Raw genomic sequence first — 54,343 nt, 5'->3', positions numbered from 1 at the left:
GCCTCGTCCGGGTACTTCCCCCGCGGCCAGAAGAACCCGCGCAGCCCGTCCCTGGGATTGCGCGGCACCACGTGGACGTGCAGGTGCGGCACCGACTGGCTGATCCGGTTGTTCGCCGCCACGAAGCTGCCCGCCGCGCCCAGCCCCCGCTCCATCGCCGCCGCCACCCGCTGCACCCGCAGGAAGAACGGCCCGACCTCCTCGGTGGGCAGGTCCGCCAGGGTCCGGTGGTGGGTGCGCGGCACGACCAGCACGTGGCCGGGGAACAGCGGCCGGCGGTCCAGGAAGGCCACCGCCGCCGCGTCGTCCAGCACCCGGTGCGCCGGTTCCTCGCCCGCCACCACCGCACAGAACACGCAGTCCATCCGTCCATTCAAACCACCGGCGGCCTCCCCGGCACCCCCGCAAACCCCGATCCGCCCGGCGTCACCCATCCGGCGGCCGACCGCGTGCGCGGGCCTCCGCGCCGGGCGCACGGTGACTGAGAGGGGGAGGGGGACGGATCGACGTGGCGCACTCGTGCCGCACGAGGAGGTGGCCCGGATGTCGGGCAAGTTCGAGGTCTACCAGGACGCCGGCGGCAAGTACCGGTTCCGGCTCAAGGCGGGCAACGGCGAGATCGTCGCAACCGGCCAGGGCTACGTCAGCAAGGACGCCGCCCACAAGGGCGTCGAGGCCGTCCAGCGGGCCGCCGACGGCGCGGCGGTGATCGACGTCCCGAAGGCCGCCTGACCCGGGCCGGGGCGAGCGAGGCCCCGTGGCCGGCCCACCCGGACCGGCGGCGGGGCCCACCGGCGCCGATCAACCGGCGCACCGGGCGCCCGCCGACGGCACACCGGCACACCGGCACACCGGCACACCGGCACACCGGCGCACCGCCAACGGCGCACCGGCGCCGCGCCTACTCGTACCGGTACAGCAGCGCTTCCCGCTCCGTCTGCTCGATCATGTCGATGGTCAGCGAGTCGTCCCGCAGGTGCGACAGCGTGACCTCCGCCGACGTCGGCTGGGCGTCCGTCGCCAGCCAGTTCTCCGGCTTCCAGGCCGAGCCGCGCATGAGCGCCTTCGGGCAGTGGACGTAAACCTCCTCCACGGCCACCACGATCGCGCTGCGCGGGGGCTTGCCGACGGCCGTCAGCTGCCGCAGCAGCTCCGGGTCGGTGGAGACACAGGCCCGCCCGTTGACCCGCAGCGTGGTGTCCCGCCCCGGGACGACGAAGAGCAGCCCGACCCGGCCGTTCTCCAGGATGTTGTGCAGGGTGTCCAGACGCTTGTTGCCGGTGGCGTCCGGAATGGCCAGGGTGTACTCGTCGAGCACCGAGACGACCCCGGCCGGGCCGCCGCGCGGGGAGACGTCGCAGCGGCCGGCCGCGTCGGAGCTGGCCACGAAGACCAGCGAGGCGCAGGCGATGAGGCGCTGGGCGACCTCGTGGAGGTGGTCCACCTGCTTGCGCCGCGCGTGGTCGCCGGGCTGCTCGTAGACCTCACGCAACTGGGCCGGCTCGGTGAGGGCACGCGCGCTGAGGGCGGTGAACAGGCTGTTCGGCGCGTCCGGGACGGGGGTTGACGGAGCGGGAGCTTCCGGTGTGAGGGTCATACCGGGAATCTAGCGGAGGGCTCTGCTCGTGTCCCTTCCCCTCGGCTTCCTCAACTCTCCGTGAAAGAGTCGCCCCACCCCTCCCCACCAGCGGTTTTCCGCTGATAATGGGGCCAGGGACTCCAGCCAGCCGGAGGTGGTGGCCGTGATCGTCAGAATTTGGGCCGGGCAGGTCACGGCCGATCGCATCGAGGAGTTCTGCGCGCATCTGGTCAGCCAGGTGATCCCGCAGTTGGGGCGGACGGACGGGTGCCTCGGCGGTGAACTGTTGCGCTCGGTGACCGAGGATGGACACCGGGTGCTCGTGGTCAGCCGCTGGCGTGACGAAGAGGCCCTGCGGGGGTACGCCGGGCCGATGTGGCGGATCCGGCCGGTCTGGTCGGAGGGCGAGTTGCACTACCTCGCGCACCCCCCGGAGGTCACCCACTTCACGCCGATCGCCGCACCCGCCACGCTCTGAGTCCGCTCCGAGCCCGGCCGAGGCCCAATGCCCCGGGGACGGCGGCACCGGGGACGGCGGTACCGGGGACGGTCGCGCCCGACCGTCACACCGAGAACGGCACCGAGTGGATCTCGGCCGCCGGGTGCCCGGTCCGTTCGTGGACCCGCTGCACCGCTTCCCTGGACGGCGCCTCGGACAGGCAGTACACCGTGCCGGTCTCGGGGTCCGCCCAGGCCTGCTCGAAGTGCACGCCCTCCCCGCCCTCGACCGCCAAGTCGGCCGCGTGGGCGGCCCTGAGCTGCTCCGGCGTGATCCCGACCATCCCGTGGTGGACGTCCATGAACTTCATCGCGCTCGCCTCCGTATCTTGCGAAACCTTGCGAATCCCGCGAACCTTCCGAACGCTGCGAGTCCCACGGGCCCTGCGCACCGTGTGAACCCCGCCGGCCGTCCGGCCCCACCACCAGGGTCACCCTGCGCGCACGGCGGCGCCACCGGCGCCGTGCCGGACGCACCGGTGCCGTACCGGACCCACCGCGCATTCCCCGCGCGGCCGTGAAACAGGCCACAGCGGAACCCTCTCCCTCGGCTCGCACCCCGCGTGGCACAATGACGTCATCAGCAGTGACGTTCAGCGCACTCCGGGGTCGGTGAAAATCCGAACCGGCGGTTACAGTCCGCGACCCGTCCGCAGCCAGCGGCCGGTTGACCAGGTGAAATTCCTGGACCGACGGTTAAAGTCCGGATGGGAGGCGTGCGCGGGCGGACGAAGAGCAGTACCCGTGGTCCATCACGAACCGGACCGGACCACGGTCAGGTGAACGGCGGGAGAGGTGTCTCCCGGGTCGGGCGAGCGATCTCCCGGCGGTTCCGGCACCCCGGCGACGGGTCGTGTCGGCAGCCCTGTGCACCGGTGCCCGTCCGTGTCATCTCCCTCTGCCGCCCCGGAGTCCGCGCCCCAAGCGCGAGGAGACCCGGGTGTTCACCGGCATCATCGAAGAGCTCGGCGAGGTCGTGTCGATCGAGGAGATCGGCGACTCCTCGCGAATCCGCCTGCGCGGCCCGGTGGTTCGTGTCGGCGCGCGTCACGGCGACTCCATCGCGGTCAACGGCGTCTGTCTGACCGTGGTCGACAGTGCCGAGGAACTGGCCGCCGAGACGGGCGAGTTCAGCGCCGACGTGATGGCCGAGACGCTGCACCGTTCCAGCCTGGGCGAGTTGAAGCCCGGCTCCCCGGTCAACCTGGAGCGCGCGATGGCGCTCGGCGCCAGGCTCGGCGGGCACCTGGTCCAAGGTCATGTCGACGCCACCGGGCGGCTGTTGAGCCGCGAGCCCGGCGAGCGCGACGCGGCCGGAAACCTGCGCTGGGAGGTGCTGCGCTTCTCGCTGCCGGAGTCCATCTCCCGGTACCTGGTGGAGAAGGGCTCGATCACGGTCGACGGCGTCAGCCTCACCGTGGTGGAGGCGGCCCGCGACAGCTTCACCGTCAGCCTCATCCCGGCCACCCTCGCGCTGACCACGCTCGGCGCCAAGGCCCTCGGCGAGAGCGTCAACCTCGAGGTGGACGTGCTCGCCAAGTACGTGGAGCGGCTGCTCGAATCGCGCACCCTCCCGAACCTGCCGCACACCGCACAGGCCACGCACACCGCAGACACCGCACACATCACGCACAGCACGGGGGACAAGGAATGAGCTGGCTCAGCGGAGAGGCGTTCACCGTCCTCGGTGAACACGTGAAGTGGGCCGACATGATCGGCAACCTGTTCGGCTTCGGCGGCCTGGCGCTCGGCTGGCGCCGCTCGGTGTGGAGCTGGCCGGTCCAACTCCTGTCCGGCGTCGTGCTGATCGCGGCCTACTTCGGGGGCCACGTCCCCGGCCTGATCGGCAAGCAGCTGATCGTCATCGTCACCGCCGCCTGGGGTTGGGCGCAGTGGCGGCGCGGGCGCCGTGACGCCGGCACCATCTCGGTGCGGTTCGCCAGTTGGCCCGAGCGGGCCGCCCTGGTGGCCGGCACCGCAGCCGGCACGGTCGCCCTGGCGCTGCTGTTCACCGCCTACCCCGAGCTGTCCTGGAGTCCCTGGTCGGACGCCTACATCTTCGTCGGCACGCTCGCCGCGATGGTGGCCCAGGCGCGCGGCTGGCTGGAGTTCTGGTTCGCCTGGATCGCGGTCGACGCGGTCGGCGTCCCGTTCGCCTTCAACAGCGGCTACACCTTCTCGGGCCTCACCTACTCCGTCTACTTCGTCCTGGTGCTGCTCGGCCTGCGCTCCTGGTGGCTGAGCACCCGTGAGCCGCGAGCCACGTCCGCCAACGTCCCGCAGGGAGTCACGGCATGACCGAGAACCAGACCCAGCCCGGCGCCCGGCCCGGCAGCGAGTCCGGCACCCGCCCCGGCAGCGACGGCGACGAGTTCGTCCTCGACCCGGTCGAGCGGGCGATCGCCGACATCGCGGTCGGCCGCGCGGTGATCGTGGTCGACGACGAGGACCGCGAGAACGAGGGCGACATCGTCTTCGCCGCCTCCGCCGCGACCCCCGAGCTGATGGCCTTCACCATCCGCTACAGCTCCGGCGTGATCTGCGCCCCGATGACCGGTGAGGAGCTGGACCGCCTCAAGCTCCCGCCGATGACCCAGGTCAACGAGGACCGCAAGGGCACCGCCTACACCGTCTCGGTGGACGCCCGCGAGGGCGTGGACACCGGCATCTCCGCCGCCGACCGCGCCCGGACGGTACGGCTGCTCTCCTCGCCCGGCACCGAGCCCGGGGACCTCACCCGGCCCGGGCACGTCTTCCCGCTGCGCGCCGTCGAGGGCGGGGTGCTGGTCCGCCCCGGGCACACCGAGGCCGCCGTCGACCTGGCCCGGCTGGCCGGGCTGGCGCCGGCCGGGGCGATCGCCGAGGTGGTCAACGACGACGGCACCATGGCCCGGCTGCCCGAGCTGGTCGCCTTCGCCCGTGAGCACGGCCTGGCGATCATCTCCATCGAGGACCTGATCGCCTACCGCCGCCGCACCGAGCTGCACGTCGACCGGGCCGCCACCACCGCCCTGCCCACCGTGCACGGCGAGTTCACCGCGGTCGGCTACCGCGGCACCATCGACGGCGTCGAGCACATCGCGCTGGTGGCCGGCGGCCTCGGCGCGGACGGCCGGCTGCCGGACGGCGAGGACGTGCTGGTGCGGGTGCACTCCGAGTGCCTGACCGGCGACGTCCTCGGCTCGCTGCGCTGCGACTGCGGTCCGCAGCTGGAGGCCTCGCTCCGGCGGGTCGCCGAGTCCGGCCGCGGCGTGGTGCTCTACCTGCGCGGCCACGAGGGCCGGGGGATCGGCCTGGCCCACAAGCTGCGTGCGTACGAGCTGCAGGAGCAGGGGCGCGACACCGTCGACGCCAACCTGGACCTGGGCCTGCCCGCGGACGCCCGCGACTACAGCATCGCGGCGCAGATGCTGGTGGACCTCGGCGTCCGCTCGCTCACCCTGCTGACCAACAACCCGCGGAAGCAGACCGCGCTCACCGACCACGGGCTCAAGGTCAAGGGGCGCGAGTCGGTCGAGATCGCGCCCAGCGAGCACAACCTGCGCTACCTGCGCACCAAGCGCGACCGGATGGGCCACGACCTGCCCGGCCTCGGCTCCTGACACCATCCGAACCTCCCACCCCAAGACAGGAAGTAGCGACATGAGCGGCCACGGAGCCCCCGAGCTGACCATCGACGGCGCCGCCGACCTCAAGGTCGCCGTCATCGCCGCCCAGTGGCACGACAAGGTGATGAACGGCCTCCTGGACGGCGCCCACCGGGCGCTCAAGGAGCTCGGCGTCGCGGAGCCGACCGTGCTGCGCGTCCCGGGCACCTTCGAGCTGCCGGTCGCGGCCAAGCGCCTCGCCGACCGCGGCTACGACGCCGTGATCGCCCTCGGCGTGGTGATCCGCGGCGGCACCCCGCACTTCGACTACGTCTGCCAGGCGGCCACCGCCGGCCTGACCCAGGTCAGCGTGGACACCGGCGTCCCGATCGGCTTCGGCGTGCTGACCTGCGACAACGAGGAGCAGGCGCTCGACCGGGCCGGTCTGCCGGGCTCGGCCGAGGACAAGGGCCACGAGGCCGTCACCGCCGCTGTCGCCACCGCCGCCGTCCTGCGCGACGCCCGCTGACGTCAGGCCGTACGGTCCCGGACCGTGGACGTCCACCGGACTGTCCACGGTCCGGGACCGTTTACCGTCCGCCTCCCCGCACGCCGTATGGTGAGTCCCATCATGGCTTCGAAGACATTCGAGGAGCTCTTCGCCGAGCTCCAGCAGAAGGCCGCCACCGGCGACCCCTCGTCCTCCCGTACCGCCCAGCTCGTCCAGCAGGGCGTCCATGCGATCGGCAAGAAGGTCGTCGAGGAGGCCGCCGAGGTCTGGATGGCCGCCGAGTTCCAGTCGGACGAGCAGACGGCCGAGGAGATCTCCCAGCTCCTCTACCACGTTCAGGTGATGATGATCGCCCGTGGGCTGACGCTCGACGACGTCTACAAGTACCTCTGAACCGCTCCCGACAGCACCCCCTCCCCGAACAGGTAAGGAACCGACTTCCCATGCTGCGCATCGCCGTCCCCAACAAGGGTTCTCTCTCGGGTCCCGCGGCGGAGATGCTCCATGAGGCCGGATACCGCCAGCGGAAGGACCCGAAGGAGCTCGTCCTCGTCGACCCGAACAACGAGGTCGAGTTCTTCTTCCTCCGCCCGCGCGACATCGCCGTCTACGTCGGCTCCGGCCGCCTGGACGTCGGCATCACCGGCCGCGACCTGCTGCTGGACTCGCACTCCAACGCGGAGGAGGTGCTCGCCCTCGGCTTCGCCGGGTCGACCTTCCGCTTCGCCCGCCCCGAGGGCCTGGACGTCAAGGACGTGCAGGGCCTGGAGGGCCTGCGGATCGCGACCTCCTACACCGGCCTGGTCGAGCAGCACCTGGCCGACCACGGCGTGACGGCGACGGTCACCAAGCTGGACGGCGCGGTCGAGACCGCGGTGCAGCTGGGTGTCGCCGACGTGATCGCCGACGTGGTGGAGACCGGGACCAGCCTGCGCAACGCCGGCCTGGAGGTCTTCGGCGAGCCGATCCTGGTGTCGGACTCCGTGGTGATCCGCCCCAAGGGCGCGGGCGAGGACGCCCGGGTCGAGCAGTTCCTGCGTCGTCTCCAGGGCGTGCTGGTGGCCCGCCGCTACGTGCTGATGGACTACGACATCCGGGCCGAGAAGGTCGGCGCCGCCGTGGCGCTCACCCCCGGCCTGGAGTCGCCGACCGTCTCCCCGCTGCACACCGAGGGCTGGGTGGCCGTCCGCTCGATGGTGCTCCGCAAGGAGGCCCAGCAGATCATGGACGACCTGTGGGGCATCGGCGCCCGGGCGATCCTGGTGACCAACATCCACGCCTGCCGTCTCTGACCTGCTCGCACGGCAGAGAGTAAAGAACGGTTCAATAGGGGCGGGGACGCTGACCGGCGTCCCCGCCCCTGTGCTGTCGCCCGTCATGATCCAGAGCCACCGGAGACCCCACGTGTCCACCCCGCCCGTCGAGTTCCCCGTCACCTGGGCGCCCCGGCGCACCCGCGCGGTGCTGCTGCCGGTCTGCGCCGTGCTCGTGGCGCTGTTCGTGGTGCTGGCGGTGCTGCTCCCGGCGAACTGGCAGCTCAACGACCGGATCATGATGGTCGCCAGCGGGGTGCTGTTCGCCGCCGTCGGCCTGATGCTGGCCCGCCCCCGGGTGAGCGCCGACGCCGAGGGCGTGACGGTGGTCAACTTCGTCCGCAGCCGCCGGCTGTCCTGGCCGGAGATCGTCCGGGTCAACTTCCGCCAGGGCGAACCGTGGGCCACCCTCGACCTCGCCGACGGCACCTCGCTGGCCGCGGTCGGCATCCAGTCCGGCGTCGGCAAGGACCAGGCGATCGCGGACGCCCGCGCGCTGCGCGACCTGGTCGAGCACCACGCCCAGGTCTGACGCGCACCCGCCGGGACCCCCCAACCGGGGGCCCCGGCGGGTCCGAACACGCTTCCTACCGTCACGCCGGTATGGTCTACGCTGGTAAAAGCGGGGCAAAACTTCGTTCCCGCCCCAGCACGACCTGTACCGCACCGACCAGAGGAGTGACACTCCCCCTCGATGGACGATCCGTCCGGTAGTACCTGCGCCGCCTCGCTTCCGACCCCCGGAAGGCAGGCGGCACTGTGATCACCGCCTGGCTGCTGTTGCTCGCGGCCGTGCTCCTGATCCTCGCCAACGGCCTCTTCGTGGCCGCCGAGTTCGCCTTCGTGACCGCCGACCGGGGCGCGGTGGAACGTTCCGCCGAAACCGGCGACGTCAAGTCCCGCCGGGTCTCCCGGGCCCTGCGGCACCTGTCCTTCGAACTCTCCGGCGCCCAACTGGGCATCACCGTCACCTCGCTGGTGGTCGGCATGCTCGCCGAGCCGGCCCTGTCGACCCTGCTCTCGCCCGTGATGTCGGGCATCGGGGTGCCGGACTCCGCCGCCCGCGGCGTCGCCGTGGTGGTCGGCATGGTGGTGGCGACCGTCGTGCAGATGGTGATCGGCGAGCTGGTGCCGAAGAACTGGGCGATCTCCCGCCCGCTCCAGGTGGCCCGCGCGGTCGCCGCCCCGCACATGGCCTTCTCCTTCGCCTGCCGCCCGCTGATCAGCTTCCTGAACGGCGCCGCGGACCGCACCGTCCGCGCCTTCGGCATCGAGCCGCAGGAGGAGCTGGAGCACGCCCGCACCCCGGCCGAGCTGGTCTCGCTGGCCCGGCACTCGGCCAAGGCCGGTGCGATAGACGAGGAGTCGGCGACCCTGTTCGTCCGTACCCTCGGCCTCGGCGAGCTGACCGCCGAGTCGGTGATGACCCCGCGGATCGACGTCGCCGCCCTCCAGCGCGACGCCACCGCCTCCGACGTCATCAACCTGACCCGGGCCACCGGCCTGTCCCGCTTCCCGGTCTACACCGACACCGTGGACGAGATCACCGGCATCGTGACGCTCAAGGACGCCCTCGCCGTCCCGGCCGCCCGCCGCGGCCTGGTCCGGGTCGCCGAGCTGGCCTCGCCGCCGCTGCTGGTGCCCGAGACCCTGCCCGCCGAGCGGCTGCTGGACCAGCTGCGCCGCCTCCAGCCGATGGCCATCGTGGTCGACGAGTACGGCGGCACCGCCGGGGTCGTCACCGTCGAGGACATCGTCGAGGAGATCGTCGGCGAGGTGCAGGACGAGCACGACCCCGAGGACCACCCCGACCTGCTCGCGCTGCCGGCCGTCAACGGCCTGCCGGCGTGGGAGGCGGACGGCCGCGCCCGGCTCGACCAGCTGGAGGCGATCGGCCTGAACGCCCCGGACGGCCCGTACGAGACCCTGGCCGGTCTGGTCTCCGACCTGCTCGGCAAGCTCCCCGAGGTGGGTGAGCAGGCCGAGCTGCCCGGCTGGCGGTTCACCGTGACCGGCGTCGACCGGCACCGCACCAGCCAGGTCCGGGTGGAGCGCACCAGCGCGCCCGGCCGGTTCGGCGAGAACGGGGAGAACGTCCGATGACCGTGCTCCAACTCGCCGTCGCCGTCCTGCTCCTGCTCGGCAACGCCTTCTTCGTCGGCGCAGAGTTCGCCGTCGTCTCGGTGCGCCGCAGCCAGATCGAGCCGCTCGCCGAGGCCGGGCACAAGCGCGCCCGGACGGTGCTGCACGCGCTGTCCAACGTCTCCGCGATGCTGGCCGCCGCCCAACTCGGCATCACCGTCTGCTCGCTGGGCCTCGGTGCGCTCGCCGAGCCGACCATCGCCTCGCTGCTGGAGGACCCCTTCCACGCGATCGGCGTCCCGTCCGGCCTGATGCACCCGCTCTCGTACGGGATCTCGCTGGCCCTCGTGGTCTTCCTGCACATGGTGCTGGGCGAGATGGTGCCGAAGAACATGGCGATGGCCGGCCCGGAGCGGGCCGCGCTGCTGCTCGGCCCGCCGCTGGACCGGCTGGCCCGCTGGCTCACCCCGGTGATCCGGGCGCTCAACGCCTTCGCCAACGGCGTGCTGCGGCTGTTCCGGGTGGAGGCCAAGGACGAGGTCGAGTCGGTGTTCACCACCGAGCAGCTGATGTACCTGCTGGTCGACTCCCGGGACGCCGGCCTGCTCGACGAGGACCGCCAGGAACGCCTGGAGGACGCCCTGGAGCTGGGCCGCCGCCCGGTCACCGACGTCCTGCTGCGGCCCGAGCAACTGGTCACCGTGGACCCGAAGGCGACCGCCGCCGAGGTCGAGGAGCTCGCCCTGCGCACCGGCTTCTCGCGCTTCCCGGTCACCGACGGGGACCCGGCCGGCCACGGCTACCTGGGCTACCTCCACCTCAAGGACATCCTCGACGTGGACGACCCGTCGGCGCCCGTCCCGGCCCGGCTGTGGCGGCCGATCACGGTGCTGCGCGGCAGCCTCCCGCTGGACGACGCCCTCGGCGCGATGCGCCGGGCCACCTGCCACCTGGCCGCCGTGCTGGACCAGGACGGCCGTACGGTCGGCGTGGTGATGCTGGAGGACGTCCTGGAGGAACTGGTCGGCGAGATGCACGACCCGGACCACCGGACGACCGCCTAACCACCGGAACCGGCGGAAGCACGGGAAGACCCTCCTCCGCCGACGGCGTGTCCGCCGAGGGCGAATCTGCCCACAGCAGGCAACGGTTCCCAGGCCGGCCACCCCGGGGGAGGGTGGTCGGCATGAGACTCCTGCTGCTGGGTGGAACGAAGTTCGTCGGACGGGCCGTCGCCGAGGAGGCACTGGCCAGGGGATGGGAGGTGACGGCCCTCAACCGCGGCACGCAGCCCGCGCCCGAGGGCGTCCGGGTGCTGCGCGGCGACCGCACCGCCGAGGACGGCCTGGCCGCACTCGGCACGGGGGAGTGGGACGCGGTGGTGGACACCTGGTCCTGGGCCCCGGCGGCGGTGCGCGACAGCGCCCGGCGGCTGAACGGCCGGGTCGGCCACTACGCGTACGTCTCCAGCCGCTCGGTGTACGACCACCCGCTGCGCGCCGGGGCCGACGAGACCGCGCCGGTGGTCGACTCCGACCCGGACCTCACCGGCGAGGTGGGCTACGCGGAGGCCAAGCGCGGCGCCGAACTGGCCCTGGAGGCGGAGTTCGGCGGACGCGCCCTGCTGGTCCGCGCCGGACTGATCCTCGGCCCGTACGAGGACATCGGCCGGCTGCCGTGGTGGCTGAACCGGATCGCCCGGGGCGGCCCGGTGCTCGCCCCGGGCCCGCGCGAGCTGCCGCTGCAGTACATCGACGGCCGCGACCTCGCCGCCTGGACCCTGGACGCGGTGGCGGCCCGGCTGGGCGGACCGTACAACGTGGTCAGCCCGGCCGGTCACACCACCATGGGCGGGCTGCTGGAGGCCTGCGTCGGGGCCACCGGCTCGGACGCCGAGCTGCGCTGGACGGACCCGGAGCGGATCCTGGCGGCCGGTGTGCAGCCGTGGACGGAGCTGCCGGTCTGGCTGGCGCCCGGGGAGCTCTACGACTTCCTGCACGGCGCCTCGGTCGCCCGCGCCGTCGCCGCCGGGCTGCGCTGCCGCCCGGTCGCCGAGACGGTCGAGGACACCTGGGCCTGGCTGCGGTCGATCGGCGGCGAGGCCCCGCAGCGCGCCGACCGGCCGAGCGTCGGGCTCGACCCGGAGCGCGAGGCGGAGCTGCTCGAGGGCTGAGACCCGGAGCGCGAGGCGGAGCTGCTCGACGGCTGAGGTCCGGAGCGCGAGGCGGAGCTGCTCGACGGTTGAGGCCCGGTGGGGGAGCCGGTCGTCAGCTCCGGCCGTCGATCAGCTCCCCGTACGCCTGCACCAGGTCCGGTAGCCGAAGCGTCGCCAGGTCCTCCCGGCCCGGCGGTTCGCGCAGCAGCGAGAGCCGCAGGTCCCGGTAGGCGCAGGACTTCTCGTACAGGGTGCGGATGAACCGGCCGTTGCCCAGCTCGTCGATCCAGCCCTCGCGCACCACGTGGGTGCAGATGCTGGCCAGCTCCTCGGCCGCGTCCTCGTCCCAGCCGTCGCCGTCCCGGCCGGCCAGCGCCGCGCCGATCGCGGTCAGCTCGTTCGGCCGGTAGCTCGGGAAGTCGACCCGGGTGGTGAAGCGGGAGTTGAGGCCGGGGTTGGTGGCGAGCAGCCGGTTCATCCCCTCCGGGTAGCCGGCCAGGATCACCACCAGCCGGTCCCGGTTGTCCTCGGCCCGCTTGAGCAGCACCTGGAGCGCCTCGTCGCCGTAGGCGTCGCCCTTGGTGTAGCCGGAGTTGGAGAGGCTGTACGCCTCGTCGATGAACAGCACGCCGTCCAGCGCGGAGTCGATCAGTTCGTTCGCCTTGACGGCGGTCTGGCCGAGGAACTCGCCCACCAGGTCAGCGCGTTGGGCCTCCACCAGGTGGTCGCCGGAGAGCAGTCCGAGGGCGTGGAAGACCCGGCCGAGGATCCGTGCCACGGTGGTCTTGCCGGTGCCGGAGGGGCCGGAGAAGACGAAGTGCCGCTTCGGCGGCTGGACCGGCAGCCCCTGCTCGGCGCGCAGCCGCGACATTCTCAACTGTGCCGACAGCGCCCTGACTTGGCGCTTGACCGGCTCCAGGCCGACCATCAGCGAGAGTTCGGCCAGGGCCGCGTCCAACTCCCGCTCGTTGCCCGCGGTTCGGGGCGGCGGCGCGGCGGCGGTGCGGGGCTGGGCCTCGCCGCGCACCGGCAGCGGCGGGGGTGGCGCGGCGGGGCCGGCCGGGGCGCTCGAACCCGAGCGTTCACCGGCCGTCTGGGGTGCGCCGTCCGCCGGGGCGGTGTCCGCTTCCGCTGCGGTGAGCGGGCCGTCCACGAGGGTCGCGTCCACTGCGGGCCCGCCGCCGACCGGGCTGGCGGCGGTGCCGAACTCGGCGTCGTAGAGCGGCCCTTCGGCGTAGCCGGGGTCGTCCTGGTAGCCCGTCCCACCGCCCACCCCGGCTCCGTCCGGCCCCGCGCCGTCCAGCCCCGCACCGTCGAGACCGGTCCCGTCCAGCCCGACGCCGTCCGGGCCGGTCCCGTCCAGCCCGCCCGAGCGCCCGTCCGCGAGCAGCCCGTCCGCGAGCGCGTCCTCGGCCGAGATGGCTGCCAGCCGGGCCGAGGTGTCCATGAACGCCGGGTCCGCCCGGTGCACCGCCCGGTAGAGCGGCAGCGCCGCGGCGCTGCGTCCGGCCCCCTCGTACGCCCGGGCCAGCCAGTAGCGCAGCTCCTTGCGCTGCGGCTGCTCGGAGCGGCAGCGGGCCAGCGAGGCGGCCAGCGGGGCCTGCGCCTGGGCGCACATGTCCAGCCGCACCCGGGCCATCCCGGCGAAGAGCCCGGCCTCGATGCCCAGCAGCGGGTCGTCCAACAGCCGGTCGGTGTCCCGGATCAACTGCTCCCAGTCCTTGAGCAGGTAGGACCGGCAGGCGTACAGGAACTGCGCGGACGGGTCCTCGCTGGGGGCCGGGCACTGCTCCAACGCCCGGTCCAGCTCGGCCAGGTGGCGGCCGTCCAGCCAGTGCGAGGCGTGCGCCAGCGCGAGGTCGCGGGCGTCCTCCAGCACCGGCTGCACCCACCAGCCCAGCCAGTACCAGGAGCTGAGCGGGCGGCGGTGCAGTCGCCGCTGCTCGCCGAAGCGGTTCTGGTTGCGGTACATCGCGAGCAGGGCGGCCGAGGTGTCGCTGCGCAGGGCGTGCAGGCCGAGCCAGGCGTCGGCCATGCCGGGGTCCAGCCGGACGGCGGCCCGGAACTCCTCCTCGGCCCGGGCGTAGGCGCCGGCCGTGTAGGCGTCCATGGCCCGCAGCCAGGCCCGGTCGGCGAGCCGGTCCGGGCCGCCCGCCGTGCTGTCGGAACTGTCGACCGTCGTCACTCACGCCCCCCGCGGTGTGGCCCGGGGCTCGGCCGGCGGATCGCCTGTGCTCAGCCGGGCCGGTGGTCGTCGAGCCCCCGGGGCGCATATGCGCCTACCGGGAATCGTACCGGCGCGGGGCTGATCCGGAAGGGTGCCGCACAGGGTCAAATGCGATCGTGCACAAGGTGGTTGGGCGGCCGGATGGCCGAAAAACCGCTGACCGGCGGGCTGCGGGAGGGGACCGGACGGCGCCCCCGGCTCACGGGGGAACAAGTCGGGAGCGCCGGGTCCGAAGCGGCCGGAACGATGAGTTCCGGCGACTGACGAGAACCTAAGTCCTGGCGATGTCGCAGGTCAAGGGCTTAGTTGAAGTTTCACCGACAGTGCTCGACGCGATCCGCCCGGTCACCCCGTCGACCCTGGTGGCGGCGTACGGACGGCTCGGGTCGGCGGCGAAGTGCGCCGCCTCCGCGCGGGCCCAACCGGCCCAGAACGCGGCGAGTTCCGGCCCGTCCCGCTCCTCGCCGCGCCGGCGGGCCGCAGTGGCCTCCAGCTCCATCCAGATCACCCGGGCCAGCCAGGGCCGCACCTCGCGGCGCCCCGCGCCGACCCCCTCCACCAGCACCACCGGGGCGAGCGGCACCCGGGCGGTGCCGGCGAAGCGGCGCAGGGTCCAGTCGTACACCCGGTGCTCCGCGTCCCGGCCGGCCGCCAGCGGTTCCAGCACCTGCTCGCGCAGCCGTCCCGCCCAGCCGAAGAGCTCGGTGTGCGTGGCCAGGTCGTCGAGGTGGACCACCGGCGCGCCGCCGAGTGCCACCGCCAGCCGCCCGGCGAAGGTCGTCTTGCCGGAGCCCGCGTGCCCGTCCACCGCGACCAGCCGCACCGGCCCGCAGGAGGGTGGCAGCGCGCGCAGCTCCCGGGCCAGCCCGGCCAGCGCATCGCTCCCGTCGGCCGGCGCAGCGGTCCCGTCGGCCGGTGCGTCGAGCCCGTCGGCCGGCGCGTCGAGCCCGCCGGCCTGCCCGTCGGGCCCGTGGAGCCCGTCGAGCCCGGCCGGCGGGTCGCCGGGAACGGGCGGACGGGGGGAGTGAGCGGTTCCGGATGCAGCCACAACGTCAACCCTACGGTGCCGTAGCCCACCACTGCGGACAGATCATCTGTGCAGGTCGTGACGGCAGCGCGGGTTTCGGGCATACTCGCCTTCGCCACGCCTGTGAACGGCCGTTCACCGCAACCCGGTGCCGGTCGGGCCGACCTGCCACACCCGCGCCGGACCACCCGCCACCCCGGGCCGGCGCCCGATCGAGGAGGCGACCCTCGCCATGACCCCGTCCCCCGTGAAAGCCGTGGAGCGCCAGCTGCCCAGCGAGGAGGCCCGCGAGCTGCTGAGCCTCACCCGGGACCTGGTCCAGCGCGAGCTCCAGCCGCGCGCGGCGGAGGACGAGGCCGCGGACCGCTTCCCCCGGGAGGTCTTCCGCACCCTCGGCGAGGCCGGCCTGCTCTCCCTCCCGTACGACGAGAAGTACGGCGGCGGCGAGCAGCCCTACGAGGTGTATCTCCAGGTTCTGGAGGAGCTGGCCGCGGGCTGGCTGGCGGTGGGCCTCGGTGTCAGCGTGCACACCCTGTCCTGTCACGCGCTGGCCACCTTCGGCAGCGACGAGCAGCGCGAGAAGTGGCTGCCCGGCATGCTCTCCGGCGAGCAGCTCGGCGCCTACTGCCTCTCCGAGCCGCAGTCCGGCTCCGACGCGGCGGCCCTGCGCACCCGCGCCGACCTCGACGGGGACGAGTACGTCGTCAACGGCACCAAGGCGTGGATCACCCACGGCGGCCAGGCCGACTTCTACAGCGCCCTGGTGCGCACCGGGGTGGACGGCCCCAAGGGCATCAGCTGCCTGCTCGTGCCCGGCGCCCAGCCGGGCCTGTCGGCCGCGCCGCCGGAGCACAAGATGGGCATGCGGTCCTCGCCGACCGCCCAGCTGCACTTCGACGGCGCCCGGGTGGCCCGCGAGCGGCTGATCGGCGAGGAGGGCCAGGGCTTCCAGATCGCGCTCGCCGCACTGGACTCCGGCCGCCTCGGCATCGCCGCCTGTGCCGTCGGCGTCGCCCAGGCCGCTCTCGACCTCGCCGTCGACTACGCCCGCACCCGGCGCCAGTTCGGCCGCCCGATCGCGGACTTCCAGGGCCTGTCCTTCATGCTCGCCGACATGGCCACCCAGATCGAGGCCGGGCGTTCGCTCTACCTCGCCGCCGCGCGGCTGCGGGACGCGGGCCGGCCGTTCTCCAAGGAGGCGGCGATGGCCAAGCTGTTCTGCACCGACGCCGCGATGCGGGTGACCACCGACGCCGTCCAGGTGCTCGGCGGCTACGGCTACACCCAGGACTTCCCGGCCGAGCGCTACATGCGCGAGGCCAAGGTGCTGCAGATCGTCGAGGGCACCAACCAGATCCAGCGCCTGGTGATCGGCCGCCACCTCACCAAGGGCTGAGCCGAAGCCCGGCCGGGCCCCGAAGTCCGGCGGGGCCCAGGCCCGGCCCCGAAGCCCGGCCCGCGGCCGCGGCCTCCCCGATACGGCCCCCGGTCGTCACTCCAGGGTGCGGAGTGACGACCGGGGGCGATTCTCTGACCGGGCGTCAACTCGCCCGCAGTCAAAAGGAATCAGCGCCGCGCGAGCCGCCGGCGCTGCTCCGGGATGGTGGCGAGCGGGACGGTCGAGGCGAGCTGCCGCCCGGCCTTGGCCGGGGCACCGACGCCCGCGCCGACACCGGCCCCCGCGCCGGCCCCCGCACCGGCCCCCGCGCCGCGCACCGGGCGGTGCACCAGCGCGTGCGAGAACGGCTGGGTGCGCCAGTCGAGTCCGCTCGGGAGCTTGAACAGCGCCTCGAACCGGGTCGGTTCGGCGTCCTCCCGGATCTCCGCCTCGGCCAGGTCGTCGGTCAGGGTGCCCGAGCCGGGGCAGATCGCGGGGGCGAAGGGGTTCCAGGCCGTCGGCAGCAGGGCGTGCTGCGGCAGCCGCTCCTCGTCCGCCACCAGGGCGATCGGGCGGCGGCACTCGGGGCAGTGGACCCGGAAGATGTCCCAGGTCTCGGCGTCGCCGGGGTCGGTGCCCGGCGCGTGGTCGACCGCGAGGTCGTCGCGGCCGGTCGGATCGTCGGTCTCGTCGAGAGCCAGCGCGCGCTGGTCGGTAGCAGGCATGGAGATCCCCCTAGGATCGGGCCCGGCGTGGTCGCTCTGGGGCCACAACCAGCACTTCCCGCCGATTCGGGCTCATAACCCTGCGGAGTTGCGCACCGTGATGCACCGGGTGTGTCCTTGGCCACACCGCCCGCCACATTCACCAGGCACATGCCCGTGCGACACCTGCGGTCCAACCCCGTGCCACCACCGTGCGCCCCCCGTGCTCCCCGAGCGGGTAGGTTTGCGCACCGTGGAGGATCTCGACCAACGCATCGTCCAGCTGCTCCTAGAGGACGGCCGGATGAGCTACACGGACCTGGGCAAGGCCACCGGCCTGTCCACCTCGGCGGTGCACCAGCGGGTGCGCCGCCTCGAACAGCGCGGGGTGATCCGCGGCTACACCGCGATCGTCGACCCCGACGCCGTCAACCTGGCGCTGACCGCGTTCATCTCGGTCAAGCCCTTCGACCCCAGCGCCCCGGACGACACCCCGGAGAGACTGGCCGGCCTGCCCGAGATCGAGGCCTGCCACAGCGTCGCCGGCGACGAGAACTACATCCTCAAGGTCCGGGTCGGCGCCCCCGGGGACCTGGAGGACCTGCTGGCCCGGATCCGCAGCGCCGCCGGAGTGTCCACCCGCACCACCGTGGTGCTCTCCACTCCCTACGAGGCACGACCCCCGAAGATCTGAGCGCGAACCGGCGGGGTGCAGACTTGGGCGCATGACCGAACGCACCAGCCCTCCTTTCCCGCCCTCGGGCCGGAGGGGCCCCCGGACCGTCCTGCTGCGCGGCGGCGCCGTCTACAGCCCCGCCGACCCCTTCGCCACCGCGATGCTCGTGGAGGGCGGGCACATCGCCTGGGTCGGCAGTGACGGCGCCGCCGAGGCGTACGCCGCGACCGCTGACGAGATCGTCGAGCTGGACGGCGCCCTGGTCACCCCCGCCTTCGTGGACGCCCACGTGCACGCCACCGCCACCGGCCTGGCGCTCACCGGACTCGACCTCACCGGCAGCCCCTCGCTGGCCGCCGCACTGGCCGCCGTCACCGCCTTCGTCGAGGCGCAGCCGGAGCCCGGCGGGGTGCTGATCGGCCACGGCTGGGACGAGACCGGCTGGCCCGAGGGCCGCCCGCCCACCCTCGCCGAACTCGACACGGCCGCCCGCGGCGCGGCGCTCTACCTCTCCAGGACGGACGTCCACTCCGCGCTCGCCACCACCGCGCTGCGCACCCTCACCGAGGGCCTCGCCGAGCGCCCCGGCCACCACGCCGACGGCCCGCTCACCAAGGACGCCCACCACGCCGTCCGGCAGACCGCGCTGGCGCACCTCACCCCCGAGCAGCGCCGCCGCGCCCAGCGCGCCACCCTGGCCCGCGCCGCCGAGCTCGGCATCGGCGCCCTGCACGAGTGCGCCGGCCCGGAGATCTCCTCCGAGGCCGACCTGGCGGCCCTGCTGGAGCTGGCCGCCGAGGGCGAGGGCCCCGAGGTCTTCGGCTACTGGGGCGAGCTGGGCGGCATCGAGACCGCCCGCCGGCTCGGCGCGGTGGGCGCCGGCGGCGACCTCTTCGTGGACGGCGCGCTCGGCTCGCACACCGCCTGCCTGCACGCCCGGTACGCCGACGCCGAGCACACCGGCACCGCCTACCTGACCGCCGAACAGGTCGCCGACCACGTCGCCGCCTGCACCGAGGCCGGGCTGCAGGCAGGATTCCACGCGATCGGCGACGCGGCGCTCACCGCCGTGATCGACGGCGTGCGCACGGCCGGCGAGCGGGTCGGCGCCGACCGGGTCAAGGCCCTGCGCCACCGCGTCGAGCACGCCGAGGCCCTGGACGACAAGGCGATCGCGGCCCTCGGCGAACTCGGCCTCACCGCCTCCGTCCAGCCCGCCTTCGACGCCGCCTGGGGCGGCCCGGACGGCATGTACGCGCAGCGCCTGGGCGCGGAGCGGGCGGCCGGTCTCAACCCGTACGCGGCCCTGCTGCGCGCCGGTGTCCCGCTGGCCTTCGGCTCGGACGCCCCGGTCACCCCGCTCGACCCCTGGGGCACCGTCCGTGCCGCGGCGTTCCACCGGACCCTGGAGCACCGGATCTCGGTCCGGGCCGCCTTCACCGCCCACACCCGCGGCGGCTGGCGCGCGATCGGCCGCGACCACGACGGCGTGCTGGTGCCCGGCGCGGTCGCCAACTACGCGCTCTGGGCCGCCGACGAGCTGGTCGTCCAGGCCCCGGACTCCCGGGTGGCGGGCTGGTCCACCGACCCGCGCTCCGGTACCCCCGGCCTGCCCGACCTCACCCCCGGCCACGAACTCCCGGTCTGCCTGCGCACGGTGGTCCGCGGCCGCACGGTGTACGAGCGGCAAGGCTAAGACCGGGTACGACCCGTAGGCCGGTGTGCGAGCGCTAAATCGGGTGATCGGCGGGCGGCCGCCCTCGTAGGGTGCCGACCATGACCGAGATCGTCCCCGCCGACTTCACCGTCCCGCGCGAGCTGCTCGCCCCGGAGTTCCGCCTGGAGCCCCTGGGCGAGCAGCACAACGCCTCCGACCACGCCGCCTGGACGGGCAGCATCGAGCACATCCGCGCCACCCCCGGCTGGGCCGGCCGCGGCTGGCCGCCCGCCGACGGCATGTCCCTGGCGGACAACCTCGCCGACCTGCGCCGGCACGCCGCCGACTTCGAGGCCCGCCGGGGCTTCACCTACACCGTCCTGGAGCCGGACCGGGACGAGGTGATCGGCTGCGTCTACATCTACCCGGACCGCGAGGACGCCTCCCTGGTCTCGGTCAGCTCCTGGGTCCGCGCCGACCGCGCCGAGCTGGACGCCCCGCTGTACCGCGCCGTCTCCGCATGGCTCACCGACCACTGGCCGCTGGGGCGCTTCCGCTACTCGGAGCGCTGACCCCACCCCCCCGAACCGGCCCAGCACCCTGACCTCACGCGCCCGCGACGTTCCGGGGTACCTTCTTCGCACAGCGTCCTAACAGCAAGCCTCAGGAAGATGGTGCGCCGGTGGCCATGCCCGTCACCCAGGAGCGGTCCGGGACCGCTCCCGAGCCGCAGGAACCGGCCCCGGCCCCCGGCCGCCTGGCCCGCGCGCTCGCCAAGGTCCGGGCCGGCCTGCCGCGCACCGGCCTCGCCGCGCTGTCCGGCCTGCTGCTCGCGCTCGCCTTCCCGCCGTACGACCTCTGGCCGCTGTCGCTGCTGGGCGTGGCCGCGCTGTCGCTGCTCACCCGCGGCCGCACCTTCCGCCAGGGCGCCTGGACGGGCTTCGCCTTCGGCCTCCCCTTCTTCCTGATGCTGCTCAGCTGGCTGCGGGTGGTCGGCTGGGACGCGACCGTCGGCCTGTCGGTGATCGAGGCGCTGTTCCTGGCCCTGCTCGGCGGGGCGCTGGCGCTCACCTCCCGGCTGCCCGGCTGGGCGTTCTGGGCGGCCGCCCTCTGGGTCACCCAGGAGTGGGCGCGCGACCGGCTGCCGCTGGGCGGCTTCCCCTGGGGCCGGCTGGCCTTCGCCAACACCGCGACGCCGTACACCCCGCTGGCCGCCCTCGGCGGCGCGCCCCTGGTCACCTTCGCCGTCGCCCTGTCCGGCACCCTGCTCGCCTGGGCGGCGCTGCGCCTGCGCGGGCCGGGCCGGGCCCCGAAGGCGGCTGCGCTGGCGGCGCTCGGCGCGGTGGCCGTGCTGCTGGCCGGCTTCCTCGTGCCGGTGCCCACCGCCGCGGCCGACACGGTGAAGGTCGCCATCGTCCAGGGCAACGTGCCCAACCCGGGCATGGACTTCCTCGGCCGCCCGATGATGGTGCTCAACAACCACGCCTCGGCCACCGAGCGGCTCGCCGCCGACGTGCAGGCCGGCAAGGTCCCGCGCCCCGACGTGGTGATCTGGCCGGAGAACTCCTCCGACCTGGACCCGTTCAGCGACCCGCTGGCCCGCCAGCGCATCGACGAGGCGGTCAAGGCCGTCGGCGTGCCCACCCTGGTCGGCACCCTGGTGGACGGCCCGGACGCGCAGCACGTCCAGAACGAGGGCATCGTCTGGGACCCGGTCACCGGCCCCGGCGCCTCCTACACCAAGCAGCACCCCGTCCCGTTCGGCGAGTACGTGCCGTTCCGGGCCCAGCTGATGAAGGTGATCACCCGCCTCCAGCGGGTCGCCCGCGACTTCTACCCCGGCGACCACAACGGCGTGATGCAGCTCGGCCCGGCGAGGATCGGCGACGTGATCTGCTTCGAGGTGGCCTACGACGAGATCGTCCGGGACACCGTGGACAGCGGCGCCCGCGTCCTGGTCGTGCAGACCAACAACGCGACCTACGCCGAGACCGGCCAACCCGAGCAGCAGCTGGCGATGAGCCGGCTGCGCGCGGTCGAGCACGGCCGGGCCGTGCTGATCGCCGCCACCAGCGGCATCAGCGCCGTGATCGCCCCGGACGGCACCGTCGAGCAGCGCACCCAGGAGCTGACCCCGGCCGAGCTGTCCGCCACCGTCCCGCTGCGCGACGGCACCACGGTGGCCGACCGGGTCGGCGCCGTCCCGGAGTGGACGCTGGCCGTCGGCGGCCTGCTGGCCTGCGCCGCCGCCCTGCTGGTCGGCCGCTGCAGGAAGGCCGCGGACGGAACACCGGCCGCCGCGGAATCGTTGGACCAGGTGGTGCCGTAGCCGGCCCGGACCTCCCGTGCGGCGCGCAGAGCACCGCTTGGAGTGGATTCGTACCGTGACCCAGCAAGCTACCCCCGCCCGTCCGGCCCCGCGTAGCAGGCTCCGCCGGGTGCTGCCGCTGCTGTTCACCGCCTGGCTGGTGCTGGAGATCTGGCTGCTGGTGCAGGTGGCCTCCTGGCTCGGCGGCCTCACCGTCCTGCTGCTGCTCATCGCCGGCGCGGTGATCGGCGGCTCGCTGATCAAGCGGGCCGGGCTCAAGGCCCTGTCGGCGGCGATCGAGCAGAGCAAGAACCCGCAGTCCGAGCAGCCGCAGACCGGCACCAGCATGACGGTGGGGGCCGGACTGCTGCTGATCGTGCCGGGCTTCCTGTCCGACCTGGTCGCCCTGACCCTGCTGTTCCCGCCGACCAGGGCGCTGTGGCGGGCGGCCGGCCGCAGGATCGCGGACAAGGCGATGCGCAGCACCGCCACCGTCGGCTCCGACGCCTTCGCGGACGCGATACGGCTGCAGGAGCAGATGCGCATCCACCGCCCGGACGGCAAGGTCATCCAGGGCGAGGTGGTCGACCCGGAGACCGGTCCGCCCGGGCCGCAGGGCCCCGACACCACCTACCGCCCGCCGATCGCGGGCTGACCCGTCCGGAGCCGCCGCTGACCCGGCCGGTGAACGCGGCTCCGGCGAACGGCGTCAATGCGGCTCCGGCCGGACGGCACCGCTCCGGACAACGCGAAAGGGACCCTGGTGACCAGGGTCCCTTTTCGCGTCCTCCCGCTCGCGGCGGGAGCGAGTCGTGTCAGGCGCTCTTGCGGGTGTCACGCGGGTGCACCGCGAGGTTCATCCCGCCGGAGCGGAGCACGGCCAGCCGCTCGGCCAGCACCTCCTCCAGCTCCTCGCGCGTCCGGCGCTCCATCAGCATGTCCCAATGGGTGCGCGTGGGCTTGGTCTTCTTCTCCTCGGGCTCGTCACCGTCGAGGAGAACCGCCTCCTGACCGCAGAAGCGGCATTCCCAAGCCTGAGGGATCTCGGCCTCGACCGAGAAAGGAACCTCGAATCGGTGTCCGTTCTGACATGCGTACTCGACGGTCTGGCGCGGGGCCAGATCGATACCACGGTCGGTCTCGTAGCTAGTGGCCCCGAGTCGCGTGCCGCGGAGAGCTCGCTCGCTCATGAATCGTGCCTCCCGGGCTTATGGCCCACAGGACTAGTGGTCGCTGTTCTGGTCGCTGTTCTTCGTCGTTCGGTCAACGCTCGGCTTCCGACGAAGATTCCCGTCCCGGGACATGCGTCGTCTGTCGTGCCGCCCCTGTTTGTACCCACCGTCGCCCGATTTGTCACATCTGGCCGGTGATATCACCCCAGGTGTCACCTATTTCACATCTGGTGATCGTGCGGACTTTCTGTGACGAGCGTACCGGTCGGCGATTTCGCGGCGCCGGTCGCCCCCGCTTCCCGGGCGGTCAGGAGATCGGTCGGGAACGGATCATCGGCTCGGTCTTGCCGAGGTCGACCGGGCGGACGGGCGGGGCGGCGTCCGCCGGGACCACCGGCGGGCGGTCCGGGCGGGGCGGCGCCTCGGAGGCGGGCTCGGTCCGGCTGTCGCGGTGCGGCAGCAGGGCGATCACCGCGTCGCGCAGCTGGGCCGGGGCCTCGTCGTCCAGCGGGTCGACGGTGGCGGGCACCTGGAGCCGGACCGGGGCGCCGTTGCCGATCCGGGCGTAGCCGCGGCCGACCGGGGCGTGGGCGGCGGGCACGATGTCCAACGGTGCGCCGAGCGCGGCGTGGCCCTCCTCGGGCCCGGCCGGGCCGAGCAGCACCCTGGCCCGGGTGGTGGCCCGGACGGTCGGGGTGATCCGGTCCCGGGCCTCGACGTCGTCGGCGATCACCACGGTGACCCGGGCGGCCCGGCCGTGCCGCAGCGGCAGCTCCAGCAGCTCCTGCGGGTCGGGGCGGCCCTCGGCGCGGGCGAGCTCGCCCAGCTCGGTCGGGTGGTCCAGCAGCAGCCAGAGCGGCCGGGTGAGGTCCTCGGGCAGCGCGGCGCCGGTGTGCCGGGCGGTGTTCAGCGCGGCGAGCCGCCGCTCGGTCTCCCGGGCGGCCCACTCCAGGGCGGCCAGTGCGCCGTGCAGGCTGGTCTCCACGGTGTGCACGCCGGGCCGGTTGACCAGGCAGGCGTGCTCCCCGGTGCCGGCGCCGTCGACCACCACCAGGTCGGCGTACGGGAGCGCCTGGAGCGCGATCGAGCGGATCAGGCTGGAGGTGCCGTAGCCGGCGACGCCGAGGGCCAGCAGGTGCGGCTCGGAGGAGCGCGGGCCGGTGCGCCAGACCACCGGCGGCTGCTGGGCGGTGGCCCCGCCCTGCTGGACCGGGATGGTGCGGGCGGTGCCGTCCTCGTCGGTGAAGCCGAGCACGATCTCGCCCGGGGCGGCGACGAAGCGCTGGGCGGTGATGTCGGTGGGCAGCGGGGCCAGTGCGGTGATCCGCAGCCGGTTGGACTCCTCGTCCCAGTCGAAGCGGTACTCCCGGGCCCGGCCGGCCTTGCCCTGGACGACCTGCTCGATCCGGGCCCGGGCGGCGGGCTCGGTGTCGGTGAAGTACGCGGGGTAGCTCAGCTCCAACCGGGAGAGCCGGCCCTCGCCGTCGAACTCCCAGGAGCCGAAGGCGTTCTTGTAGCTGCCCTCGAAGTGGTACAGCGGGTTGGCGTCCTCGGGGCCGCACAGGTACGGCGTGAGCGCCGAGTAGAGGGCGGCGAGCTTGACGTCGGCGACGTCGGGCGCGGGCGGGGCGGGCGCCGCCTTGGGGGCCCGTCCGGCCCAGGCGGCGCTGGCCATCAGGCCGACCAGCGCGAACAGCAGGCCGTGCGGCAGCAGGTAGATGCCGATCAGCACGGCGGCCGACAGGAACAGCGTCGGACCGCGCCGCTCCTTCGGGGTGGCCTGCCAGCGGCCCTTGGCCCAGCCGGCGTGGTGGCGCAGCCCGCGGCCGATCACGGTGAGCGGGGCGAACATGTCGGTGGCGTGGTCCCCGGCGGTTCGGGCGAACTCGCGGCCCTTGCCGAGATGGCGGTGGAGCGGCATTCCGTGACTCCCCGGACGAGTGGGACGGGTGGGGTGAGGGGGGACTGCTCGTGGTACGACGGGGCCCGGGGCGGTGGGATCCGCGCCCGGGCCGGTGGGGGAGAGGCGGCGCCTAGAACCGAATGCCGCCGAGCAGGCTCGCCAGGCTGGCACCGCCCGCGGTGATGCTGGGGGCGATCGAGGAGCCGGCGACGTAGAAGCCGAAGAGGGCGCAGACGATGGCGTGCGAGACCTTCAGTCCGTCCCTGCGGAAGAACAGAAAGGCGATGGTGCCGAACAGGACGATGCCGGAAATCGAGAGGATCACTTCTGCTCCTCGGGGAGGGGGACGGGGGACAGTGTTACTTAAAGTGCCCTAATCGTGACAAAAAGTAATAGATGATGGAACGGTGCAAACGGGTGGTTCTGCCGTTCAAGGCCTTCGGGTGGGCCGGACGGCGGTGTGCGAACCGGTCGGGGTGGGGGCTCGGAATCGCGGCGGATCCGGGTGGGGCCGGTGCCGCGAGGCATTCCCGGGGGGTGGGCGGGAAGTTTCCGGGGGGTCCCGAAAGTTCGCTCGAACGGCGGCGCGACCCGCGCGGCCGCACGTCGTACCGCGTCCCGGGCCGGTGGGGCCGTCGTCCGGAATCCGGACGCCCGCTGGTTCGGCGGCGGCTCCGGCCGCTACGGTGCGGTACGCACGAGCCCTCGTCATCCCTCTGGAAAGGCAGTCCGCCATGACCGATGCCCCCGACGCCGAGGTGATCGCGCTCGCCGGGAAGCTCTTCGACGCCGCCCGGGCCGGCGACACCGCCACCCTGACCACCGCGCTCGACGCCGGGGTCTCCGCGGACCTCACCAACGGCAGCGGCGACACCCTGGTGATGCTGGCCGCCTACCACGGCCACGCCGCCACCGTCGAAACCCTGCTCCGGCGCGGCGCCGACCCGAACCGCGCCAACGACAAGGGCCAGACCCCGCTCGCCGGGGCCGTCTTCAAGGGCGGCACGGACGTCGTCGAGGCCCTGCTGGCCGGCGGTGCCGACCCGAGGGCCGGCGTCCCGTCCGCGGTCGACGCCGCCGCGATGTTCGGCAAGACCGAGCTGCTCGCCCGGTTCGAGGGTCGCTGAGGCCGAGTCGTAGGCTTTTCCACCATGGAGAGCACCGCCGAGCAGGCCACCAGCACCGTCGAGTTCCGCATCACCGGGTACGCCCACCCCGACGCGCAGGCCCTGTCGGCGGAGGTGCAGCAGGAGTACGTCCGCCGCTACGGCGACCCGGACGAGACCGTGATGCACCCGGAGGACTTCGAGGCCCCGGCCGGCCTGTTCATGATCGCCTACCTGGACGGCCGGCCGGTCGCCTGCGGCGGCTGGCGGGCCAAGCAGGCCGGCCCGGACGGGCTGCGCGACGGCGACGTCGAGCTCAAGCGGATGTTCGTGGTCCCCGCCGCCCGCGGCCGGGGCCTGGCCCGGGCGGTGCTGCACCGCCTGGAGGAGACCGCCGCCGAGGCCGGGCACACCCGCGTCATCCTGGAGACCGGCAGCGAGCAGCCCGAGGCCATCGCGCTGTACGGCTCCGAGGGCTACACGGCGATCCGCAAGTTCGGTATCTACAAGGACCACCCGCAGAGCATCTGCCTCGGCAAGGAACTCCCCGCGGCGGTCTGAGCGGAGGGCGCCCCGGGTAGACATCCGGGGTGGACCACCGAGCCCCCGAAGCGGAACGCCTCCCCGCCCTGGCCGCGCCCGGCGGGGAGCTGGACCGGCTGGTCCTGGCCGGCCTGCGGGCCGTCGGCGCGGGCGCCGTCTGGGCCGTCGGCGACGCCGGGGGCACCCTCGGCGGCGGCAGCCACGGCACCCTCGGGCAGGGCCCGTACGCGCGGCTCGTGCCGGGGCCGGACACCCTGTACGACCTCGCCAGCCTCACCAAGGTGGTGGCGCTCTGGCCCGCCGCCGGAGTGCTGTGGCAGTCCGGCCGGCTGCCGCTGGACGAACCGCTCGGCCACTGGTGGCCGTCCGCCGCCGGGCGGCCCGTCGGCTCGGTGACGGTCCGTCAACTCCTGGCCCACACCGCCGGGTTGCTGCCGTACACCCGCTTCGAGCAGCTCTACGGGCGGGAGCCGGCGGCGATCCGGGCCGGGGTGCTGGCCGCCCCGCTGCACCGCGCGCCGGGGGCGGCCGTGGAGTACACCGACCGCGCCGCCGTGCTGCTCTGCTACCTGGTCGAGGACCTCGGCGGCGCGCCGCTGGACGTCCTCGCCGAGCGCTGGACCTGGCGGCCGCTCGGCATGACCGACACCCGGTACGGGCCGCTCGGCGCCGCGGAGACCGCCCGGACCGCGCCCACCGAGTGGCACGAGCCGACCGGCGCCCACCTGCGCGGCGTCGTCCACGACCCCTCCGCCCGGCTGCTCGGCGGCGTCTCCGGCAACGCCGGCGTCTTCTCCACCGCCCGCGACCTGGCCCGCTTCCTCGCCGCCGTGCTCGCCCCGCCGCCCGAACTCCCGTGGGGCGGGCGGTGGATCACCGAATCGCTGCGCGAGCAGACCGGCGGCCTGGCCCCCGCGCGCGGCCTGTCCTGGCTGTTCTCGGCCGGCACCGACCCGGCCGAGGGCACCTTCGTCCACTACGGCTTCACCGGCACCGGCTGCTGGGTCTCCCGCCGCCAGGGCCGCTGGGCCCTGCTGCTCACCAACAAGGTGCACCACGACCGGAACACCCAGCCGCTGACCGACCTGCGCAACGCCTTCCGCCGGGCGGTCTTCGGCTGACACGCGTCCCGGGACGCGCCACGGCTACCCGATCGGGTGGATTAGGTACGAACCACCTTTGCCGGGGCGGCGGTTGCGGCAGAGTGGCCGGGACGGACAGCGGCCGGCGGAGGAGGCGCGATGACGGAGACCTGGGCACTCACGGAGGAGGAGTGGCTCGCCGGGATAGTGCGCGCCTACATCGGCTGCAGCGTGCTGCTGACCGACGAGGACGGCAAGATCCTGCTGCTGAAAGCGACTTACCGCGACCAGTGGCAGTTCCCCGGCGGCGGGATGGACCCGGGGGAGCGCCCCGCCGAGTGCGCGGCCCGCGAACTGCGGGAGGAGACCGGGCTGTCGGCGGGCCAGCTGCGGCTGCTGGTGGTGGAGTGGCGCGAGGCGATCCCCGACCAGGGCCGGCACGCCCACCCGGCCGTGCACTTCATGTTCGACGGCGGCGCGGTCGAGCCGGGCGCGGCGATCCGGCTGCAGCCGGAGGAGATCGCCGACCACGGCTACTTCACCCCCGCCCGGGCGGCCGCCCTGCTGCACCCCTGCGCGGCGCGCCGGCTCACCGGGGCCCTGGAAGCCCGGCGCACCGGCGCCGCCGTGCTGCTGCACTCGGCGGGGTACGTGGGTTGACCGGGCCGGTCAGCCGAGGGTGCTCCAGTAGTACCAGAACCGGTTCAGGACCAGCAGGGCGATCACCGCCGCCCACAGCACCGGCAGCGCCCAGTGGTAGCGCGCCGCCTCCCGGACCACCGCCCGCGTCCTGGGCCCGACCGGGATCACGCCGGTGCGCAGGTTGTGCAGCGTGGTGTACCAGAACAGCACCACCACCGTCGCCCAGACCACCATGCAGTACGGGCACAGCGCGCCGATCTCGTACAGCGCCTGGTCGATCAGCCAGTGCACGAACACCACGCCCAGCGCCGTCCCGGCGTGCAGGCCCAGCCAGAACCAGCGCCGGTACGCGGCGCCCGCCAGCAGCCCCGCCCCGATCGCCGCCAGCGCGCCGAACGCGGCCAGGCCGAGCAGCGGGTTCGGGAAGCCGAAGACCTCCGCCTGCTCGGTGCGCATCACCGAACCGCAGCTGATCACCGGATTGATGTTGCAGCTGGGGACGTACGACGGGTTCTCCAGGATGCGGAGCTTGTCGAAGGTCAGGACGGCCGAGGCGGCCAGCCCGACCAGTCCGCCGAGGAACAGCAGGAGGGCGAGGGCCCGGCTCGCGCCGATCGGGCCGCGGCCGGCGGTGTCGGGGGCGGACGGGGAGGGGTGCACGGTGGTCGGGGCGGTCATGACAGCACACTCCGGTGGCTGGCTGGGAGGGGCCGGCCCGGCCGGGAGTTCGGCCGGGCCGGTGGTGCCGTGCGGTGCGGGACGGGACGGGCTCGGTGCGGGCTCGGTGCGGGCTCGGTGCGGCCTACTGGAGGCCGGCGGCCTGCTTCACCTGGGCGGTGAACTGCTCCGGCGTGGCGGTGGTGTTGCCCGCGAACAGGTTGATCGTCTTGCCGTCCACCTTGACCGTCGGGGTACCGGTCACCTGGCTGTTGTTGAACGCGTCGGCCACCTTCGCCGCCCACGGCGCGTACGTCCGGTCGGTGACCGCCTTCACGAAGGCGTCCGTCTTGAGCCCGGGCACCTGGCCGGCCAGGTCCAGCAGGTGGTTGACGTCGCCGAAGTCGTCGCTGCGCTCGTCCGGCTGGTTGGCGTACAGCACGTCGTGGAAGGCCTTGAACTTCTCCACGCCCTCGTTCAGCGCGGCGCCGGCCGCCGCCAGCGCGGTGCGCGAGCCCTTGCCGCCGAGGTTCTTGTCCAGGAAGGCGGCCAGGTGGAACTCCACCTTGATCTGGCCGTCCTGGGTGAGCTGCTTGACGGTCTGGCCGTTCGCCGCCTCGAAGTGCTTGCAGACCGGGCAACGGAAGTCCTCGTAGACCTCCATGGTGTGCGGGGCGTCGGCCTTGCCGTAGGTGATCACCGTGCCGTCCGGGCCGGTGGCGTTGGCCGGAACGACCAGCGGGGCCGAGGAGGCGGCCGCGGCCGCCTTGTCGTCGTTCTTCGAGCCGGTGTTGATCGCGAGCGCGACACCGCCGGCCAGGGCCAGCACGACGACGGCGGAGACCGACACGACGATCAGCTGACGGCGCTTGGCGGCCTGCTGCTCGCGGCGCTGCGCCTCCTGGATCCGCTCGCGGGCGCTGACGCGCTTCTTGTTCTTGTCCTGAGCCATGGGGAAGTCAACTCCTGTACGCGGCGCGCGGGCGCGCGCGGGTGGCCGCACTCGGGTGCGGCGGGGGCAAGGAACGCGGAGTCGAGCGCACTGCCCGCGGGCGTACGGAACCGTGCACGCTCAGGTGACGGAAGGGGGTACGCGCTCAGCAGGCAGGCGCGAGGACCGGCGGACCACGCCGGGGAGCCGGGCTCAGGACCACGTCCTCGCGGCGCGGCCGCTCGTGGTCGGACACCGGCAGCGGCACCCGCAGCACCGGGCGCACCGGGACGGGGAGCAGCAGCAGGAGCAGCGCCCGCAGCGGGCGGGCCAGGGACTGGCGCAGCGCGCGCAGCGCCCGGGCCAGGCCGGACAGCGCGGCGTCACCCAGCCGCAGCCAGGCCGAGGCGGCCAGCGCGATCGCCAGGTGCACCACCAGGAGCAGCAGCTGGGTCGCCGCGGGCGCCAGCTCCCCGGTGTGGCCCAGCGGGCCGCCCAGCAGCGAGCCGTCCACCGAACCGCCGCCGCAGACCAGCAGGTTCACCCCGCGCGCGGACACATGCTCGGAGAGCACCGGCCCACAGGCGGTCTGGCCCAGGTTGAAGGTGGTGTTCAGCAGCAGCTCGACCGGCACCATCACGGCGGTGATGTGCAGCAGCCGGCGTTCCCCGCCGGCCAGCGCGGCCACCACCAGGAAGACGACGGCGCTCGCCGTGGCCACCAGCGACAGCGACAGCGGGCGACCGGTGATGACCACCTGGCCCAACGCGGCCATCGGCACGGCGAGCGCGGTGAACACCGCGGCCCGCAGGGCCCTGGTCGCATGGGTGGAGGTCAGCACGCTCCGGAGTATGCCATGCCCCTGGCGCCGGGCACGAGGGTGCGTACGGCCCTTGACTGCCGAGGGCGGCGCCCGCCCGGGCCGTGACGGTGCCCGCTCGGGCCGTGACGGTGCCCGCCCGGGCCGTGACGGTGCCCGCCCGGGCCGTGCGGGTCGACACCCGCCGCCCGGTGCCTACCCTGGAAGGCATCACCGGTGACCCCGACGAGGGGGTGCGCGTCCATGGCGAGGCCCGAGACCACGGTCGGACGGGTGCTGCTCGACCGCGTCGAGGCCCAGGCGGTGGTGCTGGCCGGACTGGACGACGCCGTCAGGGCGGACGAACCCGACGCCGTGCACCGGATGCGGGTCGCCTGCCGACGACTGCGCAGCGCGCTGCGGACCTTCCGCCGACTGCTCGCCCCCGGCAGCACCGACACCCTGGTCGCCGACCTGCGCTGGCTGGGCGCCGCCCTCGGCCGGGCCCGGGACGGCGAGGTGCTCGCCGAACGGCTGGCCGCCCGGGCCGGCGAACTGCCGGAGGCCTGCGGGCCGGAGCGGGTCGCCGGGGCGCTGCGGGAGTGGGGCCGGACCGAGTACCGCCGGGCCTGGCCCGAGGTGGTCGCCGCCCTCGACAGCCCCCGCCGCCGGGCGCTGGCCGAGGCCCTGACCACCCTGCTCGCCGACCCGCCGCTGCGCCCGCGCGCCGCCCGGGCCGCCGGCCCCGAGCTCTCCCGGATCGCGGCCCGGGAACAGCGCCGCACCGCCGCCCGGATCCGCACCGCCCTCGCGGCCGGCCCCGCGGAGCGCGACGTCGCCCTGCACGAGGCCCGCAAGGCCGCCAAGCGCGCCCGCTACGCCGGGGAGACGGCGGCACCCGCGGTCGGCGCGGCGGCGGAGCGCTACGCGGAGCGGATGAAGGCCGTCCAGGAGGTGCTGGGCGAGCACCAGGACGCGGTGGTCGCCGCCGCGGCCCTGGCGGCCCGGCCCGCGGCGGCCGGCGAGCCCTTCGCCTGCGGGGTGCTCTACGCGGGCCAGCTGGCGGCGGCGGAGGCCGCCCGGGCCAGGCTGCCGGAGGTGTGGGCGAGGGCGTCGGGCCGGAAGCTGGCGCGGTTCGGTTAGGCGGCCCGGGGAACTGCGGCCTGGGGAACTGCGGCCTGGGGAACAGCGGCCTGGGGAACTGCGGCCTGGGTAAGCGCGGCCTGGGGACCTAGCGTGTGTCGCCGTTGGGCAGCGCGAGCCGGCGGTCGTCCTCGAACTCGACTCGGGGCCGCTCGGGTTCGCTCGGGTTCCGCGCCCTAACGGGGGCTGAGCCCCGCCGAGACGGCTGCCTCGCGGAGCAGGTCGCGGAGCATCGCGGTGGTCAGCCGCCCGGTGTTCGTGTTGCGCGGGCTGACGTGGTAGCAGCCGTACAGCCGCAGGTCGGGGCCGCCGTCCCGGGCGGGGAGGGTGACCAGGGCGGCGTGGCCGAAGGCCGGGCGCGGGCGCGGGACGGTCCAACCGGCGTCGGCGAGCACCGGCAGCATCGCCTGCCAGGCGAAGCCGCCGAGGGCGACGACCGTCCGTACGGTGGGGCGCAGCAGTTGCAGTTCGCGGGTGATCCAGGGGCGGCAGGTGTCGCGTTCGGCGGTGCTGGGCTTGTTGTCGGGCGGGGCGCAGCGGACCGGGTCGGTGATCCGGACGCCGTACAGCTCCAGTCCGTCGCCGTGCCGGACGGACTCCGCGCGGTTGGCGAGTCCGAGTTCGTGGAGGGCCGCGTAGAGGAGGTCGCCGGAGGGGTCTCCGGTGAAGATCCGGCCGGTGCGGTTGGCGCCGTGGGCGGCGGGGGCGAGACCGACCAGGACGAGCGGGGCGTCGGGCGGGCCGAAACCGGGGATCGGCCGGGCCCAGTAGTCCCAGTCCTGGTAGGCGCGGCGCTTGGTGCGGGCGGTCTCCTCGCGCCAGGCGACCAGCCGGGGGCAGGCCCGGCAGTCGGTGACGACCCGGTCGAGGACGGTGAGTCCGCCGGCCCGGGCGGCGGCCGCGGCCGGGTGGCGGGGGTCGCCGGGGTCATCGGCGGGGTCAACGGCGAGGGCCGGCTGCATGTCCTCGATCCTAGTGTCCTGACTCAGGACACCAGGGCCCCTCCTCCCCAGGGGTGCAGCCCGTTCGGTCCGGCGGTGTCCGGGCAGGCGTAGCGTGGAAGCAGTTGCTCCGGTGGCCCCCGGCCCGGTCCGGCCGGCGGCGGCCGGACGCGCCGGTGTGCGCGGAGGCCGCGAGGAGGCCGCGATGATCGTCGATGCGGTGTTGGGGGCTCTCGGGGGGCTGGCCGGGCTGGGGGCGATCTGGGCGGGGCTGAGCATCCGGGTGGTCCAGCAGTTCCAGCGGGGCGTGGTGTTCCGCTTCGGGCGGGTGCGCGAGGAGGTCCGGGATCCGGGGCTGGTCGCGCTGCTGCCGATCGCGGACCGGCTGCGCCGGGTGAACGTGCAGATCGTGACGATGCCGATCCCGGCGCAGGAGGGCATCACCCGGGACAACGTGACCGTGCGGGTGGACGCGGTCGTCTACTACCGGGTGGAGGACCCGGTCAAGGCGACGGTCAACGTGCAGGACTACAACTTCGCGATTTCCCAGGTCGCGCAGACCTCGCTGCGGTCGATCATCGGCAAGAGCGAACTGGACGACCTGCTGGCCAACCGCGAACCGATCAACCAGGGGCTGGAGTTGATGATCGACAGCCCGGCGCTGGGCTGGGGCATCCAGATCGACCGGGTGGAGATCAAGGACGTCGCCCTGCCGGAGTCGATGAAGCGCTCGATCGCTCGCCAGGCGGAGGCCGAGCGGGAGCGGCGGGCGCGGATCATCACGGCGGACGGTGAGTTCCAGGCCTCGGCCCGGCTGTCGGAGGCGGCGGCGGTGATGAGCGCGACCCCGGCGGCGCTCCAACTGCGGTTGTTGCAGACCGTGGTGGAGGTGGCGGCGGAGAAGAACTCGACGCTGGTGCTGCCGTTCCCGGTGGAGCTGCTGCGGTTCCTGGACAGTGCGACGGAGTCCCAGCAGCGGGACCTGCTGGCGGCCGCCGCGGTCGCCGCCGCCGCGAAGTCCGCGGAACAGGCGGTGGAGCGCGGGGAGGTGCCGGAGGAGGAGCTCCCGCACGAGCAGCCCAAGCACGAGCTGCCGCCGTTGGAGGAGCTGTTGAGCACGTCGCCGCTGGATCGGGTGGATCTGGACGGAGCGGGTCCGGAGGCCGCCGGCCCGGCCGCCGGGTCCGCAGGTGGTTCGGCAGGTGGTTCGACGGAGCGCGGGGCGACGTCCTGAGCACTGCCCGACCCGCCCGGGTCCGGTGGCGTGGGTCACCCGGTCGGACCAGGATGGACGAGGGGCCGGAAGTCAGGCCAGGAGGCGGATCATGACCATCGCCAGCGACATCATGCACCCGGGGGCGGAGTGCATCCGTGAGCACGAGACGCTCGCCGCCGCCGCCCGGATCATGCGGGAACGACACGTGGGCGCGCTGCCCATCTGCGGGGAGAACGACCGGCTGCTGGGCATCGTGACGGACCGCGACATCGTGCTGCGCTGCGTCGCGGAGGGGCGCGATCCGTCCGAGGTGACGGCGGGTGAACTGGCGCTCGGCCGGCCGATGACGGTGGAGGCGGACGAGGACTGCGAGCAGGTGCTGCGGGTGATGGAGCAGTACCAGGTGCGCCGCCTGCCGGTGATCAACCACCCGGAGCACAAGCTGGTCGGCATGATCAGCGAGGCCGACATCGCCCGCGGGCTGCCGCAGGCCCGGCTCGCGGAGTTCGTGTCGGCGGTCTGTTCCGATGCGCCGCCGAAGAAGGAGGCGCTGCAGGGCTGATCCGGACGGCGGGTGGTCAGCCGCTCGCCAGGGTGTCGAGGTGGCGGCGCAGCACCGCGCGCAGTTCGTCCGGGCCGACGAGGTCGGGGTGCTGGACGGCTTGCAGGGTGAGGCCGTCCAGCAGGGCGGAGAGCCGGCGGGTCTCGAGGTCGAGGTCGAGGCCGGGGGTCAGGCCACCGGCGCGTTCGATCTCGACCAGGACATGCCGGACCAGCGCGTCCAGGCCGGTCTGCAACTCGCCGGCGCGGGGCCGTAGTTCGGGCCGGGTGCGGGCAGCTGTGACGAAGGAGAGCCAGAGCGCGGACTCCTCCCGGCGCTCGGCGTCCAGCGGGAGGGTCTCGGCGAGCAGCAGCACGGTCTGTTCGCGCCGGTCGGTGTCGGGAGGCTGATCCGGGTCGAGCAGGGTGCGGGCGTGAGTGCGGATGCGGGCGTCGATCCGGCGGGCCAGCTCCTGCATCGCGAAGAGCATCAGCTCGGAGCTGCCGGCGAAGTAGTGGCGGACCGAGCCGATGGCGAGCCCGGCCTCCTCGGCGACGTTGCGCAGTGAGGCGTGCTCCAGGCCCTCCCGGGCGGCGACGCGCAGGACGGCGTCGGCGACGGCCTGACGGCGTTCGACGGGGTCGACGATCTTCGGCATGTTGCCGTTATAGCACGGGCGCGCTAAATTGCTGCCGTGCTGATTTAGCACGGTCGAGCTATAAAAATCGGGGAGTGGGGCAGGGGATGGGCAACTGGGTGCACGTGGCACTGATGGTGGCCGTGGTGGCCGTGGTGGTGGTCCGGCGGCTGTGCGGTGAACCGCTCAACGCGCGGGACCTCTTCGCGCCACCGGTGGTGCTCACCGCGCTCGGGGTGTGGGCGGTGTCGCAGCGGCACGGCCTCGGGGTGGGCGACTACGCCTGGATCGGCGGCGGCGCGGCGCTCGGCGTCGCCTTCGGGGCGCTGCGCGGCGCCACCATTCGGGTGTACGAGCGGGAGGGTGTGCTGTGGCAGCGCTACACCGGGCGGACCTTGCTGGTGGCGGTGGTCTCGCTCGCTGCGATGGCGGGGTTCGCGATGCTCGCCGAGCGCGGCGGCCTGGCGGCGGACGCCCGGCCGGTCCAGCTGTCGATCGGCGTGGGCTTCCTGGGAGAGGCGCTGGTGGTCGGCTGTCGCGCGCTCACCTCCGGGACCCCGTTCGCGCCCGAGAAGCGGGACTCGGATTCGCCGTTCGGGGCGGATCGCCGATTCGGTCGGTAACTTTTGTTGTCGAAGTGGGACTCGGTCCGGGCTCACTGGAACTGTTCGGTGGCACCGCCGAGTTGGTCCGGGACGAGGCCGCTGCCCACGCCGGGGCCTTCCTCGCCGAGCATGGCTAGCCCGTTTCCGAAGGCCGCCTCCGCAGCTCCCGGGCGATCAGCTCCGCCAGGTGCAGGGCCCTTCGCCCGTCGGCCAGTTGGGCGATCTGGGTACGGCAGCTGAACCCGTCCGCGAGCACCACGGTGTCCGGCCCGGCGGCCCGGACCTCGGGCAGCAGGACCCGCTCGGCGATCGCCTGGGACACCTCGAAGTGGCCCCGTTCGAAGCCGAAGTTGCCCGCCAGCCCGCAGCAGCCGGAGTCCAACACCCGGTTGTCCAGGCCCAGTCGGGCCTCGACCCGGCGGTCCGCCGCGCTGCCGAGCACCGCGTGCTGGTGGCAGTGGGTCTGGGTGACGGCCTCCAGCCGGACCAGGGGGAGCGGCGCCTGCGGGGCGTACTCGTCGATGAACTCGGCGAAGGTGTGCGTCCGTTGGGAGAGTGGGCGGCCGTCCGCGCCGAGCAGCCGGGGCAGGTCCTCGCGCAGGGTGGCGGTGCAGCTGGGGTCCAGGCCGACCACGGGGGTGTCGGCCGGGAGTCCGGTGGCCGTCAGGGTCGCCAGGCTGCGCCGCAACACCCGACGGGCGGTGCCGAGTTGGCCGGTGGAGTACCAGGTGAGGCCGCAGCACACCGGCCCGTCGGGCAGTCGGACGTCGAAGCCCAGGTGTTCCAGCACCTCGACGGCCGAGCGCAGCACGTCCGGCTGGAGGTGGTCGGAGAAGGTGTCCGGCCACAGCAGCACCGGCCGGGCGCCCGCCGGGGCCGGGTGGGCGGCGCGGTGGCGCCGGTACCAGCGGGTGAAGGTCTCGGGCGGGAAGACCGGCAGCACCCGGCGCCGGTCGATCCCGCCGAGCCGTTTGAGCAGGGCGCCGGCCGGGGAGCGGGCCAGCGTGTTGGCGGCCGCGGGTGCCAGCGCGGCCGCGCGCAGCCACAGCGGCAGCCAGCCCATCGAGTAGTGGGAGAGCGGGCGGGGCCGGTGCCGGTAGTGCTGGTACAGGAACTCGGTCTTGTAGGTCGCCATGTCGACGTGCACCGGGCAGTCGCTCGCGCAGCCCTTGCAGCTCAGGCAGAGGTCCAGGGCCTCCCGCACCTCCGCCGAGCGCCAGCCGTCCGCAATGGCCTCGCCGCGCAGCATCTCGGCGAGCAGCCGGGCCCGGCCCCGGGTGGAGTGCCGCTCCTCGCCGGTGGCCATGTAGCTCGGGCACATCACCCCGGTGGTCGGGTCCACGCACTTGGCGACGCCCACGCAGCGGTGCACCGCCTTGGTGAGGCTGCCGCCGTCCTGCTCGTACGGCAGGGCCAGTGGCAGCGGGCGGCGCGGGGCGGTGACGAAGCGCAGGTCGGCGTCGAGCGGGCGGGGGTCGACCAGGGCGCCCGGGTTGAGCAGGTTCTCCGGGTCCCAGATCCGCTTGAACTCGCCGAACAGGTCGATGACTTCGGGCGGGTACATGCGCGGTAGCAGCTCGGACCGGGCCTGCCCGTCGCCGTGCTCGCCGGAGAGCGAACCGCCGTACGAGACCGCCAGATCGGCCGCCTGCTCCAGGAACTCCCGGAAGACCGGGGCCCCTTGCGGCCGGTCCAGCGGGAAGTCGATCCGCAGGTGCACGCAGCCGTCGCCGAAGTGCCCGTACGGCACGCCGTGCAGGCCGTGCCGGCGCAGCAGGGCGCGCAGGCCGCGCAGGTAGTCGCCGAGCCGCTCGGGCGGGACGGCGGAGTCCTCCCAGCCGGGCCAGGCCTCGCCGCCGCCGGGCAGCCGGGTGACGATCCCGGCGCCGGCCTCCCGGACGGCCCACAGCTGGCGCTGCTCGACCGGGTCGGTGACCAGGGCGACGGTGGCCGCGGGCTCCCGGCGCACCGCGTCGGCCAGTCGGCGGGCCGCCCGGTAGGCCTCCAGCGCGGTGGCGCCGCCGGTCTCCAGGAACAGCCAGCACCCGCCGGCGGGCAGCCGGTCCAGGGCGGGCGGGCGCGGGCCGGCGGCGAGCAGTGCGGCGATCAGGTCGGCGGCCATGCCCTCGGCGGTGAGCGGACCGTACGGCAGCAGCGCGGGGACGGCGTCGGCGGCGGCGCCCTCGTCGGGGTAGCCGGCCACCACCAGGGCGCGGGCCGGCGGGTCCTCGACCAGCCGGACGGTGGCGCCCAGCAGCAGGGCGCAGGTGCCCTCGGTGCCGGTCAGCGCCCGGGCCAGGTGGTGGCCGTGTTCGGGCAGCAGGGCGTCCAGCGGGTAGCCGGAGGTGCGGCGGGGCAGCTGCGGCATGCCCTGCCGGATGACGGCCAGGTTGCGGTCGGTGAACTCCTGGAGTTGGCGGTGCAGTTGGCCTGCCCGGCCGGGCAGTTGCGGCAGCGCCGCGCGCTCGGCGGCGGTGAGCCGCCCGCCGACGGTCAGTTCGGTGCCGTCGGCGAGCAGCAGCTCCAGCCGTTCCACGTTGTCGGCGGTGCGGCCCCAGGCGAGCGAGTGGGAGCCGCAGGAGTCGTTGCCGATCATGCCGCCGAGGGTGCAGCGGCTGTGCGTGGACGGGTCCGGGCCGAAGCGCAGCCCGTACGGCCGGGCGGCGCGCTGGAGGTCGTCCAGTACGGTGCCGGGCTGGACGCGGGCGGTGCGGGCCTGCGGATCGATCTCCAGCACCGCGCCGAGGTGGCGGCGGAAGTCCAGCACCACCGCGCCGGGGCCGATCGCCTGCCCGCCGATGCTCGTCCCGGCCCCGCGGGCCACCACCGGCACGCCGTACTGCCGGCACAGCGCCAGCGCGGTGCGCACGTCGTCCAGGTCGGCGGGCTTGACCACCCCGAGCGGCAGGTGCCGGTAGTTGGAGGCGTCGTGGCTGTACACCGTGCGCTCGGCGGCGCCGAAGCGGACCTCCCCGCGCAGCACGGCGGCCAGTTCACGGGCCAGTTCGGCCCCGGGGACGGCGGACGGACGGCTCACCAGGGCCTCCCAGGAAGTGGACTCCGCCGATGATCGCAGCCGGGCCGCCGCACCGGTACCGGGCACGACGGGGGTACCGCCGACGGGGTGTCAGGTGGCAGTCTCGGCAGCCGTGATCGACGACTCCGTGGACCTCGCCGGCCCCGACGCCTACCTCGCCCGGCTGCCGATCGGCGAGCCCCAGGGCGTGCCCCGGCGTCGCGCGCCCGGCGGGAATTGTCAGACACGCCCCAGGCCGTCCCCGCCGACGGCGCGCCGTCCTGGGAGATCTTCCCGTACGACGGCGAGCTGACCGTACGGGAGCTGCGCGCGCCCGAACTGCCCGAGCCGCCGCGCCACGGCGAGGAGGGGCCGGAGGACTGCCGGGAGTGCGCCGGCCCGGACTCCGACTTCCTCTGGACCGACGAGCACTGGCGCCTCGGCGGCGCCGACGTGCCGAGCGGCCTGCCCGTCACCCTGCTGCTGTGGCCCCGGGCCCACCACGACCTGCTGGACCTGCCGGTCGAGCTGTCCGCCGGGCTCGGCCCGATGCTCCAGCGCGTCGAGCGGGCCGTGCTGTCGCTCGGCGGCATCGGCCGGGTCCACGTGAACCGCTGGGGCGACGGCGCCGCGCACCTGCACCTGTGGCTGATCGCCCGGCCCGAGGGCATGCGGCAGCTGCGCGGCTCCACTCTGCCGCTGTGGATGGACGTGCTGCCGCCGCTGCCCGCCGAGCTGTGGGCCGAGCGGGCCCGTCGGATCGCCGCCGCGATGGCCGCCGGGGGCGGCACCGCGCACGCCCGCTGAGCTACTTGCGGCCGGTGAGGGTGCCGCGGGCGATGTGGGAGAGCTTGGCGACCTCGAAGGCCGGGTAGGCGCCGCCGGCCAGCAGGGAGAACTTGATGCCCTCGCGGCCGGCCGGCTTGCGGTGGCCGGGCGGCTGGAAACGGCGGTGGTGCTCGGCGGCGCGGTGGAAGAACTGGGGGCGTTCGGCGCGGGAGACGCAGCCGGCGAGGTCGAAGACGAACAGGTAGTGCCGGATCATCCGGATGAACAGGGCGTCGCGGACCGCGTACAGGTGGGGCTGGTCCTCCAGCAGGGCGAAGCTGCGCTCGTACTGCTCGAAGAGGTCGAACACGCTGCTGCCCGGCCCGCCGGCCGGGTGGACGGTCTCCCGGCGCCGCAGCTGGACGCACTCGCGGGCCAGGACGGCGGCCTTGCGGGCGCCGAGCAGCGCCGCGTGCACCACCGGGATCTCCTCGTAGCGGCCGTCGGGGAAGGCGAGCCCGAGCTCCTCCCAGTGGCCGCGGCGGATCAGCCGGTCCCAGACCAGCGGGGGTGCGCCGAACAGCTCGGGCCGGTCGAAGGGGGCGAAGGGCTCGGGGCCGACCTCGGCGAGCAGGGCCTCGGCGCCGCCCGGCCAGTCGCGGTCGTTGTGGCGGCGGGAGTGGCCGAACAGCAGGACGTCGACCGGGCCGGTCTGCCGGAGCCGGTCGGCGAGCGCCTGGAGGGCGTCCCGGGGCAGCAGGTGGTCGGCGTCGAGGAACAGCAGGTGCTCGCCGGTGGCCCGCGCCGCACCCGCGTTCCGGCTCACCCCGACCCCGACGGCCGCGTTCAGGTGCAGCACCGACACCCGGGGGTGCCGGGCCGCGTAGGCGTCGGCCAGCCCGATCGCGGTCTCGGGGGAGCGGTCGGCGACCACGATCACCTCGACGTCGGCCAGGGTCTGGGCGAGCAGCGAGTCCAGGCAGTCGGCGAGCTGTCCGTGCTGGTCGTAGGCGGGGAGCACGACGCTGATCAGGGGTGAGGGCATGACGCCGGAGCGTAAGAGGGCGCGCGAACCGTGGCAAAGGGCTGACGGTGCGTAATTGCGAGCAATCAGTGGCAAATCGTACGAGCGTACGCCATATCTTCACGCCGCCTTCCGGACGCGTCCACGCCAGATGGCGACCGGCCGGGCAGGACGCGCGCCGGGCCCGCGACGCGGGGTGCGTCGCGGGCCCGGGGCGGGTGCGGAGGAGGGCAGGGCCGGGTCGGCCTGAACCTTCCGCAACAAGCTTTAGTACCAGTGGTGGCTCTGCCAGAACGCCCAGGCGCCGCACGGGCTGCCGTAGCGGGAGTTCATGTAGTCCAGGCCCCACTTGATCTGGGTGGCCGGGTTGGTCCTCCAGTCCGAGCCGGCCGAGGCCATCTTGCTGCCCGGCAGCGCCTGGACCAGGCCGTAGGCGCCGGAGGAGGCGTTGACGGCCATCGGGTTCCAGCTGCTCTCGCGGGCCACGATGTTGCTGAAGCACTGCAGCTGGCCGGCGGGCACGATCTGGGCGGCGATCTGCTGCGGGGTGCCGGTCGGGGCGGCGAGGCTCTGGCGCTGCTGCGAGCGGGAGGCGGCGGCGTCGGCCTGGGCCTTGGCGTCCGCCTGGGCCTTCGCGTCGGCCGCGGCCTGCGCCTGGGCGTCGGCCTGGGCCTTGGCGTCCGCCTCGGCCTTCGTCTGGGCCTCCTGGGCCGCCTGGGCGTCCTGGGCGGCCTGCTGGGCAGCGGCAGCGGTGTCGGCCTGCGCCTGGTCGGCCACCGGCTTGCCGTCCACCGAGACGGCGGCCGCGGGGGCGGCGGCCTCGGCGGTGTTCCCGGCCTGCGGGATGGCGAGCGCGGCGGTGGCGGCGCTCGCGACCACGAGGGTGGCGATGCCGGTGATCAGGGAGTTGCGGCGGGCATGGCTGAGCTGCATGGAGCGGGCGGTCCTTTTCCGTCGGGGGCCGTGCCGGGGCACTGGGCGCGGGGCATCGCACGGGCTCCGGGTGAGCGGGGCCCGCGCGGCCGTCCGGGACGGCCGTGGCGCCCCGGCCGAGAGCGGCGGGGCGGGCGGGCTGCGCACGGCGGACGGGGCCGGCCGGCGCTGCCTGGCGACGGGCCATTCTTGGCAGGGCCGGGGACGGGTGGCAAAGGGGCTCGCTACTACGACGAGTAGTGGCCGGGCGGGCGGTTGCCAGCCGGTGTGTCGGTGTGTTTGTGGCGCTTTGTCCGGTTTGGGTGTCCGGGGGTCGAGGGCTGGGGGTGCCGACGGAAGTCGGGGCCGGAAGGCTCCATGGCCTGGGTTCTTCGGGGTGGACCCGGCGGCCGGGCGGGCGGCCGGGGTGCGGCGGTCGGTGCCCGGGGCGGTACGGGCGGAGCGCGACAACTATCCAGGACCGTAGATGCGAAACCCCCTGTGGGCGGGCTCACACGTTCCTGGTGCCGACATCGACGCAGTGTGACCGGCCGGTTGCCGATCGCCGGTCGGGCGGCGGTCGCCCGGCCGGCCCGGCCTCGTCCGCGCCCGGCCTCGGTCCGCGCATGCACTCGTCCGGGCATGGAACGGCACCGGGCCCGGGAGCCTCCGCAACGGCTCCCGGGCCCGGCGTTCCCGCGCGGGGGCGGACGGGTTCAGGACCCCGCCGCCACCGCCGCCCGTCGGCGCCGGCGGCCCACCACGGCCGAGGCGCCGAGCACGATCGCCGCGGCCACCAGCGACAGGTACATCTGCTTGCGTCCGTCGCTGTCGGTGAACATGTACGCCACGACGAAGCCGATCATGCCGATGGCCACCCAGGTGAGATAGGGGTACAGCCACATCCGGACGGTGTGCCGCTCGGGCATCTCGCGCTCGATGATCTTGCGCATCCGCAGCTGGGTCGCGCAGATCACCAGCCAGACGAACAGCGCGACCGCGCCGGAGGAGTTCAGCAGGAAGGCGAACACGGTGTTCGGCGAGGTGTAGTTGAAGAAGACCGCGATGAAGCCGAAGACCACCGAGGAGAGGATGGCCACCATCGGCACGCCGCGCGAGTTCACCGTGGCGAAGACCTTCGGGGCGTCGCCGCGCTGGCCGAGCGAGAAGGCCATCCGGGAGGCGGTGTACATCCCGGAGTTGAGGCAGGAGAGCACCGCCGTCAGCACGATCACGTCCATCACCTGGCCCGCGTGCGGGATGCCCACGTGGTCGAGGACGGCCACGTACGGGCTGTCCTTCACCGCGGCGGAGTCCCACGGCAGCAGGGTGACCACCAGCAGGATCGAGCCCAGGTAGAAGATCCCGATCCGCCAGATCACGCTGTTGGTGGCCTTGCTGACCGCCTTCTCCGGGTCCTCCGACTCGCCGGCCGCCAGGGTGACGATCTCGCTGCCCATGAAGGCGAAGACGACCGTGAGCATGCCGGTGAACACCGCGCCCACGCCGTGCGGCAGGAAGCCGCCGTGGCCGGTCAGGTTGCTGGCGCCGACCGCGTGGGTGTCCGGCAGCACGCCGAAGACGGCGAGGGTGCCGATCACCAGGAACGCGGCGATCGCCACCACCTTGATCCCGGCGAACCAGAACTCGAACTCGCCGTAGGAGGCGACCGAGAACAGGTTGGTGGAGGTCAGCACCGCCATCACGATCAGGGCCCAGCCCCACTGCGGCACGCCCGGCACCCAGTGGTTGAGGATCTTGGCGCCGGCCGTCGCCTCGACGGCGAGCACCACGACCCAGAAGAACCAGTACAGCCAGCCGATGGTGAAGCCGGCCCAGCGGCCCAGCGCGCGGTCCGCGTACGCCGAGAACGAACCGCTCTGCGGGTCGGCCGCCGCCATCTCGCCGAGCATCCGCATCACCAGCACCACCAGCACGCCGGCCAGGGTGTAGGAGAGCAGGATGCCGGGACCGGTGGAGGCGATGCCCGCGCCGGAGCCGACGAACAGGCCGGCGCCGATCACGCCGCCGATCGCGATCATCGACAGGTGTCGGTTCTTGAGCCCGGCCTTCAGGTGGCCGTCGCCGCCGTGTCCGACCGGGCCGAGCTGGTGGGGGACCTGGGTGGTGTCCGCCGCCTGCTTGGTGGTGTCCGCACTCATGGAGGGTGCCTTCTGCCTTTCCAGCGCGGCATGACCCTCGGCTCGTCGTGCCGAAAGGTGGGGGACAGACCCGCGCATTGCGGTGCAACCTAACTTCTACGCCCGGGTATCGGAACAGCCGAGAGATAACTGTTCGCTCACCGGACACAAAAGGCCAGGTCAGAGCGGGTGGAGAAGTGGCGGGAAAGGCTCAAATCTGACGCAGCGTCACCCTGGCGGGAACCCGCCAGGGCCCTGCCGGGGCAAGTGGCCGATCCGGCCGATCGCGCGCACAGTGGGAACCATGCAGACCACCTGGAAGGGGACGATCAGCTTCGGACTGGTCAGCATCCCCGTCCACCTCTACTCCGCGACCCAGGAGCACGACGTCCCGCTGCACCAGGTGCACGCCAAGGACGGCGGACGGGTGCGGATGAAGCGGTACTGCGAACGGGAGGAGAAGGAGGTCCCGTACGCGGAGATCGCCAAGGGGTACGAGTCGCCCGACGGCCGGACGGTCACGCTCAGCGACGAGGACCTCGCCGACCTGCCGCTGCCCAGCAAGAAGATCATCGACGTGCTGGCCTTCGTGGATGCCACCGAGATCGACCCGCTGATGTTCTCCAAGGCCTACTACGTGGGCGTCGCCGACAAGGCCGCCGCCAAGCCGTACGCCCTGCTGCGCGACGCGCTGGTGGAGTCCGGGCAGATCGCCGTCACCAAGATCGCGCTGCGCACCCGGGAGTCGCCCGCGGTGCTGCGGGTGCACGACGGGACGCTGGTGCTCCAGACCTGCATCTGGCCCGACGAGGTCCGCCCGGCGGCCGGGATCGCGCCCGAGGAGGACGTCACGGTGCGGCCGCAGGAGCTCAAGATGGCGCGGTCGCTGATGGACACCCTCTCCGAGGACTTCGACCTCTCCCAGCTCCACGACGACTACCAGCAGGCGCTCCAGCAGGTGATCACCGCCCGGCTGGAGGGCGTCGAGCTCCCGCACGAGGAGGAGCCCGGCGAGGCGCCGGACAACGTGATCGACCTGATGGAGGCGCTGCGCAGCAGCCTCAAGCGGGCCAAGGGCGGCCGGGCGTCGGCGGCCACGGCCGAGGAGGAATCGGCGGAGGAGGAACCGGCCGAGGAGGAGCCGGCGCCCCGCAAGCGCGCCGCCGCGAAGAGGACGACCACCGCGACGAAGTCCGCCACCGCGACGAAGTCGGCCACGGCGAAGAAGACCGCCGCCGGCGGGAAGGCCGCGGGCACCGGCAAGGCCGCCCCGGCGAAGAAGACCACCACCCGCAAGTCCGCGGCTCCGCGCAAGGCCTCCTGACCGCGCGGGCCGGCCCCTCCCCCTCACCCAGCACCGGAGGCGATCCCGAATGGACCTGCTCACCTACAAGGAACTCGAAGCCGGGCCCGAGGCCCCGAAGAACCCGAGCCTGGGCCACCGGGCCTGGCGCTGGCTGCTCAGCCTCAGCCCCACCGTGGTGACCTTCATGGTCGCGCTCTCGATCGGCCTGCTCATGGTCGAGGTCCAGACGGAGTGGGATCCGATGATCGGGCTGATGGCCTTCTTCTGGCTGCTGACCTTCATCGCGCTGGTCGGCATGGTCGCCCGCTGGGCGACGCCCGGCCGGGGCAGGCACCGCACGGTGGCCTGACCCGACCGGCCCGAGCCCACACCCGCGCCCGGACATGCACCCGCACCGGAGGCGTCGCGGCTCCGGGAGGGATCAGCCGATCCACACCGTGGTGACGTTGCAGAACTCCCGGATGCCGTGCCCGGACAGTTCCCGCCCGAAGCCGGAGCGCTTGACCCCGCCGAAGGGCAGCGCCGGGTGGGAGGCGGTCATGCCGTTGAAGAACACCCCGCCGGCCTGGATGTCGCGGACGAAGCGCTCCTGCTCGCCCGGGTCGGTGGTCCAGACGTTGGAACTGAGCCCGAAGGGCGTGTCGTTGGCGAGCGCCACCGCCTCGTCCAGGTCGGCGACCCGGTAGACGGTGGCGACCGGACCGAAGGTCTCCTCCTGGTGGATCCGCATCGCCGGGGTGATGCCGGTCAGCACGGTCGGCTCGTAGAACCAGCCGGTGTCCCAGCCCATCGGGCGGTTGCCGCCGCACTCGACCCGGGCGCCGTGGGTACGGGCGTCCTCGACCAGTTCCTCCAGGTCGTCCCGGCCCTGGCGGCTGGCCAGCGGGCCGACGTCGGTGGCCTCGTCCATCGGGTCGCCGATCCGCAGTGCGCGCATCGCCTCGGTGAAGGCGGCGGTGAAGCGGTCGTAGACGTCGGTGTGCACGATGAAGCGCTTGGCGGCGATGCAGGACTGGCCGTTGTTCTGCACCCGGGCCCGGATCGCGGTGGCGACCGCGGCGTCCAGGTCGGCGCTCGGCAGGACCACGTACGGGTCGCTGCCGCCCAGCTCCAGTACCGACTTCTTCACCTCGTCCGCGGCGGCGGCCGCGACCGCCCGCCCGGCCGGCTCGCTGCCGGTGAGGGTGACGGCGGCGACCCGGCGGTCCCGGACCACGCCCTCGACCGCGCCCGAGCCGATCAGCAGGGTCTGGAAGCAGCCCTCGGGGAAGCCGGCCCGGCGGAACAGCTCCTCGATCGCGAGCGCCGTGCGCGGCACGTTGGAGGCGTGCTTGAGCAGGCCGACGTTGCCCGCCATCAGGGCCGGCGCGGCGAAGCGGATCACCTGCCAGAAGGGGAAGTTCCACGGCATCACGGCGAGCACCGGGCCGAGCGGGCGGTAGCGGACGTACGCCCGGGAGGCGCCGCTGTCGGCCACGTCGGTGGGGTCCGGGTGCTCGTCGGCGAGCAGCGCCTCGGCGTGGTCGGCGTACCAGCGCATCGCCTTGGCGCACTTGGCGGCCTCGGCCCGGGCGGCGGCGAGCGGCTTGCCCATCTCCTCGGTCATGGTGCGGGCGAGCGCGTCCTGGTCCTGGTCCAGCAGGTCGGCCGCCCGGTGCATCAGCCCGGCGCGGACGGTGAACGGGGTGCTGCGGTAGCTGTGGAAGGCGGCTTCGGCGCGGGCCAGCCGCCGCTCGATCCCGGCCGCGTCGAGCGGTTCGAAGGTCTGGATGATCTCCCCGGTCGCGGGGTTGACGCTGGCGATGGGCATGCGGGGCTCCCAATGGGGGGTCGGGTCCGGTGCTCTGCCCTCACACCCTCCCCGACGCCCCGCCCCGGGGCGAGCCACCGCCGCCCGGCGTGTCCCGCCGGGTGTCGCCGGGTGCCGGCGGGTGTCACTCGGGCAGCGACTCCACGCGGGCGGCCGCCTCCCGGGCCCGGGCTCCGGCCCTGGTCCGGGCCGCGGTCACCTGGCGGAGCGGGAAGCGGTGCAGGTACTCGGCCTCCAGCTGGCCGGTCCGCAGGGTGTGCCGTTTCAGCGCCTCCTCCGAGCCGTACAGGAAGGTCTCGTGGCGGGTGCGGTGCAGTTGCTCCAGCTCGTGCAGCAGGGTGTCGTTGCCCAGTGCGTGCGGGGAGATGCCCGCGGGTCGGATGTGCGGGTCGTCGGCGTGCTGCATCGCGGTGCCTCCTCGGCGGAAGTCCCCTTCCTCCAGGGTGCCCGCCGACCGCCGCCGGTGCACGCGATCGTCCGGGGCGGTCCGGATGGACAAGGGGAATTGTAGAAGGGGAATTGTAAAAGGGCTGTCGTACAAGAGCTCTTGTGGATATCCTCCCGGCATGGACGAGACGACGGACGAACCGCGCGGCGCCCGGGAGATCCAGGACTCCCGGGTGCTCGCCGCCCTCACCCACCCGCTGCGCCGCCGGCTGATCGACCTGCTCAAGGTCGACGGCCCGGCCACCGTCGGGAGGCTGGCCGAGCACACCGGGCAGGCGGTGGGCAACGTCAGCCACCACCTCAAGGTGCTGGCCGAGAGCGGACTGATCGAGGAGGCGGCCGAGCTCGCCCGGGATCGGCGGGAGCGCTGGTGGCGGCTGGCCGACCGCGAACTCAGCTGGACCAGGGCCGACTTCGACGGTGACCCGGTCACCGAGGCGGTCGCCGAGGCGGCCGGATCGATCCTGCTGGAGCGCCAGGTCGAGCTGGTCCGCGAGTGGTCCGCGCGACGCGGCGGGTACGGCCCCGACTGGCGGGACGGCTGCTCGGTGGCCACCCAGGCCTGGCTGCGGCTCACTCCCGAGGAGGCCCGGGAGCTGGCTGCCGACCTGCACGAGGTGATCCAGAAGTGGGCGCGGCGGCCGGTGCCCGAGGACGGGCGGGAGCGCGAGACCGTCCTGGCCTTCGCCCACAGCGTCCCGGCGCGGCCGTGACCGCCACCCTCGCCCGGTCCGCCACGGGCCCCGAACTCCGTTTGCGCTGGGGCCTGTTCGCCCAACGGGACTTTCGGCTGCTGTGGGCCGGGCAGACCGTCAGCCGGCTGGGCAGCAGCGTCACCACCGTCGCGCTGCCGCTGGTCGCGGTGCTCACCCTGGGGACCGGGCCGCTCGCCGCGGGCCTGCTGACCAGCGCGATCTGGCTGCCCTGGCTGCTGTTCGGCCTGCCGGCCGGGGTCTGGGTCGGCCGGGCGCCCCGGCGGATCGTGATGATCGCCTGCAATCTCGGCTCCGCGGTGCTCCTCGCCAGCGTGCCGGTGGCGGGGTGGCTCGGCGTCCTCACCCTGGCGCAGCTGCTGGCCGTGGCCTTCCTCGGCGGGGTCTGCTCGGTGTTCTTCGACGCCGCCGACCAGGCATACCTGCCCGAGCTGGTGGCCCCGGCGAACCTGATCGAGGGCAATGCCAAGCTCCAGGGCAGCGGTTCGGCGGCCGAGGTCGCGGGTCGCGGGCTGGCCGGTCTGGCCGTCCAACTCGTCGGCGCCGCAGCCGGGTTGCTCATCGACGCGGTGAGCTTCCTGGTCGCGGCCGGCACCCTGCTGCGGATCCGCGCCCGGCCGGAGCAGGAGAGTCGGGCGGAGCGCACGGAACAGGCGGAGCAGGCGGAGCGGGCGGGCCTGCGCCGGCAGGTCCGCGAGGGGCTGTCCTTCCTGCTGCGCGACCCCTACCTGCGCGCCTTCCTCTGCTTCGGCGCGGCCGCGAACTTCGCGCTCATGGGCTACCAGGCGATCCTGGCGCTGTTCCTGGTCCGGGAGGCCGGGATCGCCCCCGGCTGGGTCGGCGCGCTCGCCTCCGCCGCCGCGGTCGGCGGGGTGCTCGGCGCGGCGGCGGCCCGTCCGCTGTGCGGTCGGCTGGGTACGGCCCGCGCGGTGCGGACCGTACTGCTCGGCGCCGTCCCGCTCGGGCTGCTGATGCCGCTGGCCGGGCCGGGGCTCGGCACGGCGCTGTACGTCCTCGGCGCGCTCGGGGTGGTCGCGGCCGTGGTGTTCTGCAACGTCGTGCTCGGCAGCTTCCGGCAGTCCTACACCCCGCCCGGGCTGCTCACCCGGGTGGCGGCCGGTTCGATGTTCGCCGTCCACGCCACCATCCCGCTCGGCGCCCTGGCCGGCGGCGCGCTGGGCGAGGCGATCGGCCTGCGGCCCACCATGTGGGTGATGACCGGCCTGCTCGTGGTGGCCGGTGCGCTGCCGCTGTTCTCGCCGCTGCGCACCCTCCGGGAGCTGCCCGCGGCACCCTCGAAGATCGGGGAGATCATAGGATGAATTCTGTATCTTCACGTCCAATCCCCGACAGCTCGGACAGATCGCACATGCCGCTTCCCAAGGCCGAACTCCACCTGCACATCGAAGGCACCCTCGAACCCGAGCTCGCCTTCGCCCTCGCCGCCCGCAACTCCGTCGAACTGCCGTACGCCGACACGGCGGAACTGCGGAAGGCGTACTCGTTCAGCGACCTCCAGTCCTTCCTCGACCTCTACTACGCGCTGATGGCCGTGCTGCGCACCGAGCAGGACTTCGCCGACCTCGCGGACGCCTACCTGGCCCGGGCCGCCGAACAGGGCGTGCGGCACGCGGAGATCTTCTTCGACCCCCAGGCGCACACCGCGCGCGGGGTGCCGCTCGGCGTGGTCGTGGACGGGCTGACCAGGGCGCTGTCGCGCAGCGAGCAGCGGTACGGCATCAGCACCCAGCTGATCATGTGCTTCCTGCGCGACGAGTCCGCCGACTCCGCCCTGGAGACCTTCGAGGCCGCCCGTCCGTACTTCGACCGGATCGCCGGCATCGGCCTGGACTCGGCCGAGGTCGGCAACCCGCCGGCGAAGTTCCGCGAGGTCTACCGCCGGGCCGCCGAGGCCGGGCTGCGCCGGGTCGCCCACGCGGGTGAGGAGGGCCCGGCCTCGTACATCACCGAGGCGCTGGACGTCCTCGGCGTGGAGCGGATCGACCACGGCCTGCGCTGCCTGGAGGACGGCGAACTCGTCGCCCGACTGGTCCGCGAGCAGATCCCGCTCACCCTCTGCCCGCTCTCCAACGTCCGGCTGCGCTGCATCGACACCCTCGCCGACCACCCGCTGCGGGAGATGCTGGACGCCGGCCTGCTGGTCACCGTCAACTCCGACGACCCGGCCTACTTCGGCGGCTACGTCGAGGACAACTTCCGCGCCGTCCGGCAGGCCCTGGCCCTCGACCAGGAGACCCTGCGCCGACTGGCCGCCAACTCCTTCCGGGCCTCCTTCATCGACGACCGCCGCCGGGCCGAACTCCTCGCCGAGGTCGAGCGGTTCACCTTCGACCCGATCGACGGCTGAGTGGCGATCCGGGCAAACCCCTGATCCGGACGGGCTGGTCTCACTAGCCTGTCCGGGTGACCACTCCGCCGCCGGAGCACCCGGCCCAGTTCGGTCTGCTGGACCTGGCCGTCGACCTCTCCGTCCCGCAGGTGTACTCGGGCACGGACTTCACGGTCTACCTGCACGTCAAGAACCCGTTCTCGGTGCCGGTGTGGCTCGACGCGGTCGAGCTGAGCCTGCCGACCCAGCTGGAGTGGCGGGCGCCGGAGCCTCCCGCGAAACCGCCGGAGGCCGCGGCCCCGGTGGTCCCGGAGGAGGAGCTCGAAGGGTTGAGGGCCACCCTCCTGGACCTCCGGAGCCGGAGGCGACGAGCGGTGCAGCGCCTGTCGCCGCTGCTGCCGCCCGCGGAACGGCTGGCGGTCGAGGACGAGATCGCGGCGCTGGACGAGGCGATCGCGCGCCACCAGGCACGCCTCGACGGTGCCGATGACCAGCTCAACCTCCACGCCTACGGCAACTCGACGGTGTTCCTGCACGGGCGGGCCGGGCAGACCAACGTCCACGCCTACGACCAGACGACCCTGACCATGTACCTGAACCGGCCGGCCGAGCAGGAGCGCGTCCCACTGATCGGCTCACTCCCGCAGGGCGCGGCGCTGGAACCCGGGTCGACCGATGTGTGGACCATCCGCCTGGGCACCGGCCGCAGCCCGTTCTTCGTCCCGGCCAGCTACCGCCTGCAGTTCACCGTCGTCTACGGGCTGACCCCGCGCCAGGACACCGCACCGCCGCCCGGGGCGGAGCGCCGCAGGGTGCTCTCCAACACCACCGCGCTGACCGTCCCGCTCAAGGCCGCCCTCTGGAACGTGATGACCGGCGGGGTCACCGGCGGCCTGGTCGGCAGCGTCGCCCGCTCGCTCCAGGAGGCGCAGAGCCTCGGCGCGCTGGTCGAGCAGCACCTGGGGACGGCGATCGGCTCCCTCGTGCTGGCCGTCATCCTCAGCGGAGCGGCGATCGTGTTCGCCGCGCGGAAGTCGGAGGCGCCGTCCTTCGTCACGGTCGAGGACTTCTGGGGCGGCGTGCTGGTGGGCTTCCTGGTCGGCTACTCGGGCACCGCCGCGTTCGCCCAGCTCACGGGGGTGCCCAAGTAGCCTCGCGGTCCCGGGCGTCAGATCAGGGTGCTCCAGTAGTACCAGAACCGGTTGAGCACCAGCAGTGCGACCACCGCGTACCAGAGCGCCGGGACGACCCAGTGGTAGCGCACGGCCTCCCGCACCACCGTCCGCATCCGCGGCCCGACCGGGATCACCCCCGACCGCAGGTTGTGCAGGGTGGTGTACCAGAACAGCGGGATCATCGCGGCCCAGACCACCATGCAGTACGGGCAGAGCGCGTTGATCCGGTACAGCGCCTGGTACATCAGCCAGGTCACGAAGCCGATCCCGAAGACCGTTCCGGCCTGGAGGCCGAGCCAGAACCAGCGCCGGAACGACGCCCCCGCGAGCAGCCCGGCGCCGATCGCGATCACCACCCCGAAGGCGACCAGGCCGATCAGCGAGTTGGGGAAGCCGAAGGCCTCCGCCTGGTCGCTGCGCATGACCGAGCCGCAGCTGATGATCGGGTTGATGTTGCAGCTGGGGACGTACGACGGGTCCTTGAGCAGCCGGATCTTGTCCAGGGTGAGGACGGCCGAGGCGAACAGGCCGACCGCGCCGCCGAGCAGGAGCAGCCAGGCGAAGGGGCGGCTCGCGCCGTAGGTCCGGGTGGCGGGGGTGGTTGGGGTGGGCGTCGTCACCCGGTCACCTGCTTGACCAGGGCGGTGAACTGCTCGGGCGAGACGGCCTTGCCGTTGGTCAGGACGTCCAGCTTCCTGCCGTCGAGCTTGACGGTCGGGGTGCCGGTGACGTCGCTCTTGTTGAACTCCTCGTTCACCTTGGCCGCCCACGGCGCGTAGGTGCCCTCCTGGACGGCCTTCACGAAGCCGTCGGTCTTGAGGCCGGGCACCTGGCCGGCCAGGTCCAGGAGGTGGTTGACGTCGCCGAAGTCGTCGCTGCGCTCGTCGGGCTGGTTGGCGTACAGCACGTCGTGGAAGGCCTTGAACTTGTCCACGCCCTCGTTCAGCGCGGCGCCGGCCGCCGCCAGCGCGGTGCGTGAGCCCTTGCCGCCGAGGTTCTTGTCCAGGAACGTCGCGAGGTGGTACTCGATCTTGTAGCTGCCGTTGTCGGCGAGCTGCTGGACGGTCTTGCCGGTGGTCGTCTCCAGCTGCTCGCAGAACGGGCAGCGGAAGTCCTCGTAGATCTCCAGGGTGTGCGGTGCGTCGGCCTTGCCGTAGGTGATCACGGTGCCGTCGGTGCCGGTCGCGTTGGCGGGGACGACCAGCGGGCCGTCGGCCCCGGCCGTCGAGGAGGAGCCGGAGGAGCCGCCGACGGCGAAGGCGACGCCGGCCGCGAGGGCGAGCGCGGCGACGGAGGCGCCGCCGACCACCACCCGGCGGCGGATCCGGTCGGCGCGCTGGGCCTGGGCGCGGGCCTCGCGCATGCGCTCGGTGGCGTTGGTCTTTCGGGCGGTCTTACGGGTGTTGCTCATGGGGTGTCGTCCTGTGCTCTCGGGCGTACGGAAGGGCGGCGCGACCGGGCAGATCGGGTCGGCGCGGGGCGAGAGAGGACCGCTGGGCGAAGGGGGGCTCAGGCGCTCAGGTGCTCGGGCGTTGAGGTGCAGAGGTGCTCGGGCGTTGAGGTGCTGAGGTGCTCGGGCGTTGAGGTGCTGAGGTGCTCGGGCGTTGAGGCGCTGAGGTGCTCAGGCGTTGAGGCGCTGAGGTGCAGGGGTGCTCAGACGGTCAGGGCGAACACCGGCGGACCGCGCCGGACGGCCGGGCGCACCACCACGTCCTCGGCCGGGACCAGCACGCGGCTGGCCCGGGGGAAGGGCACCCGGATCACCGGACGGGCCGGGACGGGCGCGGCCAGCAGCCGCAGCCAGCGGGCGGCGGCGGGGAGGTGCCGGTGCAGGAACTCGCCCAGCATCCGGAGGGCCCGGGTGAGGCCGCTCAGCGCGGCGTCCGCGCGGCGCAGCCAGAAGGCCCCGGCCAGGGCGATCACGGTGTGCAGGAGGAGCAGCAGGACGACGCCCGTCTGCTCGGACACGCCGTGGCCGAGCAGGAACCCGCCGAGCGAGCCGCCGCCGCAGAGCAGTGGGCGCAGGCCCTGTCCGGCGTCGGGCGGCAGGGACGGGCAGGAGCGCTGGGCCAGGTCGAACAGGGCGCTGACGCCGAGCTGCAGGGGGAGGAACGCCGCCGCGATCGCCGGGTAGCCGCGTTCGCGGCCGGCCAGGGCGAAGGCCAGGACGAAGACGGCGGCCGAGGCCAGGCCCATCGTCCCGAGCGGCAGCGTACGGCCGGTGACCAGCACCTGGCCGAGCCCGGCGAGCAGCACGACCAGCGCGGCGAAGACCGCCGCGCGGAGCGTCCTGGTGACCGGGCCGATGTCCATGGCATCCGAGTCTGCCACAGGTTGAAACTGGAACGGCCCTGCTGAGCTGGGCTTATGTGGTTCTTACGGGGTGTGGGGGTGGCCGTTGGGGAGGGAGGTGGGGGCGCCGTCGGGGTGGGTGTCGTTGGTGTGCACCCGGGCTTCGAGCAGGTCTCGGAAGTGTTCGAGGTCTCCGCGTACCGTGCGTTCGATCGCTCCGGCCTGGGCGAAGCCGCGGGGGCCGCCGAACTCCTGGTGCACGGCCTCCGGGTCGTACTCCACCCGGATCTGCAGGCGGGTGTGCCGGGGGTCCAGGGGCAGCAGGGCGAAGGCGCCTCTCAGGTGGACGGAGTCCAGGGTCCGCCAGGCCATCACCCGGCCCCGGCCGCGGTCGGTGATCTCGGTGTCCAGGGACCGTTCGGTGTCGCCGACCCGGACTCCTAGGTGGGCGAGGTTGCGGCCGTGGGGGTGGGCGGTGCGGACTCCGTCGAGGAAGCGGGGGTACTCGTGGACGCGGTGCAGCTGCTCCCAGGCGGCGAGGACGGGGGCGGCGATGTCGATCTGTTCCTCAAGGGTGGTCATGGGGGGTCCTCCGGAACCAGCCTGCGCCCTGTTGGGGGGTGGGGCAAAGGGGGCCGCTGCGCGGGGCTGGGGTGTGGGGGTGGGCTTTCGGGAGGGTGGGTGGGTCCGGGGGCGGGTGCGGGGGGGGGGGGGCCGGGGGGGGGGGGGTTTTTGGGGCGCCGCCGCCGTTGGGGGGGGGGTGGGGGGC

Annotated in this window: 57 protein-coding genes and 1 riboswitch (1 of these 58 cut by a window edge); of the genes, 33 read left to right on the top strand and 24 right to left on the bottom strand. The window is 73.7% G+C overall.

What is annotated here, in order from left to right; genetic code table 11:
• Positions 1–365 carry the 5' portion of an HIT family protein gene (locus tag ACIQWA_RS25935; RefSeq protein ID WP_402486378.1) on the bottom strand. 52 nt of this gene lie to the left of the window's left edge, so the window shows 365 of its 417 coding nt (coding positions 1–365); its start codon is at positions 363–365; its stop codon lies off the left edge, out of view.
• 178 nt (positions 366–543) lie between these two features.
• Between ACIQWA_RS25935 and ACIQWA_RS25930 the strand changes: the two genes are divergently transcribed.
• The gene (locus tag ACIQWA_RS25930; RefSeq protein ID WP_360239883.1) at positions 544–732 is read left to right on the top strand and encodes a DUF1508 domain-containing protein; all 189 of its coding nucleotides are present in this window, start codon (positions 544–546) and stop codon (positions 730–732) included.
• 169 nt (positions 733–901) lie between these two features.
• Here ACIQWA_RS25930 and ACIQWA_RS25925 read toward each other — a convergent pair whose 3' ends face one another.
• Positions 902–1,597 (bottom strand): MSMEG_1061 family FMN-dependent PPOX-type flavoprotein, encoded by a 696-nt coding sequence (locus ACIQWA_RS25925; protein WP_402486374.1) that lies wholly within the window; start codon positions 1,595–1,597, stop codon positions 902–904.
• Between the two features lie 145 nt (positions 1,598–1,742).
• On the opposite strand from ACIQWA_RS25925, the gene ACIQWA_RS25920 reads away from it, so the two are divergent.
• On the top strand, positions 1,743–2,057 hold the full coding sequence (locus tag ACIQWA_RS25920) for an antibiotic biosynthesis monooxygenase family protein (protein ID WP_360239877.1): 315 nt from the start codon (positions 1,743–1,745) through the stop codon (positions 2,055–2,057).
• An 85-nt stretch (positions 2,058–2,142) separates the two neighbouring features.
• On the opposite strand, the gene ACIQWA_RS25915 is transcribed toward ACIQWA_RS25920, so the two are convergent.
• Positions 2,143–2,388, bottom strand: coding sequence for an SCO4226 family nickel-binding protein (locus tag ACIQWA_RS25915; RefSeq protein ID WP_360239874.1), 246 nt, complete (start codon positions 2,386–2,388; stop codon positions 2,143–2,145).
• Positions 2,389–2,672: 284 nt separating this feature from the next.
• A riboswitch (FMN riboswitch) is annotated at positions 2,673–2,800 on the top strand.
• 217 nt (positions 2,801–3,017) lie between these two features.
• On the opposite strand from ACIQWA_RS25915, the gene ACIQWA_RS25910 reads away from it, so the two are divergent.
• The 10 genes from ACIQWA_RS25910 (at position 3,018) to ACIQWA_RS25865 (ending at position 11,743) form a co-directional block, all read left to right on the top strand.
• Positions 3,018–3,731 (top strand): riboflavin synthase, encoded by a 714-nt coding sequence (locus ACIQWA_RS25910; protein WP_402486369.1) that lies wholly within the window; start codon positions 3,018–3,020, stop codon positions 3,729–3,731.
• Positions 3,728–4,375, top strand: coding sequence for a nicotinamide mononucleotide transporter family protein (locus ACIQWA_RS25905; RefSeq protein ID WP_360239868.1), 648 nt, complete (start codon positions 3,728–3,730; stop codon positions 4,373–4,375). The genes ACIQWA_RS25910 and ACIQWA_RS25905 overlap by 4 nt, the downstream gene beginning before the upstream one ends.
• Complete coding sequence (locus ACIQWA_RS25900) at positions 4,372–5,679, top strand: bifunctional 3,4-dihydroxy-2-butanone-4-phosphate synthase/GTP cyclohydrolase II (protein ID WP_402486365.1); 1,308 nt, start codon at positions 4,372–4,374, stop codon at positions 5,677–5,679. Before ACIQWA_RS25905 ends, ACIQWA_RS25900 begins: the two co-directional genes overlap by 4 nt.
• Before the next feature lie 40 nt (positions 5,680–5,719).
• Entirely contained in the window at positions 5,720–6,193 is a 474-nt protein-coding gene (ribH, locus tag ACIQWA_RS25895) for a 6,7-dimethyl-8-ribityllumazine synthase (protein ID WP_360239862.1), read from the top strand.
• Positions 6,194–6,295: 102 nt separating this feature from the next.
• Complete coding sequence (locus tag ACIQWA_RS25890) at positions 6,296–6,568, top strand: phosphoribosyl-ATP diphosphatase (RefSeq protein ID WP_360239859.1); 273 nt, start codon at positions 6,296–6,298, stop codon at positions 6,566–6,568.
• Between the two features lie 50 nt (positions 6,569–6,618).
• Entirely contained in the window at positions 6,619–7,467 is an 849-nt protein-coding gene (hisG, locus tag ACIQWA_RS25885) for an ATP phosphoribosyltransferase (RefSeq protein WP_360239856.1), read from the top strand.
• Positions 7,468–7,552: 85 nt separating this feature from the next.
• Positions 7,553–8,020, top strand: a complete 468-nt coding sequence (locus ACIQWA_RS25880) for a PH domain-containing protein (RefSeq protein ID WP_402486361.1) — start codon at positions 7,553–7,555, stop codon at positions 8,018–8,020.
• Positions 8,021–8,247: 227 nt separating this feature from the next.
• Positions 8,248–9,591, top strand: coding sequence for a hemolysin family protein (locus ACIQWA_RS25875; RefSeq protein WP_402486358.1), 1,344 nt, complete (start codon positions 8,248–8,250; stop codon positions 9,589–9,591).
• The gene (locus tag ACIQWA_RS25870) at positions 9,588–10,634 is read left to right on the top strand and encodes a hemolysin family protein (protein WP_402486355.1); all 1,047 of its coding nucleotides are present in this window, start codon (positions 9,588–9,590) and stop codon (positions 10,632–10,634) included. The genes ACIQWA_RS25875 and ACIQWA_RS25870 overlap by 4 nt, the downstream gene beginning before the upstream one ends.
• A 122-nt stretch (positions 10,635–10,756) precedes the next feature.
• A complete protein-coding gene (locus ACIQWA_RS25865; protein ID WP_402486352.1) occupies positions 10,757–11,743 on the top strand; it encodes an NAD-dependent epimerase/dehydratase family protein in 987 nt (328 codons plus the stop codon).
• Between the two features lie 94 nt (positions 11,744–11,837).
• Here the strand turns inward: ACIQWA_RS25865 and ACIQWA_RS25860 are convergent, their stop codons facing one another.
• Both ACIQWA_RS25860 and ACIQWA_RS25855 read right to left on the bottom strand, forming a co-directional pair.
• Entirely contained in the window at positions 11,838–13,835 is a 1,998-nt protein-coding gene (locus tag ACIQWA_RS25860) for an AAA family ATPase (protein WP_402486767.1), read from the bottom strand.
• A 388-nt stretch (positions 13,836–14,223) separates the two neighbouring features.
• On the bottom strand, positions 14,224–14,826 hold the full coding sequence (locus tag ACIQWA_RS25855) for a uridine kinase (protein ID WP_402486764.1): 603 nt from the start codon (positions 14,824–14,826) through the stop codon (positions 14,224–14,226).
• Between the two features lie 385 nt (positions 14,827–15,211).
• Here ACIQWA_RS25855 and ACIQWA_RS25850 point away from each other — a divergent pair, with 385 nt between their 5' ends.
• Complete coding sequence (locus ACIQWA_RS25850) at positions 15,212–16,375, top strand: acyl-CoA dehydrogenase family protein (protein WP_402486349.1); 1,164 nt, start codon at positions 15,212–15,214, stop codon at positions 16,373–16,375.
• Positions 16,376–16,545: 170 nt separating this feature from the next.
• Here the strand turns inward: ACIQWA_RS25850 and ACIQWA_RS25845 are convergent, their stop codons facing one another.
• A complete protein-coding gene (locus ACIQWA_RS25845; protein ID WP_402486346.1) occupies positions 16,546–17,082 on the bottom strand; it encodes a hypothetical protein in 537 nt (178 codons plus the stop codon).
• A gap of 232 nt (positions 17,083–17,314) precedes the next feature.
• Between ACIQWA_RS25845 and ACIQWA_RS25840 the strand changes: the two genes are divergently transcribed.
• From ACIQWA_RS25840 to fxsA, 5 genes are all read left to right on the top strand, one after another.
• Positions 17,315–17,755 (top strand): Lrp/AsnC family transcriptional regulator, encoded by a 441-nt coding sequence (locus tag ACIQWA_RS25840; protein ID WP_360239835.1) that lies wholly within the window; start codon positions 17,315–17,317, stop codon positions 17,753–17,755.
• A 31-nt stretch (positions 17,756–17,786) separates the two neighbouring features.
• Positions 17,787–19,433: an amidohydrolase gene (locus ACIQWA_RS25835; RefSeq protein WP_402486343.1), complete on the top strand. Its 1,647-nt coding sequence runs from the start codon at positions 17,787–17,789 to the stop codon at positions 19,431–19,433.
• An 80-nt stretch (positions 19,434–19,513) separates the two neighbouring features.
• Positions 19,514–19,966: an N-acetyltransferase gene (locus tag ACIQWA_RS25830; RefSeq protein WP_402486340.1), complete on the top strand. Its 453-nt coding sequence runs from the start codon at positions 19,514–19,516 to the stop codon at positions 19,964–19,966.
• 116 nt (positions 19,967–20,082) lie between these two features.
• Positions 20,083–21,723 carry an apolipoprotein N-acyltransferase gene (lnt, locus tag ACIQWA_RS25825; RefSeq protein ID WP_402486337.1) on the top strand — a complete coding sequence of 547 codons (1,641 nt, stop codon included), beginning with the start codon at positions 20,083–20,085 and terminating at the stop codon, positions 21,721–21,723.
• A gap of 55 nt (positions 21,724–21,778) precedes the next feature.
• Positions 21,779–22,357, top strand: coding sequence for an FxsA family membrane protein (fxsA, locus tag ACIQWA_RS25820; protein WP_402486334.1), 579 nt, complete (start codon positions 21,779–21,781; stop codon positions 22,355–22,357).
• 160 nt (positions 22,358–22,517) lie between these two features.
• On the opposite strand, the gene ACIQWA_RS25815 is transcribed toward fxsA, so the two are convergent.
• The 3 genes from ACIQWA_RS25815 to ACIQWA_RS25805 form a co-directional block, all read right to left on the bottom strand.
• Positions 22,518–22,892 carry an RNA polymerase-binding protein RbpA gene (locus ACIQWA_RS25815; protein WP_350506367.1) on the bottom strand — a complete coding sequence of 125 codons (375 nt, stop codon included), beginning with the start codon at positions 22,890–22,892 and terminating at the stop codon, positions 22,518–22,520.
• 289 nt (positions 22,893–23,181) lie between these two features.
• Positions 23,182–24,795, bottom strand: coding sequence for a hypothetical protein (locus ACIQWA_RS25810; protein ID WP_402486331.1), 1,614 nt, complete (start codon positions 24,793–24,795; stop codon positions 23,182–23,184).
• Between the two features lie 112 nt (positions 24,796–24,907).
• On the bottom strand, positions 24,908–25,102 hold the full coding sequence (locus ACIQWA_RS25805) for a hypothetical protein (protein ID WP_097238968.1): 195 nt from the start codon (positions 25,100–25,102) through the stop codon (positions 24,908–24,910).
• A 409-nt stretch (positions 25,103–25,511) separates the two neighbouring features.
• On the opposite strand from ACIQWA_RS25805, the gene ACIQWA_RS25800 reads away from it, so the two are divergent.
• The 4 genes from ACIQWA_RS25800 (at position 25,512) to ACIQWA_RS25785 (ending at position 28,168) form a co-directional block, all read left to right on the top strand.
• Complete coding sequence (locus tag ACIQWA_RS25800) at positions 25,512–25,904, top strand: ankyrin repeat domain-containing protein (RefSeq protein WP_402486328.1); 393 nt, start codon at positions 25,512–25,514, stop codon at positions 25,902–25,904.
• Positions 25,905–25,928: 24 nt separating this feature from the next.
• Positions 25,929–26,444, top strand: a complete 516-nt coding sequence (locus tag ACIQWA_RS25795; RefSeq protein ID WP_360239814.1) for a GNAT family N-acetyltransferase — start codon at positions 25,929–25,931, stop codon at positions 26,442–26,444.
• Positions 26,445–26,473: 29 nt separating this feature from the next.
• Complete coding sequence (locus ACIQWA_RS25790) at positions 26,474–27,547, top strand: serine hydrolase domain-containing protein (RefSeq protein WP_402486324.1); 1,074 nt, start codon at positions 26,474–26,476, stop codon at positions 27,545–27,547.
• Between the two features lie 120 nt (positions 27,548–27,667).
• Entirely contained in the window at positions 27,668–28,168 is a 501-nt protein-coding gene (locus tag ACIQWA_RS25785) for an NUDIX domain-containing protein (protein ID WP_402486321.1), read from the top strand.
• Positions 28,169–28,177: 9 nt separating this feature from the next.
• Here the strand turns inward: ACIQWA_RS25785 and ACIQWA_RS25780 are convergent, their stop codons facing one another.
• From ACIQWA_RS25780 to ACIQWA_RS25770, 3 genes are all read right to left on the bottom strand, one after another.
• The gene (locus ACIQWA_RS25780) at positions 28,178–28,828 is read right to left on the bottom strand and encodes a vitamin K epoxide reductase family protein (RefSeq protein ID WP_402486318.1); all 651 of its coding nucleotides are present in this window, start codon (positions 28,826–28,828) and stop codon (positions 28,178–28,180) included.
• Positions 28,829–28,952: 124 nt separating this feature from the next.
• A complete protein-coding gene (locus ACIQWA_RS25775) occupies positions 28,953–29,759 on the bottom strand; it encodes a thioredoxin domain-containing protein (RefSeq protein WP_360239802.1) in 807 nt (268 codons plus the stop codon).
• Between the two features lie 145 nt (positions 29,760–29,904).
• Entirely contained in the window at positions 29,905–30,579 is a 675-nt protein-coding gene (locus ACIQWA_RS25770) for a hypothetical protein (protein WP_402486315.1), read from the bottom strand.
• Positions 30,580–30,801: 222 nt separating this feature from the next.
• On the opposite strand from ACIQWA_RS25770, the gene ACIQWA_RS25765 reads away from it, so the two are divergent.
• Positions 30,802–31,680 carry a CHAD domain-containing protein gene (locus ACIQWA_RS25765; protein ID WP_402486313.1) on the top strand — a complete coding sequence of 293 codons (879 nt, stop codon included), beginning with the start codon at positions 30,802–30,804 and terminating at the stop codon, positions 31,678–31,680.
• Positions 31,681–31,856: 176 nt separating this feature from the next.
• Here the strand turns inward: ACIQWA_RS25765 and ACIQWA_RS25760 are convergent, their stop codons facing one another.
• On the bottom strand, positions 31,857–32,642 hold the full coding sequence (locus ACIQWA_RS25760; RefSeq protein ID WP_360239790.1) for a uracil-DNA glycosylase: 786 nt from the start codon (positions 32,640–32,642) through the stop codon (positions 31,857–31,859).
• A 184-nt stretch (positions 32,643–32,826) separates the two neighbouring features.
• Between ACIQWA_RS25760 and ACIQWA_RS25755 the strand changes: the two genes are divergently transcribed.
• Together ACIQWA_RS25755 and ACIQWA_RS25750 are read left to right on the top strand one after the other, a co-directional pair.
• Entirely contained in the window at positions 32,827–33,855 is a 1,029-nt protein-coding gene (locus ACIQWA_RS25755; RefSeq protein WP_402486309.1) for a slipin family protein, read from the top strand.
• A gap of 91 nt (positions 33,856–33,946) precedes the next feature.
• Entirely contained in the window at positions 33,947–34,399 is a 453-nt protein-coding gene (locus tag ACIQWA_RS25750; protein ID WP_360239784.1) for a CBS domain-containing protein, read from the top strand.
• Between the two features lie 16 nt (positions 34,400–34,415).
• Here ACIQWA_RS25750 and ACIQWA_RS25745 read toward each other — a convergent pair whose 3' ends face one another.
• A complete protein-coding gene (locus tag ACIQWA_RS25745; RefSeq protein ID WP_402486306.1) occupies positions 34,416–35,036 on the bottom strand; it encodes a TetR/AcrR family transcriptional regulator in 621 nt (206 codons plus the stop codon).
• Positions 35,037–35,110: 74 nt separating this feature from the next.
• Between ACIQWA_RS25745 and ACIQWA_RS25740 the strand changes: the two genes are divergently transcribed.
• Positions 35,111–35,638, top strand: a complete 528-nt coding sequence (locus ACIQWA_RS25740) for a DUF1453 domain-containing protein (protein ID WP_402486303.1) — start codon at positions 35,111–35,113, stop codon at positions 35,636–35,638.
• A 115-nt stretch (positions 35,639–35,753) separates the two neighbouring features.
• Here the strand turns inward: ACIQWA_RS25740 and ACIQWA_RS25735 are convergent, their stop codons facing one another.
• Positions 35,754–38,657 carry an FAD-binding and (Fe-S)-binding domain-containing protein gene (locus ACIQWA_RS25735; protein WP_402486300.1) on the bottom strand — a complete coding sequence of 968 codons (2,904 nt, stop codon included), beginning with the start codon at positions 38,655–38,657 and terminating at the stop codon, positions 35,754–35,756.
• 216 nt (positions 38,658–38,873) lie between these two features.
• On the opposite strand from ACIQWA_RS25735, the gene ACIQWA_RS25730 reads away from it, so the two are divergent.
• On the top strand, positions 38,874–39,443 hold the full coding sequence (locus tag ACIQWA_RS25730) for a hypothetical protein (RefSeq protein WP_402486298.1): 570 nt from the start codon (positions 38,874–38,876) through the stop codon (positions 39,441–39,443).
• Between the two features lies 1 nt (position 39,444).
• Here ACIQWA_RS25730 and ACIQWA_RS25725 read toward each other — a convergent pair whose 3' ends face one another.
• The 3 genes from ACIQWA_RS25725 to ACIQWA_RS25715 form a co-directional block, all read right to left on the bottom strand.
• Complete coding sequence (locus tag ACIQWA_RS25725) at positions 39,445–40,449, bottom strand: glycosyltransferase family 2 protein (RefSeq protein ID WP_402486295.1); 1,005 nt, start codon at positions 40,447–40,449, stop codon at positions 39,445–39,447.
• 246 nt (positions 40,450–40,695) lie between these two features.
• Positions 40,696–41,361 carry a transglycosylase SLT domain-containing protein gene (locus ACIQWA_RS25720; RefSeq protein ID WP_402486292.1) on the bottom strand — a complete coding sequence of 222 codons (666 nt, stop codon included), beginning with the start codon at positions 41,359–41,361 and terminating at the stop codon, positions 40,696–40,698.
• Positions 41,362–42,056: 695 nt separating this feature from the next.
• Entirely contained in the window at positions 42,057–43,382 is a 1,326-nt protein-coding gene (locus tag ACIQWA_RS25715) for an amino acid permease (RefSeq protein WP_360239918.1), read from the bottom strand.
• A gap of 403 nt (positions 43,383–43,785) precedes the next feature.
• Here ACIQWA_RS25715 and ACIQWA_RS25710 point away from each other — a divergent pair, with 403 nt between their 5' ends.
• On the top strand, positions 43,786–44,805 hold the full coding sequence (locus ACIQWA_RS25710) for a Ku protein (protein ID WP_402486289.1): 1,020 nt from the start codon (positions 43,786–43,788) through the stop codon (positions 44,803–44,805).
• Positions 44,806–44,854: 49 nt separating this feature from the next.
• Positions 44,855–45,136, top strand: coding sequence for a hypothetical protein (locus ACIQWA_RS25705; protein ID WP_402486286.1), 282 nt, complete (start codon positions 44,855–44,857; stop codon positions 45,134–45,136).
• A gap of 72 nt (positions 45,137–45,208) precedes the next feature.
• Here ACIQWA_RS25705 and ACIQWA_RS25700 read toward each other — a convergent pair whose 3' ends face one another.
• On the bottom strand, positions 45,209–46,597 hold the full coding sequence (locus ACIQWA_RS25700; RefSeq protein WP_402486283.1) for an NADP-dependent succinic semialdehyde dehydrogenase: 1,389 nt from the start codon (positions 46,595–46,597) through the stop codon (positions 45,209–45,211).
• 124 nt (positions 46,598–46,721) lie between these two features.
• Positions 46,722–47,003, bottom strand: coding sequence for a DUF6158 family protein (locus tag ACIQWA_RS25695; protein ID WP_360239748.1), 282 nt, complete (start codon positions 47,001–47,003; stop codon positions 46,722–46,724).
• Between the two features lie 160 nt (positions 47,004–47,163).
• On the opposite strand from ACIQWA_RS25695, the gene ACIQWA_RS25690 reads away from it, so the two are divergent.
• Genes ACIQWA_RS25690 through ACIQWA_RS25675 form a run of 4 tightly spaced genes read left to right on the top strand, consistent with a single transcriptional unit; the run spans position 47,164 to position 51,258 of the window.
• Positions 47,164–47,757, top strand: coding sequence for an ArsR/SmtB family transcription factor (locus ACIQWA_RS25690; RefSeq protein WP_402486280.1), 594 nt, complete (start codon positions 47,164–47,166; stop codon positions 47,755–47,757).
• Positions 47,754–49,079, top strand: a complete 1,326-nt coding sequence (locus ACIQWA_RS25685) for an MFS transporter (RefSeq protein ID WP_402486278.1) — start codon at positions 47,754–47,756, stop codon at positions 49,077–49,079. Before ACIQWA_RS25690 ends, ACIQWA_RS25685 begins: the two co-directional genes overlap by 4 nt.
• 47 nt (positions 49,080–49,126) lie before the next feature.
• Positions 49,127–50,125, top strand: a complete 999-nt coding sequence (locus tag ACIQWA_RS25680; RefSeq protein WP_402486275.1) for an adenosine deaminase — start codon at positions 49,127–49,129, stop codon at positions 50,123–50,125.
• A gap of 56 nt (positions 50,126–50,181) precedes the next feature.
• Positions 50,182–51,258, top strand: coding sequence for a hypothetical protein (locus tag ACIQWA_RS25675; protein ID WP_402486273.1), 1,077 nt, complete (start codon positions 50,182–50,184; stop codon positions 51,256–51,258).
• A 17-nt stretch (positions 51,259–51,275) separates the two neighbouring features.
• On the opposite strand, the gene ACIQWA_RS25670 is transcribed toward ACIQWA_RS25675, so the two are convergent.
• The 4 genes from ACIQWA_RS25670 to ACIQWA_RS25655 all read right to left on the bottom strand — a co-directional run bounded on the left by ACIQWA_RS25670 (position 51,276) and on the right by ACIQWA_RS25655 (position 54,156).
• Complete coding sequence (locus tag ACIQWA_RS25670) at positions 51,276–51,902, bottom strand: vitamin K epoxide reductase family protein (RefSeq protein WP_402486270.1); 627 nt, start codon at positions 51,900–51,902, stop codon at positions 51,276–51,278.
• Complete coding sequence (locus ACIQWA_RS25665) at positions 51,899–52,693, bottom strand: thioredoxin domain-containing protein (protein WP_402486267.1); 795 nt, start codon at positions 52,691–52,693, stop codon at positions 51,899–51,901. The genes ACIQWA_RS25670 and ACIQWA_RS25665 overlap by 4 nt, the downstream gene beginning before the upstream one ends.
• Before the next feature lie 242 nt (positions 52,694–52,935).
• Positions 52,936–53,595, bottom strand: a complete 660-nt coding sequence (locus tag ACIQWA_RS25660; RefSeq protein ID WP_402486265.1) for a hypothetical protein — start codon at positions 53,593–53,595, stop codon at positions 52,936–52,938.
• 63 nt (positions 53,596–53,658) lie between these two features.
• The gene (locus ACIQWA_RS25655) at positions 53,659–54,156 is read right to left on the bottom strand and encodes an SRPBCC family protein (protein WP_360239727.1); all 498 of its coding nucleotides are present in this window, start codon (positions 54,154–54,156) and stop codon (positions 53,659–53,661) included.
• Positions 54,157–54,343: the final 187 nt, after the last annotated feature.

It is taken from the genome of Kitasatospora sp. NPDC098652, assembly GCF_044760155.1.
Lineage (GTDB): Bacteria > Actinomycetota > Actinomycetes > Streptomycetales > Streptomycetaceae > Kitasatospora.
Note: the sequence above shows the minus strand (reverse complement) of the source record. Positions and strands in the feature narration are given on the sequence as shown.

Excerpts from the sequence above, each read along its gene's own strand:
- ACIQWA_RS25780 (WP_402486318.1), bottom strand. The coding sequence starts at position 28,828 with ATGACCGCCCCGACCACCGTGCACCCCTCCCCGTCCGCCCCCGACACC.
- ACIQWA_RS25750 (WP_360239784.1), top strand. The coding sequence starts at position 33,947 with ATGACCATCGCCAGCGACATCATGCACCCGGGGGCGGAGTGCATCCGT.
- ACIQWA_RS25810 (WP_402486331.1), bottom strand. The coding sequence starts at position 24,795 with ATGCCGCTCCACCGCCATCTCGGCAAGGGCCGCGAGTTCGCCCGAACC.
- ACIQWA_RS25705 (WP_402486286.1), top strand. The coding sequence starts at position 44,855 with ATGGACCTGCTCACCTACAAGGAACTCGAAGCCGGGCCCGAGGCCCCG.
- ACIQWA_RS25835 (WP_402486343.1), top strand. The coding sequence starts at position 17,787 with ATGACCGAACGCACCAGCCCTCCTTTCCCGCCCTCGGGCCGGAGGGGC.
- ACIQWA_RS25815 (WP_350506367.1), bottom strand. The coding sequence starts at position 22,892 with ATGAGCGAGCGAGCTCTCCGCGGCACGCGACTCGGGGCCACTAGCTAC.
- ACIQWA_RS25690 (WP_402486280.1), top strand. The coding sequence starts at position 47,164 with ATGGACGAGACGACGGACGAACCGCGCGGCGCCCGGGAGATCCAGGAC.
- ACIQWA_RS25720 (WP_402486292.1), bottom strand. The coding sequence starts at position 41,361 with ATGCAGCTCAGCCATGCCCGCCGCAACTCCCTGATCACCGGCATCGCC.
- ACIQWA_RS25710 (WP_402486289.1), top strand. The coding sequence starts at position 43,786 with ATGCAGACCACCTGGAAGGGGACGATCAGCTTCGGACTGGTCAGCATC.
- ACIQWA_RS25695 (WP_360239748.1), bottom strand. The coding sequence starts at position 47,003 with ATGCAGCACGCCGACGACCCGCACATCCGACCCGCGGGCATCTCCCCG.
- ACIQWA_RS25745 (WP_402486306.1), bottom strand. The coding sequence starts at position 35,036 with ATGCCGAAGATCGTCGACCCCGTCGAACGCCGTCAGGCCGTCGCCGAC.
- ACIQWA_RS25850 (WP_402486349.1), top strand. The coding sequence starts at position 15,212 with ATGACCCCGTCCCCCGTGAAAGCCGTGGAGCGCCAGCTGCCCAGCGAG.
- ACIQWA_RS25760 (WP_360239790.1), bottom strand. The coding sequence starts at position 32,642 with ATGCAGCCGGCCCTCGCCGTTGACCCCGCCGATGACCCCGGCGACCCC.
- ACIQWA_RS25890 (WP_360239859.1), top strand. The coding sequence starts at position 6,296 with ATGGCTTCGAAGACATTCGAGGAGCTCTTCGCCGAGCTCCAGCAGAAG.
- ACIQWA_RS25925 (WP_402486374.1), bottom strand. The coding sequence starts at position 1,597 with ATGACCCTCACACCGGAAGCTCCCGCTCCGTCAACCCCCGTCCCGGAC.
- ACIQWA_RS25795 (WP_360239814.1), top strand. The coding sequence starts at position 25,929 with ATGGAGAGCACCGCCGAGCAGGCCACCAGCACCGTCGAGTTCCGCATC.
- ribH (WP_360239862.1), top strand. The coding sequence starts at position 5,720 with ATGAGCGGCCACGGAGCCCCCGAGCTGACCATCGACGGCGCCGCCGAC.
- ACIQWA_RS25665 (WP_402486267.1), bottom strand. The coding sequence starts at position 52,693 with ATGAGCAACACCCGTAAGACCGCCCGAAAGACCAACGCCACCGAGCGC.
- ACIQWA_RS25785 (WP_402486321.1), top strand. The coding sequence starts at position 27,668 with ATGACGGAGACCTGGGCACTCACGGAGGAGGAGTGGCTCGCCGGGATA.
- hisG (WP_360239856.1), top strand. The coding sequence starts at position 6,619 with ATGCTGCGCATCGCCGTCCCCAACAAGGGTTCTCTCTCGGGTCCCGCG.
- ACIQWA_RS25900 (WP_402486365.1), top strand. The coding sequence starts at position 4,372 with ATGACCGAGAACCAGACCCAGCCCGGCGCCCGGCCCGGCAGCGAGTCC.
- ACIQWA_RS25660 (WP_402486265.1), bottom strand. The coding sequence starts at position 53,595 with ATGGACATCGGCCCGGTCACCAGGACGCTCCGCGCGGCGGTCTTCGCC.
- ACIQWA_RS25880 (WP_402486361.1), top strand. The coding sequence starts at position 7,553 with ATGATCCAGAGCCACCGGAGACCCCACGTGTCCACCCCGCCCGTCGAG.
- ACIQWA_RS25755 (WP_402486309.1), top strand. The coding sequence starts at position 32,827 with ATGATCGTCGATGCGGTGTTGGGGGCTCTCGGGGGGCTGGCCGGGCTG.
- ACIQWA_RS25860 (WP_402486767.1), bottom strand. The coding sequence starts at position 13,835 with ATGGACGCCTACACGGCCGGCGCCTACGCCCGGGCCGAGGAGGAGTTC.
- lnt (WP_402486337.1), top strand. The coding sequence starts at position 20,083 with ATGCCCGTCACCCAGGAGCGGTCCGGGACCGCTCCCGAGCCGCAGGAA.
- ACIQWA_RS25775 (WP_360239802.1), bottom strand. The coding sequence starts at position 29,759 with ATGGCTCAGGACAAGAACAAGAAGCGCGTCAGCGCCCGCGAGCGGATC.
- ACIQWA_RS25865 (WP_402486352.1), top strand. The coding sequence starts at position 10,757 with ATGAGACTCCTGCTGCTGGGTGGAACGAAGTTCGTCGGACGGGCCGTC.
- ACIQWA_RS25715 (WP_360239918.1), bottom strand. The coding sequence starts at position 43,382 with ATGATCGCGATCGGCGGCGTGATCGGCGCCGGCCTGTTCGTCGGCTCC.
- ACIQWA_RS25845 (WP_402486346.1), bottom strand. The coding sequence starts at position 17,082 with ATGCCTGCTACCGACCAGCGCGCGCTGGCTCTCGACGAGACCGACGAT.
- ACIQWA_RS25765 (WP_402486313.1), top strand. The coding sequence starts at position 30,802 with ATGGCGAGGCCCGAGACCACGGTCGGACGGGTGCTGCTCGACCGCGTC.
- ACIQWA_RS25905 (WP_360239868.1), top strand. The coding sequence starts at position 3,728 with ATGAGCTGGCTCAGCGGAGAGGCGTTCACCGTCCTCGGTGAACACGTG.
- ACIQWA_RS25830 (WP_402486340.1), top strand. The coding sequence starts at position 19,514 with ATGACCGAGATCGTCCCCGCCGACTTCACCGTCCCGCGCGAGCTGCTC.
- ACIQWA_RS25930 (WP_360239883.1), top strand. The coding sequence starts at position 544 with ATGTCGGGCAAGTTCGAGGTCTACCAGGACGCCGGCGGCAAGTACCGG.
- ACIQWA_RS25915 (WP_360239874.1), bottom strand. The coding sequence starts at position 2,388 with ATGAAGTTCATGGACGTCCACCACGGGATGGTCGGGATCACGCCGGAG.
- ACIQWA_RS25725 (WP_402486295.1), bottom strand. The coding sequence starts at position 40,449 with ATGCCCTCACCCCTGATCAGCGTCGTGCTCCCCGCCTACGACCAGCAC.
- ACIQWA_RS25800 (WP_402486328.1), top strand. The coding sequence starts at position 25,512 with ATGACCGATGCCCCCGACGCCGAGGTGATCGCGCTCGCCGGGAAGCTC.
- ACIQWA_RS25700 (WP_402486283.1), bottom strand. The coding sequence starts at position 46,597 with ATGCCCATCGCCAGCGTCAACCCCGCGACCGGGGAGATCATCCAGACC.
- ACIQWA_RS25655 (WP_360239727.1), bottom strand. The coding sequence starts at position 54,156 with ATGACCACCCTTGAGGAACAGATCGACATCGCCGCCCCCGTCCTCGCC.
- ACIQWA_RS25680 (WP_402486275.1), top strand. The coding sequence starts at position 49,127 with ATGCCGCTTCCCAAGGCCGAACTCCACCTGCACATCGAAGGCACCCTC.
- ACIQWA_RS25870 (WP_402486355.1), top strand. The coding sequence starts at position 9,588 with ATGACCGTGCTCCAACTCGCCGTCGCCGTCCTGCTCCTGCTCGGCAAC.